The following is a 57671-nucleotide window of genomic DNA, read 5'->3' as shown; positions in this document are numbered from 1 at the left end:
TTTACAGAAAATCGCACTTGAACAAAAACTACCGATTGTTACTTTAACAGAAAGTGGTGGGGCAAATCTTAATTATGCTGCCGAAGTATTTACCTATGGCGGTATGACCTTTGCCAATCAAGCACGGATGTCTGCGGCAGGGATTCCACAAATTTCTGTGGTACATGGTAATGCTACAGCAGGTGGAGCATATCAACCTGGTCTGTCTGACTATGTGATTGCGGTCCGTAAGCAAACAGAAATGTTATTGGCTGGTCCCCCATTATTGTTAGCAGCAACAGGTGAGGTGGCAACGGCTGAGGAACTCGGTGGTGCTGAAATGCATACACAGGTTTCTGGTGTAGCTGAATATTTAGCTGAAAATGATGCTGATGGAATTCGACTTGCTCGTGAGATTTTAGAGCATTTGAATTGGAAGGAACAAACCACTAGTCTAAATCAAAACTACAAAGAACCGCGTTTCGCACCTGAAGAATTACTTGGCATCATTCCAAAAGATCCAAAGCAACCTTTTGATATGAAAGAGGTTGTAGCTCGTATTGTTGATGATTCAGATTTCCTTGAGTTTAAACATGAATACGATGCTTTAACCGTATGTGGTTGGGCGAAAATGGGTGGCGTACATATTGGCATTATTACCAACAATGGACCTATCACACCACAAGGTGCGGTCAAAGCAGCACAATTTATTCATCTGTGTGAGCAGACCAAACGACCACTTTTATTCCTGCATAACACTACAGGTTTTATGGTGGGAACAGATGCTGAACAGAACGGCATCATTAAGCATGGTTCGAAATTAATCCAAGCAGTTGCGAATGCGACTGTACCGAAAATCTCGATTATTGTGGCTGGTTCCTACGGTGCAGGCAACTATGCGATGTGTGGGCGTAGTCTCTCTCCAAGTTTTATCTTTGCATGGCCAAATTCACATGTTGCGGTAATGGGGGCAGCACAAGCAGGGAAAGTGTTGCGTATCGTCGCAGAAGGTAAACAGAAAGCTTCTGGAATGGAACCGAATCCGCAAATGTTGGATTTCCTAGAGCAAAGCACTGCGATGAAATTAGAACAACAATCGACTGCTTTGTTTAATACAGCAATGTTACATGACGATGGCATTATCGATCCAAGAGATACGCGTAAAGTCCTGATCTTCTTGCTACAAACCATTTATGAAGCACAACAACGTGAACTTAATCCAACACGTTTTGGTGTATCGAGATTTTAAAAATCCCTCCCGACCTCCCTTTAAAAAAGGGAGGAGTTCCCCTCTTTATTAAAGAGGGGTTAGGGGAGATTAAATTTAAGGAAAAAAATAATGAAATTTACCGCAGAGCATGAAGCATTACGTCGTACCGCACGTCAGTTTGTAGAAAACGAACTAAATCCACTTATTCCAGAATGGGAAGCAGCGGGACGCTTTCCGATTCATGACGTGTTTAAGAAAATGGCAGATTTAGGTTTGCTGGGTATTTGTAAGCCAGAAGAAAATGGCGGTCTGGGTTTAGATTATTCCTATAACCTTGTGGTCGCTGAAGAATTAGGACGTGCTGCATGTGGTGGTGTGCCACTGGCGATTGGAGTGCAAACCGATATGGCGACACCTGCACTTGCTCGTTTTGGTAGCAAAGAATTAAGAGAAGAATTTTTGAATCCTGCGATTCGTGGTGAATATGTGGCATCAATTGCAGTATCAGAAGTGCATGCAGGTTCAGACGTAGCAGCAATCAAAACCACTGCGAAAAAAGATGGTGATGATTATGTGATTAATGGCAGCAAAATGTGGATCACCAATTCATTGCAAGCTGATTTCTTCTGTTTACTTGCCAATACTTCAGATGACAAACCTCATGTCAATAAATCCATGATTATTGTGCCTGCGAAGACTGCGGGTATCAGTTTTTCAGAGCCACTGAATAAATTAGGTATGCGTTCAACAACAACTGCTCAAGTCTATTTTGATAATGTTCGAGTACCACAACGTTATTTAGTTGGTGCTGAAGGCATGGGCTTCATGATGCAAATGATGCAGTTCCAAGAAGAACGTATGTGGGCATGTGCCAATGCAGTAGGCGGTTTAGAAAAAGTCATTCAACAAACGATTGATTACGCTAAAGAACGTACTACTTTTGGTCAGCCCTTGATTAATAACCAATATGTACATTTCCGCTTCGCCGAGTTAATGACTGAAGTTGAAGCATTAAAGGCGCTGACTTATCAAGCTTGTGAACAGCATATTGCTGGGGAAAATGTCACGATGTTAGCTTCAATGGCAAAACTCAAATCAGGGCGTCTCACTCGTGAAGTCGCTGATACTTGTCTGCAGTATTGGGGCGGCAATGGCTTTATGTGGGATAACCCTGCTTCTCAACTTTATCGTGATGGTCGCCTTGGTTCAATTGGTGGTGGAGCCGATGAAATTATGCTCGGGATTATTTGCAAGTTGATGGATATTCTGCCGAAGAAACAGAAATAAGGCAGGGGAAGATCATGACGCTTTCAACTTCTCTAACTGATTTACAAGTGGATGAAAGTCTCCAACTTGAACAACAGGGCAGTATTTTAACGATGTGGCTTAATCGACCTGAAAGTCGCAATGCCATGAGTCTCAATATGGTCAATGTGATTCAACAGGTCTTTACCCAAATAGCAGATGATGTATCGATTCGTGCTGTGATTTTACGTGGTAAAGGCGGACATTTCTGTGCAGGCGGTGACATCAAAGATATGGCAGCACTCCGTGTAGAGGCGGCGAATGTGGGTAGCTTACAGCCTTATGTTGATTTTAACCGTCGTTTCGGTGCCATGATTGAACAAGTTGATCAAGCGCCACAAACCGTGGTTGTGATATTAGAAGGTGCGGTATTAGGTGGAGGTTTTGGCTTGGCCTGTGTTTCTGATGTCGCGATTAGTCGTGACAATGCTCAGTTTGGCTTACCTGAAACAGGCTTAGGTGTTTTGCCAGCGCAAATTGCACCTTTTGTAGTGAAACGCATTGGACTAACTCAAGCGCGTCGTTTGGCATTGTTAGGTTCTCGTTTCAATGGTGAGACTGCTCAGAAGTTAGGTGTAGTACATGATGTAGTGCATGATGAAAATGAGCTTGAGCAGCTACTGAGCGATACAGTTCAACAAATCAAACGTGCTGCACCATTGGCTTCTCGCAATACTAAAGCTTTATTACATCGTACTTTAAATGAACCTTTAGATTCTCTACTCGATGATGCTGCACAGCAATTTGCGCAAGCTGTTGGTGGAGTAGAAGGTCAAGAAGGCACGATGGCATTTATTCAAAAACGTTTACCAACTTGGACTGAGCAATGATGAAATTTTCAAAAGTTTTAGTCGCAAATCGTGGTGAAATCGCAGTTCGAGTGATGCAAACAGCGAAAGCGATGGGCTATCAGACAGTTGCTGTATATTCAGATGCAGATGCCAATGCTCGCCATGTTCAAGTGGCTGATGAAGCTGTATACATTGGTGCATCTAAAGTCTCTGAGTCTTATTTGTCGATCACCAATATTATCGAAGCCTGCAAAAAGACTGGTGCCGATGCTGTTCATCCTGGTTATGGATTTTTATCTGAAAATACCGATTTCGCCCAAGCTTGTAATGATCATGGAATCACTTTTATTGGTCCAAATGCCGCTGCGATTCATTTGATGGGTAGTAAGCGTTTGTCAAAAATTGCCATGATTGAGGCGGGTGTACCTTGTGTACCGGGTTATGAAGGTGATCGACAAGATATCGAATATTTAGCTGAACAAGCAGAAAAAATTGGTTTCCCCTTGATGGTGAAGGCATCTGCTGGTGGTGGTGGGCGTGGTATGCGTTTGGTTCACCAGTCTGCTGATTTACTCGAAGCTTTAAAAACAGCGCGTTCAGAAGCCGAAAATGCATTTGGTTCAGGTGAACTGATTATTGAAAAAGCAGTGATCGCACCCCGTCATGTGGAAATCCAAGTATTTGGTGATACGCATGGCAATTACGTTTATTTATTTGAACGAGATTGTTCAATTCAACGCCGTCATCAGAAAGTAGTCGAAGAAGCACCTTGTCCCGTGATGACACCTGAATTACGTCAGCAAATGGGCGAGGCTGCTGTTGCTGCCGCCAAAGCTTGCGACTATATCGGTGCAGGTACAGTTGAATTCTTACTTGATCAATCAGGTGAGTTTTATTTCCTGGAAATGAATACCCGTTTACAGGTTGAGCATCCAGTAACAGAAATGATCACGGGCCTCGATTTAGTTGAATGGCAACTACGTGTCGCAAATGGTGAAACTTTACCTCTACAGCAGCATGAACTCACTTTAAATGGGCATGCAATTGAAGTGCGTTTATATGCAGAAGATCCACGACAGGATTTCTTGCCTCAAACAGGAAAGGTACTCAGTTGGCAACCTGCAGGCTCTGATGGAATGTTACCAAATGTTCGGATTGATCATGGTATGTTAGAACAGGGTGAAATTAGCCCGTTTTATGATCCAATGGTGGCGAAGATAATTGCTTATGGTAAAACTCGTCAGGATGCGATTCGTCTGTTAGCGCGTGCAGTAGATGATTGTGTGCTATTGGGTGTGAACAGTAATAAACAGTTTTTGGTGAATTTATTACGTCATCCGATTATCGTGGCAGGTGATACCAATACCGCATTTATTCAACAACATTTTCAAGATGATGTTAGCCTACATCAGCAAGCGCCAAGTTTGGAGAACCTTGCGGTTGCTGCAGCATTGTTCACTCAACTGAACCAAGCAAAAGTTTCATGGCAAACAGGTATTTCTGTGCCTTTCCCATTAAAACTAAAATGTGCTGATCAACAGCTATTACTTCATGTCCAAACAGATCATGATCAACTGATCGCTATGCTATGTGATCAGCAAGTCAAGATTAAGATTCTAGCGATTCAAGATACACAGATCATTTATGATGTAGATGGTATACGCCGTAAATTGAGTTATGTACTTGATCAAAATCAGCTTTATTTAGATACAGCGAATGGCAATCTCATCATAGAGAATAGCACTTACGCAGAACCTGAAGCGGTTGAAGTTATCGGTGACGGAAAGATTCGAGCGCCAATGGATGGTGCAATTGTGAATCTATTGGTCAACGCTGGTGATACCGTTACCAAAGGTCAAACTTTATTGATCTTGGAGGCGATGAAAATCCAGCAACAGATTAAATCTGATGTGGATGGTGTTGTTGATGAGCTCATTGGTCAAGTCGGTCAACAAGTGAAAAAACGACAATTGTTATTAAATGTCGCAGTTGCTTAAAGCTTATTAATTAAAAAGCTAGGTTTGACCTAGCTTTTTAATAATTTTTCTACAGTATTGAGTGAGCTTCTCGAATTTCCTTTTAATTCTTGTGTTGCAAACTCTGCCAAAGCTTGTTCATGTGCCAATAAATATTGCAGAAAGGTTTGAGTCTGAACATCAGCGTGTTGATTCATTCTCACAAACGTTTCCATAAACGGTTTGGTGCCCTGTTTTAGTAAATGCATCGCAACTTTCCACGGAAGCTTTGCCATCGCAATCCCTGATGCTTTGGCTTGTAATTTAATATGTGGTCGAATCTTTGCGGTATGACCATTTTGAATCAGAAAATTTTGTAACTTATGTAAAGTTTGAGTTTCTAATTGAGCCAAGACATTCCATTTATATTGTTGTTCAACCGAGCGGGTATGCTTTGCTGCATTCAGAAAAATCAATTCACCTAAGATTTCAGATTCTAGTGCAGTATTTAAGTCATGTTTCAGTTTTGGGTAATTCACTCCATTGATTTCCAAAAAAGAAGTTTTTCGTGAGTTTTACTTTTACCTCAATATAGGTGAAAAAATTAGATGCTGAAATAGTCGCCATTTGTATATCAGATGGCATCACAATTAAGGAAACAGATTCGATCGCAAGCTTTCAAGACGTTGTTGATATTGCCTTTGCCATTCAGTTTCGGAAAGCTGAGACTTAAGCAGTTGCATTTCTTGTTGCAGTTGTTTGAGTGCCTGTTGATATTGATCCACTTTCTGTTGCTGCTGTTGTTCACGTTGTTGCTTAAATTGCAGGTCTAATTGCTCTTGTTGTGTGAGATAGCGTTGTTGTAATTCTTGTTTTAGACGTTGAGTTTCAGCAGTCGGTTGTCTCTCATCAAGTAGCTGAACAGCTTGTTCATAACGAGCGAAATTATCCTCTTGCTTCATTAATCGAGGATATTCTTGTTGAAGCGTTTCTAATGCAGCCAATCGTTGTTCGGGACTCAATTTTGTATTTTGTTTAAGTTCCGCATAAGCAAAACGATAATCCGCATATTCACGTTCTTGTCCAAAACCTAAAGCCGCTTCGTCTTTGCCTAGCATCTGTTCTCTAAGTTTCCAAATTGCATCAAAGCGTTCTTTAGGGGGTAGCGCCGTTGATAATACTGTAGTTTGCATTTGCTGTTCATATTGCGGCATACGCTTCAATAAATTTTGCACAGTTTGAGCGAATTTTTGATCAGGATAGGCATTAAGCGCTTTTGTTAATGCAGCATTGCAGTCATCTAAATGGCAACTGGCTCGGTATTGATTTAAAAACTGGTTAATATTGCCTGGATTTTTTTGCAAAGCCTGTAACTGTGTCTGTAATGATTGTTGCAATATCTCATCCTTACTTATGTTTTGCATATCATTTGAATTAGACACAGTGTGATTGGAGGACTGTTCATTTTTGGTTTGTTGCGTAGCAGCGGAAGAGGTGGTGCTCTTCCAAACTGCAAACGCAATTAAGACCAATAGAACAATAAGGCATGTGATCCATAGTCTTTTATTCATAATACTTCCTACTTAGGGACCGTAGTTAAAATGTCCCATCACAGGGAAGTGATCTGATAAATCCCAAGTCATATAAAGCGGATCTGCGGTAGAACGTAAAATACGAACATCATTGCGAGATTGAATAGGCTGACGATGTGTATTTGAAGAAACGACATAATCTAAATATTCAACCGTTGTTCCACCCGAACCAGCTGCGCCAGCTAGTTTGTTGACACGTGGGTCAAAAGTTGAAGCAGTGTAACCAGTACTGATTGGTGCAGTTGCATTAAGATTGGTCAGCATATCTTGATAATCTTGCGGCCATAAGAATTTATTTACATTAAAGTCACCACCCATTAATACCGCATCGAAGCTAGGAATATTCTGCTGATTAATTAATTGACGGATTTGTTTAAATTGGACTTGTCGTAATGCACGTGCTTCATCTGTATCGAAGGAAGCCGTGTGGGTGGATGTTACGTGATAAGCTTTTCCATTTTTGATGATCTCAGCATAAATTACACCTTTGTCAGCAAAACAATCTGTTCCTGTACAATCTGGATAAATCATTTCAGCTGTTTTTACGATTGGATATCGACTTAAAACAAGGACACCACTGTCATATAAGTTATAGCCTGAACCAACTGGAACATGGGTTTGATATGGATATTGTTGGGCTAGTTGATTCAGCATACTAGTCCGTGATGATGAAAATGCTTCTTGAAGCAAAATGACATCATATCCATTTAAATGATTTGGTAACTCTGCTAGGCGTTCGCTAATTTTGCTTGCAACCATAGGCAATCCATAAATATTGTATGACAGTACTTTTAATTCATCTGCGCTATTGGATACAGGTTCTTGCACTGTGTTTTGGTGAATTGTGTAGTGGAAATCATCATACCCACCCGTATATTCAGCTTTGACCGCAGCCTGAGCAGATAAGCCTGCATAAGTTGTATTAATTCGATGAATTGCACGATCAGAATACCATGGCGATGTCGTGGTTGCTGTTTGGATACCATGCTTAATCGTACTACCTGTCCAAGTTCCTGTCATGGTTTGTTTGAGCGTTACTTGTGAATTTCCACTCGTTACAACAGTGTCAAAATTATAGGTTTTACCTGATTTTATGCCTGAGTATCGATTCATTCGCAGCACGCGTTTAGTCTCATAGGGTGCGATTTGAGTCGCTTCCTGAGCCCACTCATTTCCAGCTTGTAAAATATGCGTTCCAGTTTGAGTGATTTGTACAGATACCGTTTGAGGTGTTGTATTCGTGACAAATACATAAGAATCAGCATATGCATTTTGTGCAGATACGCCACCTGCTAAAAGCATAACCCCAGCGGCAAATTTAAAGCTGTCCAGCTTCATCGTTCTTCTCCGTTAAATTTAATTATTTGTGAACAAACTCCTTTTCATAATCATTTAAATTTTCGTTTTTGAATATTTTTTGGGTTATGATTTGTTCGAAAATAATCATAATTGAAAAATATTTATAATTCATTTAATTTTTTTTACCATTCAATTGAATTTGTATGATTTATCTTGTTGTTTAAGCATATTAAAAACTGGATAAGTAGGGTTTGTTCTGAATAGTTGGGTTATTTGCAATACTTCAAAAAAGAAAATTATAGAATGTGGATTTTCGAAATTAAAAAAGCTCTGACAAATTGATCATTCATCAGAGCTTAATTTATGCGTTATGAATTATGCTTGATCAGCTTCTATGATTGCTGCGCTTGCTTGCTTAAGGCTATATAACAATTGACCAAGTAATACGTCTTTGTTGCTTAAAGTCACCATAACCATTGGGTGGTGGGGGGCAGGGATTGAGGTCAGGATCGCCTTACCATTTTCTGCATCTAAAGTAATACTTTGACAGCCAGTAAGTTGAATCTCTTTTAAAAAGGCACTCACCATAGCCAGAATAGAACTACTCACCGCAGCAAGCTTAGTACTATTATATGGATTCTTCTTGTAAACTGATGCCAATTCAAAACCATCTGTAGAGCAGAGCATAATATAATCAATGCCACGAATATTCATCAATATGTCATTGGCTTGAGCTTTAGCCAAATGGATCAACTCCTTTGGCGCTGTACGTTGTTGACTTGGAATGCTGAACATAATTCTTCTCTTTCAAAATGATTAATTCGTTGCTCTCAGATTGACTTCTAATGCTGCAATCAGTGATTCAATCATCAGCAGAATGTGTTCTTGTTTTCGGGCATCAATAAAAAACAGAGGATATTGATACTCATTTTGAATTAACCAATCTCGATAAATTGAAATCGGTTGCCCTTTATTTTCATCAACATGCGTGATGCCGATCGAAATATTTTGTGTATAGTCTTTAAAAGTATCTAAATAGCCTTCTAGCTCCTCTAGAGGAACTTTACTATTATGATCAACCAAGATAATCACACCCAAAGCACCTTGGCAAATAACTGGCCAAATGAAATCGAATCGTGCTTGTCCAGGTGTTCCATAAAGTCCAATTTTAACACCGTCATCTAAAGTAATTTCACCATAATCAATGCCAACAGTAGTTTGCATTTTATTATGTGCCTGACTGTCTGTATTAAATGCTTCGGTTGCAAGCACAGGAATTTCGGAGAGAGATTTAATCGCTTCAGTTTTACCTGCACCCATGCTTCCTGCAAATACAATTTTATATTGTTGAAGAATCATAGAATTCCTTATAGCCCAAATCGGCGTCGGATTTTGCCGAAAAACTTATTTAAAAAGCCTTGTTGTTCGTTAGAGGCTTTGGTTTCCTCTAATTTTAAATAATGACTTTCTGACGCTGGGATAACACCGCCATTATTTGAAATAATGCATGCGGAAATAAATTGTTGAACCGTTTGAATAGGGAGTTTGAGTTGTGTAGCAACCTGTGAAAGTTGAGCTCCTTGTATAAAACATGCTGAAAGTAAAAGTGCAATTTTTCGATCTGTGCTTTGATGTGGTTGAGGCCAATACTCAATTTTGTAATATTCGTTTTCTTTAGGCGATAGCTTTTGGAATTCAGAAGAATGCCAAAAAAGATTCCATAACCAGTCTTGTAAGTCATATTCGACTTTACGAGAAACCTTAGTAAAATCAGATGTAGTAGCAAATTTATAGTTAAAACTATGATTTGTTTGTGTATTTAATCGAGTTGGCTCTAACCATGCAATTTGGCTACGCGTATCAATGATGGCTAAAGTGCCATGATCATCAAAGATGTGTAATCTTGCATTTTCTGGATTAAACATTTCAGCAAGAAATTTTTCATTTATTGCATCATGTTCTATCTTCAATTCATTTTTGGTTTGTTGTGGTTGGTGACTAGCCAAATAACTTAATAATCGATGTTGAATCCAGTTGTTTAGTGCATCCCCTTGCTGAAATGGCAGATAAAGTGTGTTGTTTTCTTCTATCGTTGATGAATCGTGATGTCCTTTAGATACTTTTAAGCAGGGTAATTGTTTTTCTTTAATAATTCGTTGGATACCTTCAGTATCAAAAAAATTTTCATTTATTAGTAGCAAGTCTATATTTGGATCGGCGATGTTTATCCAATTAATGCCAAATTCATTCGGTATTGTTTTTCTAAGTTCTATTTTTAATTCCTCTGAAACTTTTAAACTTATACCTGAAATTGCGATATTAATGCAATGTCCATTCATAGTATCACTTTAATGTTTTATAAAAAATTGGACTGCACAAAATTAGTCATAATTAATGACTAATAATAGACCTCTCATATATTTTTATATTTTAATGGAATATAAAAATATACAAGAAGTCTAGTATATAAAGTAACTAGATAATACTAATTAAGCAAAATTTAATTCTTTTTCAAACGTTTTAAGTTCGTGACGTGCCATAGCAAGGTTTGACTTGCTGCGGTCTAAAACAAGATAAAGGAACAAATTGCCATTGCTTTCTAGAGGACGAATAAGGTGATAAGCCTTACCTAAAGTAATCAAAATATCTTCGATATCATCGTTAAGTTTCAATGAGTTAGCTACAGGACGCTTTGCGCGGATTACTTCTGTATTACCAGCTGCTGCTAGTTCTAAATCAATTGATCCCCCACCTTGAGTTGCTAGTGCTAAACCGCTTTCTGTTTCTACTAACGCTGCTGCAACGAACCCATCAATATTTGTTAAGCTTTCTAGTGAAATTTTAGCTATGATATTATCTCTACTAATACATCTTGTTTATGAATTTATATTCCCTACTTTTGTTTTAGATTATTCTTCAAAAGCAGTTAATATCATTATAGGAATCTATAATTAAATCAATTGGGCTTTAAAATAATTTAATTCACAAGATGGCTGTAAATTGACAATTTTTGTCAAGCTATCAAAATAAAATAATAATTGAGAACTATATTTTAATTTTATTGTGAGTTGTTTCACATAAATAAATAGGTTTAAGTAGGTTTTTTGATTGTAAATAAATGTAAATAGAATGTTGCTTAGACAAGCTTAAAGATTTTATCAGAAAATAAGTGTGCTTATAAGGTATTGATTCAGCAGGTAATAAATACCTGCTGAATCTTTCTGACGTGTTTAGTTGATCATTAATTGGCTGTATGAACAATACATAAATAGCAAAATGACCAATGCAACAAATGGTGAAACAATGTACGCCCATTTTGGCGAGTCAATCATGTTTGTTTCATTTTCTTCAGTAATGTCATTATGATGCGGTTGTGCTTGATTTACCATTTGATTGAACTCCTGCATGGTTGCTTCTAATGAAATATCTATTTGCTCAACTGGTTTTGAGCCAATTAACTCATTTAATTGAGCACTTGACCAAACCCAATCATCTGCCTGGCCAGAAAGATGTTCGATTTGTCCTAATAACAATTCTGACATCCCAATTTGACCAAAATGACCTGTTTGATCGAGTTGATTTAATTCATTGAGTTGAAGAACAAGAATCTCTGAAATACTTGTTTCTAAGTCATTGGGAGCTAGTGCTGACTGATTATGCTGTGAGGTCGTAAGATGCCTAGCAATTTCTTGTATATACAGAGGATCCGCAGTTTGGATTTCTTGATATAGTTTTTTAGCGTTTTGCTTCCAGAGACTGATTAGGCGAGCAAGTGCAAGAGCATTGATCTCCTGAATGAAGACAGCCTTTTCTTTTACCGAATACTGATTTAAGAGTTGAGGTTTTTGAATTTTTATTTGTTCAGCAAAATATTGGACTAGGTCAAACGCCATATTCGATTTCCTTTTATTTTAATCTAAAATTCTAAGGGACGGTTTTTTCTTACTTGGTTCAGCTACTTCCGTTGATGGAGCTGTTTCAGCAACATTGTTTGTTTCTACAGCATCATATTCGCTTGGGTCAAAGAATAACCCCTGACCATTTTCTCTCGCATAGATGCCCAAGACAGCCTGAATAGGAACGTAAATGTCTTTTGCTACACCACCAAAACGCGCTGAGAAAGTAATTGCCTCATTACTCATATGTAATTGATGAATAGCATGTGGCGCCAAATTCAAAACAATTTGGCCATCTTTCACAAATTGTAAGGGTACTTCGGTATGTGGTTGGGTTGCGTCTACGAGTAGATATGGTGTGAGTTGGTTATCACAGATCCATTCATAAATTGCGCGTGCAAGATAGGGGCGTGTAGGGCTGAAATTCAATTGCTCTGACATAACTTATAAGCTTATTAAATCGTTGAAATTAACTCATTGTAGCTGTTTTTTTCTTGTGCTGTCATTGATTTGATAAATGCTGGTCTGTTGAAAACGCGGTGACAGTAAAGAAAAATAGGGCGGCAGTGCTGTTGGGGTAACTCAACCCCCATGTTTTTAAGTCGTAAAAAAATAGGGGCTAAGATACAGTCCAAAATCGAAAATGTTTCGGACATAAAAAAAGGGAAATGTTGAAATAAAGGCGTTAGCGAAATAAGCGTATCTCTAAGCTCTTTTTGTGCTTTTTGCTTAAGTTCTAAATTTAATGTGTCTGCATGTTTTAGCATGTGATCAGCAAGTTTGAACCAGTCTTGTTCGAAACGCCATATATATTGACGTTGTTCGGCTCTTGACATCGGTGCGTCAGCATACAGCTTATTTTGACGATATCGATCATCTAGATATTCTGAAATTACGGTAGCTGAAAATAGTTTTAGATTTTGTTCAATCAGCATTGGTAATTGATTGTAGGGATTAAGATCAGCGAGATCTTCATCTTCATGATCTGTGATAATGAGCTGATATTTGATTTGCTTTTCAGCTAATAAGAAACGAATCCAATGTGAGCGGAAATCATCTGCATGACTATACAACGTAATGCCTTGAACAGGCGTATTTTCAACCGATGACATATCACAAAACTAATTATATAAACGTTTTAGCATACTAAAAAAATCATACAAAAGCATCTTTGAATTCTTTTGTTTAATCTAAAATAAAAAACCTCGGAAAAATCCGAGGTTTTTGTCCAATTCGTAAAACGATTAACGTTTAGAGAATTGAGGACGTTTACGAGCTTTACGTAAACCAAGTTTCTTACGTTCAACTTCACGAGCATCACGAGTAACGAAACCAGCTTGACGAAGAGCAGGTTTTAAAGTTTCGTCAGCAGCGATCAATGCACGAGTAATACCGTGACGGATAGCGCCAGCTTGACCACCAATACCACCACCTTTAACAGTGATGTAAAGGTCATATTTTTCAGTTACTTCTAAAAGCTCTAAAGGCTGACGCACAACCATACGAGCAGTTTCACGACCGAAATATTGCTCTAAAGTACGATTGTTGATTACGAGTTTACCTGTACCAGCTGATAAGAAAACACGTGCAGTTGCGGTCTTACGGCGACCTGTACCATAGTTTGTAGCCATGTGCTGTATCCCTTAGATGTCCAAAACTTGTGGCTGTTGAGCTGTGTGAGGATGCTCAGCACCAGCATACACTTTCATTTTCTTGATCATAGCATAACCAAGAGGACCTTTTGGCAACATACCTTTTACAGCGCGTTGGAAAATTTCTTCTGGTTTGTGAGCAACTAACTTTTCGAAGTTAGTTTCACGGATACCACCAGGGAAACCAGTGTGGCGATAATATTTTTTATCTAGAGACTTGTTACCAGTTACTTGAACTTGTTCAGCATTGATAACAACGATGTAATCACCAGTGTCAACGTGAGGAGTATAAGAAGTTTTGTGCTTACCGCGTAAACGACGAGCGATTTCAGTCGCAAGGCGACCTAAAGTTTTGCCAGAAGCATCAACAACGTACCAGTCGTGTTGAACTTCAGCTGGCTTAGCGCTGAGAGTTTTCATTAACCACTACCTATTATAGTTGGTTTGAGCAAGGAATCGCCCAAACAAAAGGAGACCGAATTCTACATGAATTAATCGATCACCACAACAATAATCCTTTGGAAATGTCATATTTTGTGAATATTCGACCAGTTTTGTAATGTTCTTAAAATTAAGTGTCAGAAACGAATTTTAGCTTGTTAGGGACTCAAAACTGCCCTATTATTTTTATACCAAATATTTAAAAAATAGAAGTACTTATATGTTTTTTGGGGGAATTTGATGGACTCGTCGTTTTTTTTAAAAATTGCCATAGCTGTCTTGCTTTTACAGTTAAGCATAACCCAAACACATGCTCGGAAGCTCTATAAATGGGTGGATAGAAATAGTATTACAAATTATTCAGAATTTCAGCCGAAGGAAGGGTCGACACGCAAACTTGAGGTTTTGGAAAGCCGTGGTAATGAACATGTTGATCCGATGATGGCTGTCACAGCTGAAATGAAACCTATCGAAATTCCAGTTGATCCGATGAATCTTCAGGGAACATCGAGTTCAGCTGCTGCAACTCAAACAGTGAAACCTTCGACTCAAACTGTTGTGAAACAAGGAGTGCTTGCTGCTCAGCCTTATACAACTCCAATGAGCAGCACAGTTGTATCAAATGTAATTCAGAAGAAAGAATCACAGACTGAGCTTGTTCAACAAACTAGCGATAAAAAAGAAACTCCGATTAATCCTGTGGCTGATAAAGCTGCAAGTACTGTAGTTGTGACTGAGAAAACTGCGAATACAACGATCACTATTGAGAAAAAGGAAAAGCCACAAGCAATCGTGGTTGCTCAACCTGAGAAAAAAGATAAGCCTAAAATTAATCCATGGACGAGAACACCAACTTTCTCACCTTCTAACTTAGTGCCATCTAATTTGCCAAAAGTAAAAGCGCCTTGAGCAAGATAAATTCAATGTGTGAATACTTTTTAAAATTTTGCTCAAATTATTTTTGATATTTCACTGAGTACCAAAAATAAAGCAAATGCACTCAATCAAAATTTAATAGCGGTATATAATAGTTAGCATTGAAATCAAGTTAGGTCTGTAAGATGCTGCCGTTATATGTCACGTCAGGTGAGCCAGCTGGCATCGGTCCTGATATTTGTCTTAATTTGGCAAATAGACAAGATTTGCGTCCCGTTGTCGTTTTAGCTGATATAGATATGTTGAAACAGCGGATAGAACAACTCGGGCTTGAGGTTGAATTAGTTCTATACTCAGGTCAGACTGAACCGAGTTTGAATGGTCAATTATACGTCGAGCATATTGCTCTTGCTAAACCTGTCATTTTAGGCTGTTTAGATGCCGAGAATGCTTCTTATGTATTAGAACAACTTCATCGTTCAGCTGATTATGCGTTGTCTGGAAAAAGCGTAGGTGTTGCGACAGCTCCTGTACAAAAGTCGATTATCAATGATGCAGGCATTGTCTTTAGTGGACATACTGAATATTACCAAGAGTTTGCTCACGTTGATCGTGTTGTGATGATGTTAGCAACTAAAACCTTACGTGTAGCATTGGCGACAACGCATTTACCATTACGTGATGTTCCAGACGCCATTACTCAAGAGCGATTGCATCAAGTCATTGATATTTTGATTCATGATTTAAAAACAAAATTTAAAATTAACCAACCACGTATTTTGGTATGCGGGTTGAATCCTCATGCAGGTGAAGATGGTTATTTAGGACGTGAAGAGATTGATGTGATCAATCCTGTTTTGGAAGAGTATCGTGTTCAAGGTGTCCAAATGAGTCTGAGCTTACCAGCAGATACTTTGTTTACCTCTGAAAATTTAAAAGATGCGGATGCAGTTTTAGCCATGTATCACGATCAAGGTTTACCTGTGCTAAAATCACAGGGCTTTGGTGAAGCAGTCAATATTACTTTAGGCTTGCCATTTATTCGAACTTCGGTTGATCATGGTACAGCACTTTCTCTTGCTGGTACTGGGCAAGCAAAAGCGTCTAGCTTGCATGTCGCAGTTGATTTAGCACTTGATCTCGCTCGTGATTGATTAACGAGCCAATTATTCGCATTGGAATTATTATGTATCAAATTAATGCCCTAAACCCTAAAGATGAAGGGCATCAGGCTCGAAAACGTTTTGGTCAAAACTTTTTACATGATCAACGTGTGATTGCCAAAATTGTACGCTCAGTGAATCCTCGTGCGGGCGACAATATAGTTGAAATTGGTCCAGGTTTAGCGGCTTTAACTTCTCCATTGATCGGTGAGTGCGATGCTTTAACCGTAGTCGAACTTGACCGAGATTTGGCAGCAGGTTTACCTGGTCGAGTACCACATCCTGAGCGACTCACTATTGTTGAAGCAGATGCTTTGAAATATGACTTTACCCAATTATTCCAAGAAGGGCGTCCGCTCCGCATAGTAGGGAACTTGCCGTACAATATTTCAACGCCATTGCTTTTTCATCTTTTAGAGTTTGGCGATAAAGTCAAAGACATGCATTTTATGCTGCAGAAAGAAGTAGTGGATCGTATTACTGCCGAACCAAACACCAAAGAATATGGACGTTTATCTTTAATGATTCAGTATTACTGTAAACCAACGTTCTTATTTGAAGTGCCACCAGGTTCCTTTAACCCACCACCTAAAGTGACTTCAGCCGTGTTTCGTTTGGAGCCTTATGAGACGAAGCCAATTATTGCAAAAAATGAAAAAGCTTTGGCTCGCTTAGTTGGGCACGTCTTTACACAACGTCGTAAAACATTGCGTAATAGTTTGAAAGGTATGTTGGCTGAAGACGGCTTTGAGAAAGCTGGTGTAGATCCGATGGCTCGTCCTGAAACATTAAGTTTGGCTGACTTTGTGGCTTTATCTGACCAAATGGTGTCTTGATGTCTAAACGCTATAACTATGTGATTGGTGATGTGCAGGGTTGTTTTGAAGCATTAAAAGCACTTTTAAAAGAGATCCGTTTCGATCCTGATCAGGATTTTCTTTGGTTCGCTGGTGATTTGGTCGCGCGTGGTGAAAACTCGGTCGGTGTATTGCGTTTCGTCAAAAAACTTGCTGATCGTGGTGCTGCTGCTACTGTATTAGGCAATCATGATCTGACCTTGATTGCCTGTGCACGTGGGTTTAAGAAAATCAAAGACAAAGATCGGACTCAAGATGTAATTGATGCAATTGATGGTGATGAACTCATCGATTGGTTGCGTAAACAGCCATTAAGTTTGTCGCCAAATGACACTACGCTTATTACCCATGCTGGGATTCCCCATATTTGGTCAGCTGAAAAAACCGTGGAGCTTGCTCAAGAGGTGCAACACGCTGTCGGACATGAAGATCTGAGCGTTTTGGATGCTTTTCTGCGGGAAATGTATGGAGAGCAACCTGATTTGTGGACTGATGAATTATCAGGTGCTGAGCGTTTACGATGTATTACCAATTATCTGACTCGTATGCGTTTAACGGATATTGATGGACGTTTAGAGTTTAAATTTAAAGATGCTTTAGATGCTACAATGCCTGAAGGGTTTAAGCCTTGGTTTGAATATGATAGTTTGGCTGCGAAAACACACCATATTATTTTTGGGCATTGGGCAGCTTTACAGGGAAAAACAATTAACGCCAACATTCAGAATGTAGATGGTGGTTGTGTTTGGGGGCAGCAGTTGCTTGCATATCGTTTAGAAGATCAGCAGATCTTTGCGATAGATAATCCAATACAATAGTTTTTCTATATTTTATAAAATGCCCAGTATTTATCCGATATTGGGCATTTGTTGTTATAGCTTGTCAAAAAACTGTCATATCCTGATCATTAAAGTGTCAAAAAATATTTATAAGCTTTAAAGCATGAAAATAACGACACAAATGGATGGCGATATGCAAAGTACATACGCGACATCTCTTTTAGAGCAAGAACAGTTTCCTGAAAGCTTTAAGTTTTACTTTAAAAGGAAGCAACTTAAAAACAAACAAGATGAATTGTCTGAACTTCGAGATTTAGTTCGCCCACGTTTAAGAATCGCAATTGTTACTGAAACTTGGCCACCAGAAATTAATGGTGTCGCGATGTCGATGATGCAATTGTGTCAAGGATTACAAAGATTAGGGCATAAAATTTTATTGGTACGCCCGATCCAAAAAGAAGTATGTACAGAATTTCACCCTGATCAAGAGTGTTTAGTGCTGTCACAACCTGTACCCAAATACCCAAGTGTTCAGTTCGGTTGGCCACAATATCTTAAAGTTTCCAAAGCTTTTGAAAATTTCGCGCCAGATGTTGTGCATATCGTGACAGAGGGGCCATTAGGTTTAACAGCCTTACAAGCTGCGAAAAGTAAAAAAATTGCAGTCTCAAGTGGATTTCATTCAGCTTTCCATGATTTTAGTCGTTTTTTTGATTTGGCTTTTTTAGTCAAACCCATCCAGCGATATCTAACATGGTTTCATAACAGTACTGACGTAACCTGTGTCCCTAGCCAATTTACTGAACAAGCATTACGTAGTTTTGGTGTGACATGTCCGTTGGTCGTGGTTGGTCGTGGAGTGGATGTAGAAAAATTTTCACCCAAGCATCGCTCTCAAAAACTACGTCTAAGTTGGGGGGCTGATACAGATACTCGCGTGATGCTATATGTGGGTCGTTTATCTCCAGAAAAAGAAGTAGATGTTCTCATTAAGAGCTTTCATGCATTACAAGCTCATCAAGGTCACAATATTAAGTTCGTGGTCGTTGGAGATGGTCCTGATCGTGTCCGTCTAACAAAATTAGCGAACTCAAAAGATATTATTTTTACTGGCAATTTGAGTGGACAAGATCTTGCTGCTGCTTACGCGAGTGCGGACGTTTTTACTTTTGCAAGTCAGGCGGATACCTTTGGGAATGTAGTTTTAGAAGCGATAGCAAGTGGTCTAGCCGTTGTTGCTTATGATTATGTTTGTGCTCATCAGCACGTCAAACATGGTCAGACTGGGTGGCTAACACCTTTGGGTAACACAACTGAATTTGTTGAATTAATCTGTAATTTACCTGCGATAACGCAATTGAGAGCAATGGGGCAACTGGCGAGTGAAAGCGTTCAGTCGAATAGCTGGCAGTATCCCGTACAACAATTAGAACAAGCACTGTATCAGGTCGCAAAGGAGTCTCCCATGACCGTGACCTAAGCAATTCTCATTAAGAGGAGAAAAAATATGAAATTTGAAAATGCAAAAATAAAAATGCTCGATCTCGATTTAAAAGGCTGTGTTTACCTTAACCATCTATCACAGTCACAACGTATTGCACTATTTTTTAAAACGATTAGTCGTTTGGGAGATGGACCATTTTGGTATGTCATGTTGTTGTCTGTTTGGACAATACAGGGTTTGGCATACGGTCTGAATATACTCTATCTCATTGTGATGGGTTCTATAGGGACACTCATTTATAAATTATTGAAAAATAAAACGACCCGTCCTCGACCTTATCAAGTGCATCAGGTGATTGTACTAGGTGAGCGACCTTTAGATCATTTTAGCTTTCCTTCGGGGCACACTTTGCACGCAGCGATGGTGACAATCACATTAGGTTATATACAACCACTTTTACTCATTCTGATGTTGCCGTTTACCATACTGGTCGCTTTATCTCGTATGGTGCTTGGTCTGCATTATCCGAGTGATGTGATTGTTGGTGCGATAATTGGTGCATCAGTAGCCAGCACCATTATCTTACTCGCGCCAAGTTTTAACGTGATTTTGTGATGTTTTTGATGGTCATCACTATCTCTTAAAACACATCATTTGTTAAAGTACGTTCAATAATCACATTCTATTAGGTTAACTCATGGGTTTACGTTGGACAGATACGATTGATATTGCGATTGAACTCACTGAAGCACATCCAGATGTGGATCCACAATGGATTCGTTTTACTGATTTACATGCATGGGTTTGCGCATTACCAGACTTTAGCGATGATCCAAATAAGTCGACAGAAGGTTTGCTTGAAGCCATTCAAATGGCTTGGTTAGACGAAGTTCGTTAAAAATTTATCAGAAATCTCAGAACTTTTAGATATTCAAGCTGATTATTAACGATTACATCGGTATAATGCGGCAAATTTTTTAGTTTACACATAATAGGAGTCAATCATGGCGATTGAACGTACTTTATCTATCGTAAAACCAGATGCAGTTTCTAAAAACCACATCGGTGACATTTTTGCTCGTTTCGAAAAAGCGGGTTTGAAAATCGTTGCGACTAAAATGAAACACCTTTCTCAAGCTGATGCTGAAGGTTTTTATGCAGAGCACAAAGAACGTGGTTTCTTTGGTGATTTAGTTGCTTTCATGACTTCTGGTCCAGTAGTTGTATCAGTTCTTGAAGGTGAAAATGCAGTTCTTGCTCACCGCGAAATCTTAGGTGCTACAAACCCTAAAGAAGCTGCTCCAGGTACGATTCGTGCTGACTTCGCTGTAAGCATTGATGAAAATGCTGCTCACGGTTCTGACTCAGTAGCTTCTGCTGAGCGTGAAATCGCTTACTTCTTTGCTGATAACGAGATTTGCCCACGCACTCGTTAATCCAAAGTATTCAAGCCAGATAAGTGGTATACTACTTATCTGGTTTTTTGTTTTTTATAGATTGAATTGTGTGGATAATGCACAATATTTTCTAGTGCTGATATCGTTTAGGTAAATATACATGAGTTCTGCAGTGGTCGTTTCATCAGAAAATTTGGATGAAAAACAACAGTCTGTTTCTACATCTGTCGTCCAAGCTGCCGATAAAAAAGTAAATTTACTTGGCATGTCACGTACAGAATTAGAGACCTTTTTTGAAGAATTAGGTGAAAAGAAGTTTCGCGCTGGTCAAGTGATGAAATGGATTCATCAATATTTTGTTACTGATTTTGCTGAGATGACCAATATCTCAGGCAAACTTCGCGAAAAATTAGAAAAAATTTGTGAAATCAAAGCTCCTGAAGTTGTACACCGTAATTATTCTAAAGATGGCACTCGTAAGTGGGTTTTCCGTGTAGGAGATGGTGAGGGGTCTTTAGTTGAGACTGTACTTATTCCAGCAGAAGACAAAACGGGTGCGCGTAAAACACTTTGTATTTCATCTCAAGTTGGATGTGCGCTTGATTGTTCATTCTGTTCAACGGGTAAACAAGGTTTCCAACGTGACTTAACACCTGCTGAAATTATTGGTCAGCTTTGGATGGCAAATTATTCTTATATGGAAGATGTACCTGTTGCTGAGCGTGAAAGAACTGTAACTAATGTCGTAATGATGGGTATGGGTGAACCATTACTCAATTATGATGCGGTGTTGAGTTCTATGCAGTTAATGCTAGATGATTTCGCTTATGGTATGTCTAAACGCCGTGTAACTTTATCGACCTCTGGGGTTGTACCGAAGATTGACCAACTCGCACAAGATATTGATGTTGCTTTGGCAATTTCTTTACATGCACCAAATGATGAGTTGCGTAATGAGTTAGTACCAATTAATAAAAAATACCCATTAGCACAGTTAATCGCTGCTTGTCAGCGCTATTTAGCCAAAGATGGTAATGAAAGCGCACGTCGTCATGTCACGATTGAATATGTCATGCTTGAAGGTGTCAATGATCAGCCTGAGCATGCTCAACAATTATTAAAATTATTAAAAAATCTACCAAGTAAAATCAACCTGATTCCATTTAATCCATTTCCGCATGCGCCATACGGTCGTTCAAGCAGAAATCGTATTATTGCATTCCAAAAAACTTTGTCTGATGCAGGATTTGTGTGTACGATTCGTCAGACACGTGGTGATGATATTGATGCAGCATGTGGTCAATTGGTTGGGCAAGTTGCAGACCGAACTCGCCGTGCAGAACAATGGAAAAAGAAAGTGGCGCAACGACAAGAAATATTGCGCACACAAGGATAATCTTAGGGGAAAAGCGTTGAATACAACTCGACTAAAAACGATTTTAGCTACTACTGTTGTGTTTACTGTATTAGGTTTGACTGCCTGCCAATCAACAACGTTAAGAAAAGATCCAGAAAAGGCAGTACAAGTCCGAACTCAACTCGCTGCTGAATATATTCGAACACGTGATTTGGATTCAGCGAAACGCTCCCTTGATCAAGCTTTAAAAATTGATCCACGTGATGCTACTGCCAATATGATGATGGGTGTTTTGTTGCAACAAGAAGGCAGCAAACCAAACATGGAGAAAGCAGAAGCTTATTTTAAGCGAGCAATCTCTTCAGAACCCGATAATGCCCAAGCTCGTAATAATTACGGTACATATTTGTATCAAATGCAACGTTATAATGAGGCGATTGAGCAATTTACCGTTGCAGGTGCGACGTTAGGTTACGAACAGCGTTACCAATCGTTGGAAAACTTGGGTCGAATCTATTTAAAACTGGGTGATGTTGCGAATGCTGAAAAATCATTCAAGCAAGCCTTACAAGCAAATCGAAATTCGACAATTTCAATGTTAGAGTTGTCCGAAATTTTCTATTTGCAACAAAATAATAGAGATGCATCGCAACTTTATGAACAATACGTTCGTAATGTCGGGCAGAAAAATCAAGGTGCTCGTGCACTTTGGATCGGTATACGCATTGCTCGAGCGAATGCGGATCAATTAGGAATGCAAGTATTAGTGAATCAAATGCGTGCTTTATTTCCTGATAGTCCAGAATATCAACGTTATTTGCAATTACAGTACAGTACTGAGGCCGTATGGAAATAAATCCAAATTCACATCAGCCAACTGGCTCAACCTCACTTTCGTCTACGTTAGGAAATATTCAACGACCAGGTGAGTATTTGCGTCAAATTCGTATTGCACAAAAGAAAGAACTTGAAGAGATTGCAAACGTTTTGAATATGCCTGTTAAAACGTTAACGGCATTAGAGCAAGATGATTATAAATCATTGCCAGAAGCAACTTTCATCAAAGGTTACTATCGTGCGTATGCCAAATGCTTAAATGCAGATGCGAGTGCGATCATTCAACGCTTTGATGAAATCTACGCAAACGATACCGGCTTAAAAGCAAATCACGCTTTGAATAACTCTCCAATTAAAATTATGGGGAAACTTTCAGGCTCTAAAAGTGTACGTAATCGTAAATGGCTAAAACGTTTATCGATTTTAGTTGCTGTACTTGTTTTGGGGTGGTTAGCTGTAATGGCTGTACAGAACTGGACCTCAAGTCAAAAAGATGAAGTTGATGTACCTAAAGTGACGAATTCAGATGTCGAAATTCTTCCAATGGGCAATACCGTAACTACATCAGGTGATCAGTTGGTGCTTGGTTTTAGTCGTCCAACATCAGTTCATATTGTTGATGCGACTGGTAAAGTATTGGCAACAGGTCGTCAATCATCTACATTGACACTCAGTGGTGAGTCACCATTCCAAATACGTTTGGATGATGCAACTGCTGTGTCATTGAGTTTAAACCAAGAGCAAATCTCCTTATCTCCATACACCGTTAATGGAAAAGCAGAATTCCGTTTGTCTCGTTAATGCCAATTAGAGTAGAGCTATACGATGATCGTGAACCCAATTAAGCGCCGCCCGACACGAAAAATTCGTGTTGGTTCGGTGTATGTCGGTGGTGATGCGCCGATCAGTGTTCAAAGTATGACAAATACAGAAACTTGTGATGTCGATGCCACAGTTGCACAAATTCAGCGTTGTGTAGATGCAGGTGCCGATATCATGCGTGTTTCAGTGCCATCTATGGAGGCTGCTGAAGCTTTCGGTGCGATTAGAAAACGCGTTTCGGTTCCTTTAGTTGCTGATATTCATTTTGACCATCGTATTGCTTTGGCTGTCGCAGATTACGGGGCAGATTGTCTTCGTATCAATCCAGGTAATATTGGCTCAGATCAAAAAGTGCGTGAAGTCGTTGCTGCTGCAAAACATCATGGCATTTCAATTCGTATCGGGGTGAATGCAGGTTCTTTAGAGAAAGATCTGCAAGTCAAATATGGTGAACCAACGGGTCAGGCATTGCTTGAGTCAGCGATGCGTCATATTGATATCTTAGATCGTTTAGACTTTCATGAATTTAAGGTTAGTGTAAAAGCATCGAATGTATTTTTAACTATGGATGCTTACCGTTTATTATCACAACAGATTGATAATCCTCTGCATCTCGGTGTGACTGAGGCAGGCATCTATCGTACTGGAACGGTGAAATCAGCAATTGCACTTGGTGGGTTACTGATGGAAGGCATCGGCGATACCATGCGTATCTCGCTAGCTGCTGAACCAGAAGATGAAATTAAAATTGGTTTTGATATTTTAAAATCATTAGGTTTACGTTCGAATGGCATTAATTTCATTGCGTGTCCAAGTTGTTCACGTCAAGAATTTAATGTTATTCAAGTGATGCAAGCATTGGAAGAGCGTTTGGAAGATATCCGCACACCAATGGATGTCTCTGTGATTGGTTGTAAAGTCAACGGACCAGGGGAAGCTAAAGAAGCTGATATTGGTGTCGTTGGTGCGTCGCCGCGTTCACTTGTTTATCGCAATGGTGAAAAAAGCCATTTGATTGATACAAATCAATTGGTTGATGAAATCGAGTCGATGGTTCGTCAACGTGTTCAAGAGCTTGAAGAAGCAAAATCTAAAGAAATTATTCGTAGTTCATCATGAGTTCAATTGTCGCTATAAAAGGTTTTAATGACACCCTTCCATCGCAAACTGCGGCATGGAGAAGTCTGGAACAACAACTTGCATCTTTGATGGATGCTTACGGTTATCAGCAAATTCGTTTACCTATTGTCGAGCAAACTGGTTTATTTAAGCGCGCGATTGGCGATGCAACGGATATCGTTGAAAAAGAAATGTATACCTTTTTTGATAAAGGTAATCCACCTGAATCATTAACCTTACGTCCTGAAGGTACTGCAGGTTGTGTGCGTGCAATGTTGGAACATAACTTACTTCGTGGGGCAACTCCACGTGTATGGTATGTCGGTCCAATGTTCCGTTATGAAAAACCACAAAAAGGTCGCTACCGTCAGTTCCACCAATTTGGTGTCGAAACTTTTGGTGTAGCAACACCAGATATTGATGCTGAAATCATCCTTATGACGGCGCGTTTGTGGAAGCGTATGGGTGTCGCGGATAAAGTTCAACTTGAGTTAAACACTTTAGGTGAAACTGATGAGCGTACAGAATATCGTAATGCATTGGTTGCCTTTCTCAATGAGCATAAAGATGCATTAGATGAGGATTCACAGCGTCGTTTGACTACGAATCCGCTTCGTATCCTAGATTCTAAAATTGAGTCGACACAAAAAATTCTAGAAAATGCACCGAAGCTACATGATTTCTTGAAAGAAGACTCATTAAACCATTTCAACCAATTACAGCAATATTTAACAGATGCTGGCATTCAGTTTGTTATTAATCAAAAGTTAGTACGTGGTTTAGACTACTACAACAAAACTGTATTTGAATGGACAACAACCATGTTGGGTTCACAAGGTACAGTATGTGCTGGTGGTCGTTATGATGGTCTAGTTGGACAACTCAAAGGTAAAGCAGATCAATCGGTTCCTGCAGTCGGCTTTGCGATGGGAATGGAGCGTTTGCTGCTTTTGCTTGAGCAAGTTGAACAAGCTAAACCAGTTCGTGATTGTGAAGTGTTCTTATTGGCTGAGCCTGCTTACCAAGCGAAAGCATTGGTATTGGCTGAACAAGTCCGTGATCAGTTAGAGGCAGTCAACAGTTCGATTCGTTTCAAAACGGGTTCTCAGGGCAGCATGAAGAGCCAAATGAAAAAAGCGGATCAATCTGGCGCGATCTATGCGGTGATTTTAGGTGAGCGTGAGTGGGAATCACAACAGCTTCTGGTTAAAGAGCTTGCGACAGGGGAACAATCTCAGGTTGCGGTTACTGAATTGACAGCATTTTTGCTCGAAAAATTTAAACAATAAATTGCACAATATTTAGGAAAAGGACAATCACATGAGCTTAAGTGATGAAGAACAACTCGACAGTTTAAAGTCGTTTGCCAAAAAATATGGTTCTGCCATGATTAGCGGAATTCTCATTGCCTTGATTGCCTTTTTTGGTTGGGAATATTGGCAAAAGAAGAATTTGGCTGAATCACAGAATCAAACAGCTAAAGTCCAAAAGCTCATGGACGAAGCTAAAGCGGTTGCGGGTCAACCCAATGCTTTTGCGACGGTATCAGAAGCTGCTGATAAGATTGTGAAAGATGATGCTGATTCAGTGCAAGCAATTCAGACGCAATTCATTTTGGCTAAGCTAGCATATGAAAAACAAGATTATGCTGCAGCTGAAAAAGCATTAAAGAAAGTCGAAAACTCAAAAGTTAAAGACGCAGGTTTAATGCAAATTGTGAAAATACGTTTAGCTGATTCGCAATTGGCACAGAAAAAATATGATGAGGCTCTAAAAACCTTATCTAATGTTTCTGAACCTGCTTTTAAAGCAACAGTAGATGAGTTGCGTGGCGATATTTATGTTGCTAAAAAAGATGTTGAATCTGCACGTAAGGCGTATCAAAGTGCATGGAATAATGTACTTGAACGTAAGCAAGAACGTCAGCTTTTACAAATTAAACTCGAAAGTGTTGGCGTTTTAGTAGATGATCCTGATTTTGAACGCCCAATCTTAGATACTAAAGTGGATGAGTCTTAATGCAGAATATACTAAAACTCCCTTTGGCAATTGCAGTTGCTTCAGCCTTGTTGGTTGGATGTTCGAGCAACAAAGTTAAAGAAGCAAAACCGAATCCTTTGCCAAAAATACAGCAACAACAAAGTCTTAACCTTGTATTTTCGCAAAGTGTTTCTTCAACGAATGCTGCTGAAGCATTACGTTTGCAATTGGACACAGATAACGGTGTGATTTTTGCGATTGATCCAGACGGTCAGGTTTCTGCTTACAAAGGTAAAGATCGACTTTGGAAAAGTAAAATTACCAAACAAGAGCTAACTGCTGGCGTGGAAGCTGCTGAAGGCATCGTGATTATCGGCAACCGAAAAGGTCAATTATTTGCTATTGATCAAATGACTGGCGAACAAAAATGGACAGCGCAATTGTCTGGTGCCATTTTATCTCCATCATTAATCCAATCAGGGCGTGTGATTACGATTGCAAATGACGGTACTGTTTTTGCTCATGATGCAGTTACAGGGCAGCAAGTTTGGGCCTATAAATTACCAAATGTTCAATTCAGTTTGCGTGGTCAACCAGCACCAGTGGCATTAGATGAGCGAACAGTTTTAGTCGCTTCTGCAAATGCTTATGTTTATGGCTTGGATGTAATTAGTGGAGTTCCACGTTTCCAACGCCGTGTTGCAATCAGTGAAGGGCGTTCAGACATCCAGCGTTTGATCGACATTGTTGGTGATCCTGTTGTTGCTGGTCAATATTTGGTTACAACAAGCTTCCAAGGTCAAGTCACTGTCACTGACTTAGCGACACAACGTGTGGTCTGGAGCGAGGATGCAAGTAGTACCAATCGCCCTGAAGTCGCAGAAGATAAAGTTTTCATCTCAACTGTTGATGGCAAATTAAATGCTTACAATTTAGCGACAGGTGAGTTGGTTTGGCAAAATGAAGAATTACTGAATCGCCAACTGAGTAACCCAGTTGTACTTGGTCAAAACCTTGTGGTTGGTGATCTAGATGGTGTTTTGCATTTGATTGATCCAGCGTCAGGTAAACTAGTTGGGCGTGCAAAAACCAGCGGTGAAGTGCAGTCCTTACGTGTCATCAATGACCAACTTTATGTGGCAACACGAAAAGGTGCATTAAGCATTTGGCAGAATCGTTAATTTTTCCTACGCTTGTGTTAAAATGCTTAATTAGCAGTTGCTAATAAAAGAATGATCGGGGTATTTGTGTATACAAAACCCCGAATTTTTATTGTGATTTTTTAAATCACCAAAATCTTCCATACTGTTTCTAGAATGCTGTCATCAACGATGGCTCGTCTGAATTAAGGTTAATTTATGAAACCCGTTATTGCGCTCATTGGTCGTCCAAACGTCGGAAAATCAACGCTATTTAACCAAATCACAAAAAGCCGTGATGCTTTGGTTGCTGACTTCGCTGGTTTAACTCGTGACCGCAAATATGGTGACGCGGTTTATCAAAACAAATCCTTTATTGTGGTTGATACAGGTGGTATCGGTGAAAATGAGGGTGGTATTGACTCTTACATGGCGGAGCAGTCAAAAACTGCGATCCATGAAGCTGATATTATTATCTTTGTAGTTGATGCACGTGCTGGACTTTTAGCATCAGATGAGCAAATTGCCCGTGAACTACGTACATTGGGTAAAAAAGTTTACTTAGTTGCTAACAAAGTTGATGGTGTACATGCTGAAGCAGCCCTTGTTGAGTTTTATAAGCTCGGTATGGGTGAACCGATGCAAGTTGCTGCGAGTCATGGTCGTGGTGTTCAGCAAATGCTTGAAGAGGTATTAGCTGAAGTACCTGAAGATGAGAATCCAGAAGAGCATAATAAAAACACGGGTTTACGTTTAGCCATTATTGGTCGTCCTAACGTTGGTAAATCAACATTGGTCAACCGCTTACTTGGTGAAGAACGTGTAGTTGCATTTGACCAACCAGGTACGACACGTGACTCGATTTATATCCCATTTGAACGAGATGGTCGTCAATATACGTTGATTGATACTGCAGGGGTGCGTCGTAAAGGTAAGGTTGATGAAATGATTGAGAAATTCTCAATCGTAAAGACTTTGCAAGCGATGAAAGATGCACATGTAGTTGTCGTTGTAGTTGATGCTCGTGAAGGGATCGTTGAACAAGATTTACATTTGATTGGTTATGCGCTTGAAGCGGGTCGTGCGATGGTGATTGCCATCAATAAATGGGACAACATGACCGAGTACGATCGTAAGCAATGTAAACTCGATGTTGAACGTCGTTTCGATTTCATTCCTTGGGCAAAGATTCATTTGATCTCAGCTTTACACGGTACAGGTGTGGGCGAATTATACCCATCTATTCATCGTGCCTATGAATCTTCAAATCTGAAAGTATCACCAGCAAAATTAACGCAAATTCTAAATGATGCGACTGAAGCACATCAGCCACCTTCAATTGGTGGTCGTCGTATCAAAATGCGTTATGCGCATATGGGGGGACAAAATCCACCAACGATTGTGATTCACGGGAATAAAGTGGATAAGACACCTGCGGATTACCGTCGCTATTTAGAAAACGTGTTTCGTAAGGTTTATAAACTGGAAGGTACCCCTGTAAAAATCGATTTTAAAACTTCTGAAAATCCATTCGAAGGGCGTAAGTCTCAAGTGGATGAGCGCGTTGCAGCACGTAAGCGTCGTTATATTCAGAAATTCAAAAAGGCTGAAAAGAAATTTAAGCGATAATTTTTTGAGTGTCATCAAAACCCAAATTTTAATTTGGGTTTTTTTATCTATAAGGACATGATCAATGACTCAGCGTAAGATTGAATTACATGTTCAAACGCTAGATAACATTTTAGATTTACAGCAAAGCGATTTTTCTGATTTTCGCTCATTTAATGACTATAAAAAACAACAGATCAAGCAGTTTCGTAATCAATTACTATCACAACATCTCGGATGTGATGTTGCTGATTTAGATTTTGCCAAACATGAGCATGGTAAACCTTATTTAACTTCTCATATGCTCAACTTTAACCATTCACATAGCAAAAAAAGCTATGTGTTAGGACTAAGTGATCGAATTCGGGATATTGGTGTTGATCTCGAGGAATTGGAACGCAAAGTGCGTTTTGATGCTTTTGCTAAACATGCTTTTCATCCCAAAGAATATGAAATTTGGCAACAGTTGGATGAAGATAGGGAGTACTGGTTTAAAGTTTGGACGACCAAAGAAGCTGTTTTAAAAGCTTCGGGTCTGGGTATCCGTTTGGATCTGAATACTCTGAATACAAATGTACATCCAGAACAGCAGGGAGGGATGTGTTCACATCCTTTAATTGGAACATTTGGTTATCAGAACTTTTCGTTGAATCAAAAAATTATATTGACTATAGCTTGGCGAGCTGAACTCTCTTGTAGAGGTTTCCAGTTTCCTGATATTCAGGTAATTCAACATGACTAAATACTAATTTAAAAATGATCACCTACAAAAAATGCCAGTGATAACACTGGCATTTTTAATCTGTATTTGTGGAAAACTTTAAGGAATATGATCTTCTTCAAATTCAGGTTTAACTTGAACAATAAAATCTTGACGGTTAAGACCACGCCATAATGCAAATGCTGTTCCGATATAAATCGATGAATAGGTACCAACGAATACACCGACAAACATGGCAACAGAGAATAAATGCAGACCATCACCACCAACAAACATCATTGCTAGAACTACAAGTAACAATGTCATTGAGGTATGAATGGTACGACGTAAAGTTTCTGTTAATGCGATATCAACAATTTCACGTGGTGTCGCACCGCGAATCTTACGGAAATTTTCACGAATACGGTCTGAGACAACGATGTTATCGTTAAGTGAGAAACCCATTACCGCAAGAATCGCTGCAAGTACACTTAGATCAAATTGCCATTGGAATAATGCAAATGTACCGATAATGATGATGATATCGTGGAATAACGATAACACAGCACCCATCGCAAGTTTGAATTCAAAGCGAATCGTCACGTAGATCAACATCAGAATCATCGCAAGCGCTAATGCACCCGCAGAGCGAATGTATAGCTCATTACCGACTTGACCGCCTACAGCATCAACTTTATGTACTTCAGCAGCATTGTTTGGTAACTGCACTGCTTTAGTAATCGTTTCACTTAGGTCTGCTACGTTTAAATCTTCTTGTACTGGCATACGTACAATTAGGTCAGTATTACTTCCTAAAGTTTGTACAACAGCATCTTTAAATCCAGCACGATCTAATGCTTGTGAAACTTGAGCAGGTTGAACTGCCTGAGCATAATTCAACTCAGCTGATACACCGCCTGTAAAGTCTAAACCGAGGTTTAGACCTTTCGTCGCAATAAAAAAGATACTTACGATGGTCAGCAAGATTGAGAAGATTGCAGCAGGTTTTGCTATCTTCATAAATGGGATGATTTTTGCATCATCAGGACGACCGTATTGTTTTGAGTCTTGTTGAGTCAGATCAGTCATATGAATCTCCTTAAATGCTCAACTTAGTCAAATTACGGCGTTTGCCATAAATGAGTTGTACAATCGCACGTGTTACTGTAATTGCAGTAAACATTGAACATACGATACCAATCATAAGCGTCACAGCGAAGCCTTTGATCGGACCTGTACCGATAGCGAATAAGATAAATGCAACAATAAACGTCGTTAAGTTCGAGTCAAAAATAGTGTTATAGGCTCGATCATAACCCGCAACAATGGCTTGTTTTGGAGAGGCACCCCACAGCATTTCTTCTCGTATTCGTTCACAGATCAGAACGTTTGCATCGACAGCCATACCGATACCAATCACGATACCTGCAATACCAGGAAGGGTAAGGGAAGCACCTAACCAAGACATAACAGTAAGAATCATCGCAAGGTTAAATACCAGAGCGAAATTCGCAATTACACCAAACAAGCGGAAGAATACCACCATCCAGATTGCAACAAGAATGAAACCAATCTGAGTAGATAACACACCTGCATCAATATTTTCTTGACCGAGGCTAGGACCAACCACACGTTCTTCCACGAAGTACATTGGCGCAGCCAAGGCACCTGCACGAAGCATCAACGCCAGTTCAGCCGCCTCCTGTGGAGAGTCAAGCCCCGTGATACGGAACTGTGAACCCAAAACGGCCTGAATAGTTGCGGCATTGATCACAACAGATTCAGTATACGGTGTGCGGACTTCTGTTTGAGTACCTGTAGCTGGATCAGTGACATAGCTAATTTTTTGTTTATTTTCAATAAACAATACAGCCATACGTTTGCCAACAGCATTACGTGTTGCATCTGCCATGAGCTTACCGCCAGCAGTGTCTAACGTAATATTAACTTCTGCACCACCAGAGTCTTGGCTAAAACCAGAACTTGCATTTTGAACGCGTTCACCTGTCAAAATACGGTTACGATTTAACAGAAGCTGTCGGCCACTATCCAGTGATTCATAGGCAAATAATTCCGTGCCTGGAGGAAGCGGCTGACCATTATATTTTCCTGTATATGGGTCAATATATTGATCATTACTATCAGCAACCAAACGGAATTCTAAGTTTGCTGTACGACCTAAGACACGTTTTGCTTCAGCAGTATCTTGAACGCCAGGTAACTCAACCACGATACGGTTGCTACCCTGAGTTTGTACCAATGCTTCAGCAACACCTAACTCGTTAATACGATTACGTAGGGTCGTTAAGTTTTGATTCACCGCGTAAGATTGAATTTCTTGACGACGAACATCTGTATAGTTGAGTTTTAGTAAAGCACCATCTGTACTTGCTAGTGCTTGCTGTGTGAACTCATTGCCATTTCGACGTAAGAAATCTGCTGCTGCATCACGGTCAGTTGTATTGGCAAACTGAACAGTAATGGTATTGTTATTCAGTGCTAAATTATTAAATTTGATTTTGTTGTCACGAAATTGACGACGCAGATCAGTTGCCGATGTTTCCATACGTTGGCTAATCGCTTTATCCATGTCGACTTCGAGCAAGAAGTGTACACCACCGCGTAAGTCCAAACCGAGTTTCATCGGTTTTGCACCAATCTTTTGCAACCATTCAGGTGTGGTTGGCGCAAGGTTAAGTGCAACCACGTAGTCTTCACCTAAATCACGACGTAGCACTTCTTTTGCTTTTAATTGAGCTTCTGAAGTGTCTAAACGTAATAATGCCGCATTGTTGGTGAAACTATTATCATGGCTACTGATGTTGGCAGCTTTCAGAATCTGCTCAGCTTTTTGCACAACCGTTTGATCAATTTGTGTACCTGCTTTTGCACCAGAAATTTGGACAGCAGGTTCATCAGGATACAGACTTGGAAGTGCATATAACGTACTGATCACGAGAACGACGAGAATCAGTAAATATTTCCATGCAGGGTAACGCATTCGTTTTCTTCTTAAATGAAAAAGTCGTGCTGAGGCACGACTATTTTATGATTAAAGGTTATTTAGTGTGCCTTCAGGTAATACTGAAATGACACTTGCACGTTGGATTTTTACTTCTACGCCACGGCTTAACTCAACAACAGCGAAGTCACCATCAAGCTTCGTGATTTTCCCCATTAAACCACCAGCAAAAACGATTTCACTTCCCACACCTAAGCTTTCGATCAAAGAACGGTGTTCTTTCGCACGTTTAGCTTGAGGTCTCCAGATCAAGAAATAGAAGATTGCAATAAAAACAGCAATCATCAATAAGTTTGCCATTAAGCTTGGGCCTTGAGCTGCTGCAGGAGCAGCGTGAGCGGTAGAAATGAAAAAGCTCATTTTAATTTCCTAATAAAAGATAAAGCGAAAAATTACGATTAAATTCCAATTCGTTTTGCAATGTACCTTGTCTTGCGTTTAGGCGCAAATCTTGATGCATTTACTTATACATTAATCTTCAGGGCAGGGTGGAACCTCTAAACCACGACGGGCATAAAAGTCCTGAACATACTCGTCAAACGTACCATTATCTAAAGCATCACGCATGCCTTGAGTAAGGCGTTGGTAATAACGTAAGTTATGAATCGTACCGAGCATCGATGCCAACATCTCACCGCACTTCTCTAAATGATATAAATAGGCACGAGTAAAGTTTTTACAAGTGTAACAGTCGCAATGAGGGTCTAAAGGTCCTTTATCATGACGATATTTGCTATTACGAATTCTTACCAGACCATCAGTGACAAAATAATGACCATTACGTGCATTACGGGTAGGCATTACGCAGTCAAACATATCAACACCGCGACGAACCGCTTCAACGATATCTTCTGGCTTACCTACACCCATCAAATAGCGAGGTTTATCCTGAGGCATTTTGTTTGGTAAATAATCAAGAACTTTGATCATTTCCTCTTTAGGTTCACCTACAGAGAGACCTCCAATCGCATAACCATCGAAACCGACTTCGAGTAAGCCTGCAAGAGATTCATCACGCAAATCCTCGTACATACCACCTTGAATGATGCCGAATAATGCATTTTTATTCTTAAGTTCATCGTGGTGGTGGGTTTTACAACGTTTTGCCCAACGTAAAGAAAGCTGTAATGATTTCTGAGCTTCTTCATGTGTTGCTGGATAAGGTGTGCATTCGTCAAAAATCATCACGATGTCTGAATTTAAGACGTGCTGAATTTCCATCGAAATTTCAGGAGATAAGAAAACTTTTGAACCGTCAATTGGAGAGCGGAAAGTCACGCCTTCCTCTTTGATTTTACGCATTGCACCCAAGCTAAATACTTGGAAACCACCAGAGTCAGTCAAAATTGGTTTATCCCATTGAATAAACTCGTGCAGACCGCCGTGCTCTTTAATCACTTCTAAGCCAGGGCGTAAATATAAATGGAAGGTGTTACCCAAAATAATTTGTGCTTGAATCTCTTCAATATCACGAGGCAACATGCCTTTTACAGTACCGTAAGTACCAACGGGCATAAATACAGGTGTCTCAACAACACCATGTTCTAAAGTGAGTCGACCACGACGGGCGCGCCCCGACTGACCTAATTTTTCAAATTGCATGACACCAATCCATCAAGGCGAAAAAACAGTTCGCTGATCAAAAACGGCTATTTTCCTTGATTATGGTGTGTAGTTCTACTACTAAATGTAGCTATAGAGAAAAAATAAAAAAGCCATTTCAAGATAAAGCTGAAATTGGCTTTTAAATGTTTAAATTTACTTTTAAAAATTTGGTCTATAGTCAAAATTATCAGTCGCTAAATTATCTTTGAAAGGACGAATTTCTTTCTTGGATAATGTCATTGTATTGATCAAATTATTTGGGAAAATCTGGATGTGATTGTTGAATAACTCAACATTACGGTTAAAGATCGTAATAGCAGCACCGACATTTTCATTTTGCTCCTGAATATCATCCATCATTTTGCTGTACAGCGTATCTGCTTTCAGCTCAGGATAATTTTCAACAACAACGTTGAGGCTGCGAATGAGTTCTTTGCTCATTTTTTCGATGCTTTGTAGTTGAGAAATATCAGTATCATTAACATTTAAATTAAGGATTTGCTGACGAAGCTCAGTTACTTTTTCTAATGTTGATTTTTCAAACTCAGTGTAACGGCTCAAGGTCGTTTCTAAAGATTCAAGCGTTTTAACTTTTTGACGTTCAAAATTAGCCACTTCTGACCACGCACGTTTGGTCGCATTAAAGTAGCGTACAATCGTATTGCGAATATGAATGCCCCATACAATCAAAAGAACAAAAATCCCCAAGAAAATAATTAAACCAGTCATGATTACCTCGTTATTGTTGCCTTAATGGAACAGCGTATATTCCATTTATCTTTGTTCTAAAAAGATTTATCGGCTATTTATTGAATTAAATTAAGCATCAATTGTTGGAAACGCTGATATTCAGGCATCGTCATGGTTCGTAAATGACCTCTCAATGCTGGTATATCGTGGATTGCATCATGTTTACTCGTGATTCGGAAAAGATCTTGTTCACCGAGATAACATAAAATCTGTTCTTCATGATGATAAATTAAATCACCTGAAAAATGTTCAAAAAAATCATGTAACTTGAGTGTCAAACTTGGGCTAATACTTTTTGCAAGTTGATGCTGATCTAGACCAAAAATATTGAGTTTCTGATTAATTAAAATATCACTGCTTTGCCATGAGCGAGTATACGGTTCAAAAAAACGAGAGCGCTGATCACTAATAGCAATGCCCAAATTCGGCATTTGAAAAACAAAAGCACCCCATAAATCTTTATGGATTTCTTTGACGATTTTTTTATCGCTATTGCCATCTTGCAAAATTGGCATTTCAGTTACGTAATGGTATTTAAAAATCAGGACTAGATGTTTAGTCGTTCCATCGTCCCAAACGGTAGAAGCATAATGTGTAATTTCATTTGATTCAGTTCCACGATTAAACAGTGGGAAAGATTGCTTCAATTTACTTATTACAAGTAATGGTTGCGCCTGAATCGGAAGATAAGCAGGGAGTTGTTGGAAGTTCAAACCATAACGAAGTTGAATTATTCTTTGTTCTAAATATTCAATCACTTGTTCAAGTGGTTGTTTTGACTCATAAAGTAGATAAGCAAGAAAACCTGTCAAAAAAGCACCCAAAAAACTCCAAATAAATTGTAGATGGGGGTGTAGAAAATATCCAAAGATTAAAGTACTTAGACTAATTGTTGCCAATAAATAAGGCAAAATATTAAAAAAACGTAGGCTGTGATCTTCACGCCACGGATGCAAGGCATCTAGTAATGCTTGATCCGTGTGTGATGATTGTCCCGCATCCCACAGCCGAGCGATATTGCGAAAAACTTGAGCATTTTTTTTACGTCTTATATGTAATGCTTGTTGTACTGTATCGATCGGCATAAGCGTATTTAAATCAAACGATTAATTTGTCTATTAGCATAGCATCACCGTAGCTAAAGAAACGATAACGTTCTTTAACTGCATGCTCATAAGCCGACAAAATGTTGTCTCGATTTGATAACGCAGAAACAAGCATTAAAAGTGTTGATTCGGGCAAATGGAAGTTGGTAATCAAACGATCGACGATACAGAATTGGTAGCCTGGATAAATGAAAATCTGAGTATCACCTGTCCATGCAGCAATTTTGCCATCATTTGCTTGAGCTGCACTTTCCAAGGCACGAGTTGCTGTCGTACCGACTGCAATCACTTTATTACCACGTGCTTTGGTTTCTAAAATAAGATCAATCGTTGATTGTGGAACATCACACCATTCACTGTGCATAATGTGATTGGTAATGTCAGTTGTACGGACTGGCATAAATGTGCCTGCACCGACATGCAAAGTCACAAATGTTTTTTGCACACCTTTTGCTGCTAATTTTTCTAATAAATCTTGGTCAAAGTGCAAACTTGCTGTTGGAGCAGCAACGCTAGCAATTTTTTCAGGATCGTGGAAAACCGTTTGATATCGTTCTGTATCAATTTCTTCTGCTTCACGATTGAAATAAGGGGGGATAGGGAGCTGACCGTATTGATCAAGTATCGATAAAATCGGTTGTGAAAACTCAACCACAAACAGGTTTTCATGGCGACCTTGTACCGTAACTGGAACTGAATCTTCACCGATATAAAGTTCTGCACCAGCTTTAGGTGAATTACTTGATTTAATATGACAGTGAGCTGTGTGTGTGTCCAGCATACGTTCAACAAGAACTTCAATTGCCCCACCAGTTGCACGTTTACCTTTCAAGCGAGCCTTCATGACTTTGGTATCATTTAATACGAGCAAATCACCCTCGTTTAATAAATCCAAAATATCAGTAAAGCTATGATCATGGTAATGACCTTGATCATCGATATGAAGTAAACGCGAAGCGCTACGGCTTTCTAGAGGATAGCGAGCTATAAGTTCATCAGGAAGATCAAATGAAAAGTCTGAAAGTTGCATACATCTAAAACATTGCAGAAATTGTGCGTAGTATAGTCTTTTTTGTATTTTTGCGCTGAGCTGCTGATAACTACCTAAGAAAAATAACTGAATGATTTAAAAGTGAACAATAAGTTAAAGATGGGGTTTGACAATAAAATCAAACAGGTTATCATACGCAACACAAAGCATCGCACTCTTCCCGAGGTGGTGAAATTGGTAGACGCGGCGGACTCAAAATCCGCTGTCAGAGATGACGTGTCGGTTCGAGTCCGACCCTCGGGACCACAGATATAAAATTATATGGCAACATATCGCATATAAGCTCCGAAAGCCCTGATAATTCAGGGCTTTGTTGTTTTTAAATGCCGAAACATACAAACATATACCACTATACAGCGTAAAATAATAAGGATACATTTGAGGATATATCCACTGCGGTCAACTTCCGTATCCTCATTCGGAGTAAAATCCTTATGGCTAAACAGATTAAGCCACTTTCTTCTACTCAATGCGATAGCGCAAAACCTAAAGAAAAAGACTACAACTTATATGATGGACAAGGCTTGATCTTGTTTGTCCGTAAAAATGGTTCAAAGGTCTGGAGATTCAAGTATAAACGTCCAAACGGCAAGGATGGGTTAATGACTCTGGGTAATTATCCAGCATTAACGCTTAGGGAAGCACGAGAGCGCCGAGCCATCTATTTAAACCAATTAGCCAATGATATTGACCCTATTCACCAAATAAAAATTGAAGCAGCTAAGAATAGTGATGAGTTTAGTTTTGAGCGTATTGCACGAGACTGGCATGCAGCTTATGTGGCTACAGGCAAGTGGAATAAGGATACAGCTCGAAAAGCCTTAAGTAACTTTGAAATGTATGTTTTTCCTGTGATCGGCAGCAAACCAATAGATACGATTAAAACCCGAGATTTATACAATGTCTTAAGCAAGATTGAGGAAAAGGGCTATTTAGAAATTGTGAGTAAAACCCGTCAAAGGTTCTCAGGTATTTTCGCTTATGCCATTACTAAAGGATATATTGACCTTAGCCCAGCAGTGGCATTAAGCGATGCGATTACCATCACCAGAAAGACAAAGCACTATCCTAAATTACCCCTGGTGCGATTACCTGAGTTTTTCAGCCGTTTAAGGAATGATGGGGGCAATCCAATTACTAAGCTTTGCTTAGAGTTTGCTTTGCATACCTTTGCCCGGTCTAGTGAGTTGCGTTTTGCACGTTGGACTGAGTTTGATTTTGATAAAAAGATATGGACCATACCGCCCACTAGAGAATTGATTGCTGGATATAAAGATTCTCACAGGGGCGCAAAGATGAAAGAAAAGCATCTTATTCCATTATCCCCACAAGCTTTGAAAATCATTAAAGAGATACAGATTTATAGCGGTATTTCCTTAAATGTATTCCCTAATAGTGTCGATATGAGTGGCTTTCTGAGTGAAAACACAGTCAACGATATGATCCGGCGTATGGGGTATAGCACACAGGATGACGTGTGCATTCATGGGTTTAGGGGTATGGCCTGCGGTGCTTTGATTGAAAGTACTTTGTTTACTGAGGATGCTGTAGAAAAACAAATGAGCCACCAGGAACGCAATGGCGTGAGATTGGCTTATATGCACCATGCCGAGTTCATGGAAGAACGCAAGATGATGCTTTGTTGGTGGAGTGATTATCTGGAAGCCAACCAAGAGAGATTTATCAGTCCAATGGTGTTTAGTCTTTCATTAATGGAGCAGGCAAAACAGGGCGTTATCAATATTAAATATGCGAAGTTGATTAAGCTTAAATTGGCTGAAATGACAAACTCATTCATTGCTTGATGGAGCTTAAATGACATACGCAAAAACAATCCTTAAATTGTCAATTTTGCCAAAACTCTAATTTTTCTATTTTACGGATATAGTGTTTTTTTGAGTGTTACAGGTGTTACAAGGTTACATCATTGTTTTTTAATGATTTAATTCTTAAAAGCTGTAACACTTTTTATTTTGTAGGTTACATGATTGTTTTTATTTAAATATTTTTAATTTAATGGACTTGGTTTTTCAGTTGTAACCTACTTTAAAACTGCTTTTTGAAGAATAAAAAGAATGGTGGTATGGTTTTAATTAATTGTTTTATATTAATAATTTTATAAATAAAAATTGAAACCACTTTTGTAACCTATTTTTTGCTGAATTTTGTATAGGGTGAATGGGTTACAGAATGGGAAATTGTCAGCTATATAAATGCTGGAAAGTCATAATGCTTGAATCAAGACGTTATTTATTGACTAAAATGACAATTTTATAGAGCAAGCTTTTACACCTTACATAGGCAAGATGGATGGTTTAATTTTTGCTGAATATATCTCTATATGCCACTATACCGAAATTAATCTATACTTTTTATTGGTAGAAATAGAGTGTTAAGTCTGATGGATATTTCAACTACAGAAAAAAGAAACAAATTCATTGAAAGTCTATCCAAGGACTTATGGATTGAATGGGTTCTATTAACTGCGGATATTAAAGCTTTTTATGCTAAAACACCTCCTCAATTAGATGCAGATGGAGATACCTTTTTTATTCTCAGTCTGTTAAAGACCGATGAAAAAGACTTAACAATTGATATTTTTAGGGAAGTATTTAAAAAGCATATTGAACAGGGGAAAGGAAAATTAAGAAAATTACGCCCATTTCCTGAAAACTATAGCCCACAAAATAAGTGCTTAACAAAAAGTGAAGATGCTGAGCTATCTTTTTATTTCGCTGTAAAAGCTTGTATTTCTGAATTTAAAAATGATGCGAATAAGAATTTTTTTGGATTGTCTAGAGCTATATTTCTGCATGGATATGCGGTTGGCTTAAGCAAAACAAAATCATTATCTATAATTTCCTATAATGAAATGGCTGATACTCATGATTTAGGAGGACAAGCAGTAGCAAATAAAGCAGAGTTAGCCAAACAACAGGTAGTGGCTTTATGGATCAATAGATTTGATAATCCAAGCTTAAAACCTAAACATAAAAAATTTAAAGCACAATTGGCACAATGGATAATTGAAAATCCTCAAATTATTACTGATCAAAAAGGAAATACCCTTACTAAAAATAATGGTGAGGCATGGTATACCGATAAAAACACTATTAGCGGTATTTTAGTTGGGTATTAAAAACCTGAATGGCTAGCCTTTCACTGGACATTCTAGTCCATCACATGCTAAGCAAGCTCGTCTGTTTTCTCTATTAAAAATCAATAACAAAATACCCTCATAAACCGATATGAGGGCTTATAAATGCAAATTCATGCTTTACCTACTCAAGCAACACCGCTACGAGTATCTCAAAAAACCACTTGTCAAATGTTAGACCTCACAGCAGAGGGACTACGCAAACTGATAGCCAAAGACCCAACATTCCCCAAACCCTACAAAGCTGGGCAGACACGCCAAGCTCCTGTTTATTTCGATTATGCGGAATTGGTGCAATGGCATAACAACCTGAAGCAAGCCAATGCAGCGCAACCGGTTTAATAAGGGAAATTGGTCATGACTAAACTTATAAAAATGGCACTGGCAGAAAAATATGGCATTACTGAATATTACCGTATGAATGACCTGGCCACTATTCCATATCGTCCCCCACGTATTCACCAATATAAATCAGGCATCAACAAAGGCAAAACCCGTGTGATCGGAGAGCGTAAAGCGAGTAAAGGCTTAATAGGTGTATCTGAGAAAACATTATGGGAATGGGTGCGTAAAGGTGAATTTCCCCAACCGATAAAACTAAGCCCAACCATTACCGTATGGCGTGCAACAGATATAGCCGAATGGATGCAATCCAAAGAAATGGAGAATAAACAATGACTAATTCTTTTCCAACGGATTCCGTTTCTGATTTACAGCAACAAATACAGCCAATCTATTGTCCTCATAAATTTTCATGGTTGACGCTTATTTGTTATCACCACCATGATGAAAATGATCATAGACGACCATTATTAAGTTTAGATGGTGATATGTTGTTTATCAAAGATGTACTTTCGACAGACCAATTTATTGATTTAAATCCATTAATGGATAGCTATGCTAAAAATTATGATGTTGTATTTATTTCATTTAATGCACGTATGTTGAAATATATTTCACTCATGGCACAAATTAAACCACTGGGTATAAAAATTCTTTGTGCGAATAAAGATACATCCATAGAAATGCCTCATTTAACAGTTGATGGGCATGACATGGAGTTTTATTTCCAAGAAATAACACCTGAGTGCTTTAACTTTGATGATGCTATTACATGGTTCAAGGGCAAACATGCTACAGCAAGTGTTATTGAGTTTAGTGCATTAGCAATTCGTCAACTGATTGCACTTGGCCAGCATACTAAGGAGGGTTTACGTGAAAACAATCCTTTCTAAGCTCAATGCCCTTGCAAACCAAGTCAAAGATTTATATCCTAAATATGTTCAATGCAAAATCATTGAATTAGCTTTGACAGGCTATAAAGTAAATGGCGTACAAACCGCTTCAAGTGGTTTTTTTGTGCGTAATATCTCTATGTGTTCGCATTTTATGGCGAAGCTGGAGAGGGACACTTTCGAGTGTGCTGGTCACCATTTACACCAGTCTGTCAACCCTTTTCAGTTTTGCCACCATTATTTGACAGTAATCGGCAAAACTTCATTTAAAGTAAATGGAGTGCATAATCATGCCTAATCAAAACAACATTCGTGCAACAGTCACTACCCACCGCAGCAATAACACCGCTTCATTTTTCATATCTCCAGACGATGCTACTCCCCAGGATTGCAGAAATGTATCCATACAGCTTGTAGGCCAAGCATTTGCCATTTTACAAGGTATTGATCGAAATGATTTGGATGGCTTTGCGGGAAAGCAGGTCGAAGCTGTACAGGATATTTTAGTTAGAGCGACTGAGGCACTGGAGTTATTGGATATTCAGAAAGCTGTAACTATGGCAAATGTTGGGGCTTGAATATGAGAGATTTAAAGCCTAATACATTGACTTTACTAATGTTTCGTTATCAATCGCCATATGTTCCCCTTGAGCGTGTAATTGAAGATTTTTTTACACATTTAAGTCTTGAAGTCGCAAAAAGACGGGCGCTAAAGCAAGATTTACCCTTTCCTGTATTTCGTGCTGAAAAGTCGGCTAAAGCACCTTATTTGGTCCGCATAGAAGAACTTGCATTGTATTTAGATAAGCAAGCCGAAATAGCTAATCAAGACTTCAAAAACATGAATGGATAATAAGATATGAACACTTGTGTTGAACTCCCAAAAAATGAAAATGTAGCCAGTAAAGTTTTGATGGATATGTATAAGGTTAATCAAGACTATATCCAGCGTTTAAACGAAATTGGAAATTTACATAAAGTAGTTTGCCGACTGATCCACAATGACAAAAATATCACAGGCCTATATAGCCTAATTCAAGCCAATCTGCATGCCGTCAATAAATGGCTTGACGATTTAGAGCAATGGCAAGGAATGATTGACCAAGCCGAATTAAAGGGCAGTTTGGATAGTCTGGCATGCAGTATTTATGACGATTACGTATTTTATGAGGTAGATGCACAGCATTTTGAAAATATTGCTGTAATCGCAATTCAGGAAGCGGAAAAGATAAAGTCGATATTAGAACATAGTTGTAGCTATGAAATGGTTAAGCAGCTCATTGCGACCATTAAACGCCAAGCAAGCCAATTCAAAGCCGATTTATGTGCAGAAACGGACAGTTTACCCGAGCTGTACCCAAGCGTATTAAAAGGAGCGTAGCAGAATGAAGAAAGCGCACCCTACGCTAGGGAAATACCGAAACACCAATACCGATAAGCCAAAGAAATTTGGCTTAAATCGGTCATTACTCCCTGATCCTATCGAATATTTAACCGCTAGAGGCTACGCCATCAAAGGTCGTGGCGAATGGCGAGAAATGATTTGTCCTTTCCATGATGACAGTACCCCAAGCCTACGCATTAACAGCCGTAAAGGTTGCTTTAAATGTATGGCTTGCGAAGCCAAAGGCGGTGATCTGATTGCATTTCACCAGTTGCTAACAGGTAAGTCTTTTATCGAAGCATGCAAAGACCTGGGCGCATGGGAGAATGACAAATGACCGAATTTTTAGATTATCAGGAAGTCCAGGAACAAGCTTTTCTCCATGCTCAAAAGCTGGCAGAACGTGAGGTTAAAAACGGTTATCAGTTTGAGTATTTATTTAGCTATACCAATGGCCACGGTATGCCGGTTTATTGGAAAGTGAGAGCCAAAAATCACCATACAGGTGATAAATGGATACGTGTATTTTCCAGTGGCGAACGTGGCTTTAAATTTGGTGACCCTATTTTCACAGAGATGTACCCAGTTGGGCAGGGTAAAAAGCCGTTATACGCCCTAGAGCATGTACTAGGTGTTATTGAAAAACAGCCCATTTATATTGTAGAGGGTGAGCAAAAAGCCGACTTTATTAATTCATTGGGCCTAACTGCTACAACATGCGGAGGCAGTGGGAACACGGATAAAACAGACCTGAAACCCTTGGCTGGAAATTCAATTGTAATTTGGCCAGATAATGATAAAGCTGGGACCAAGTTTTTTAACGAAATTGCCCAGCAGCTTGATGGTTTAGGTTGTGATATTCGATATATCGTTTTGGATGGGCTGAATTTGCCTGAAAAAGGCGATGTAATGGATTGGGTTGATCTACGTAAGCAACAAGGATTAGCCACAACAGCAAGCGATATTACAGCCTTAATCACAGCACAGTATGAGCCACCATCACCAAGCGACAATTTACCTGATGGTATGCTTGCGGAACCAATGGAATGGGAAAACGGTAGTTTTGAAATCCATGATAAAGGCGTGTTCTACATTGAAAAGCTAAAAAATGGTGAATATCGGGAACGCTTTATCTCCAGTCCAATTTTAGTGACGGCTAAAACTAGGGATAACACCAGTAACAACTGGGGGCGTTTATTGCAGTGGCAAGACGATGCTTTCATTCATCATACCTGGGCTGTACCGAATGAGCTATTTCAAGGTGATGGAACAGAATCACGAAAAGCCCTATCCAATCAGGGTGTGATTATTACACCTGACCGCAGAGGCAGAGAGCTTTTTCAAATCTATTTAATGAGCTATCCAGTCGATAAATTCGCTTTATGTGTGGATAGTGTCGGTTGGCATGGTCATCGTTATGTATTGCCGACTGAAACCTATAGCAATCCAGCCACGAAACATGATGAAGTCATTGTTTATCAGCGTACCGATGGCCTAGATAACCGTTTTCAATTCAAAGGTGATCTTGAGGCCTGGAAAAGCGGGGTAAGTTTATTACTAGAAAGTCATTCTAAACTTGTATTTAGCGTGGCATGTGCATTTGCTGGGCAATTACTTGAGCCATTGAATCAACAAGGCGGTGGTTTTCATATCAATGGCACATCATCAAAAGGCAAAAGTACCGCTATTTATCTTGCCTGTAGCGTCTGGGGACATCCTAAAGAGTATTACCGTACTTGGCGATCTACAGGAAATGCCTTAGAGCAAACAGCCTTTATGCATAATGATGGTTTTTTGGTATTGGATGAAATTGGTGAAGCAAGTGCCAAAGATATAGGACAAACAGTGTACATGCTTGCCAATGGTCAAGGTAAGGCGCGTATGGCACGTACAGCGATAGCCAAAGCACCACAGCAATGGCGTGTTTTGTTCTTATCCAGTGGCGAAAAGACCTTTAAAGAGATTCTAAACGAGATCGGGCAAACGGCTAAACTCGGACAAGAAATCCGATTACCTGAAATTAGTTTAGATACTTGTGAATATGGTGTATTTGACCTTGTGGACTTTGCCCCTGATGCTTCCCAACAAGCCAATATGCTGTATGAAAATTCAGTTAATGCGTATGGTGTGGCTGGTAAGGCTTGGCTTGAATATTTGACTCATGATAAAGGTCAATTGACTGAAACCGCTTTAAAAATGTATCAGCAATATAAATCAAAACTGACTCCCGATAATGCACAAGGGCATATTGCCCGGGTAGCTTCGCGTTTTGCTGTGGTTGCTGTGGCGGGTGAGCTGGCAACACAGGCCAACATCACTGGCTGGAAGAAGGGCAGAGCTTTAGAGGCAGTAACAAGTGTATTTAAAACTTGGCTTAATAGCTTTGAGATGGTCGGGGACTTTGAGGATCGGCAGATACTCCAGCAGGTCCGGGCATTTTTTGAGGCGAACGGAAACAGCCGTTTCGATACCTTGATCGAAGGTAATAAGCGTGCAAGCTATGGCAGTATGGACCATGCAGACGATACAAGCGCCGATACAAAGAGCTTTAGAGAAAAGACTATTTATAGGGTGGGTTATAAAGTTGTAAATACCCAACAGCGTGAAACCCTACGGTATTTGTTCTTTAAAGAGCAGTTTAAACAAGAACTTTGCACAGGTTTTGACCCTAAAAAAGTTGCTAAAGTGCTTAAAAAACATGGCTGGTTAGATTGTGCCAATGGCAAAACAACCAAACAGGAACGCACTCCAGAAAGTAAAAATCCAGTTTGGTTATATGTATTCAATACCTCAATGTTTAGCTATGACATTGAGAAAGCCACCAATCCATATACGGATGACCTAAACACAGGCACAACCATAGATATTTAACTCAATTATAGGCTGTACGTGCATTAACGCCGTACAGTCTTTTTATTGGTGATCTTAATAATGAATATTGCACAGTTAATTAGCCAAGTTTTACAGCACTATGGCGCAAGTCTTGAGTTGATCAATAATCAATTTTTACGTTTACATCATTCTGGTGATATGCCCCAGCAATGCACAGACCTTGTACGTAAATATAAATCACAGCTAATACACCGTTTACGGCTTCAATCATGTTACGAGCTATTGGAGTATATCCAGCAAGAAGGTGTAGAAATAGAGCTAATAGATAGCCAAACCTTGCGTTTGCATCATACCGAATGCATCACAGACATGGAAATACAGAAAGTTAAGCAGTCTAAAGCGGACATTATTAAAATACTAAGTAATTTGACGGTATCAAATACTGAAGGATTGGACCTAGATATACAGCAAGAAGTAATACAGACCTATTTTGATCGGCTGGAGCGACACCGTAGCAACTTGCGTAAAATTAATAATCCTGTAGAAAATGCCCTGGTGAAACCGGAGCATGTACGGCAAGATCTAATACAGAAATTCCTAGTAAATCAAGAGCAAGCCCAGCATCTGATTAATGCTTTAATTGAGCAGAATGTATTCTATTACGACAACAATTTTAGATTCTATTTATTCCCTAATTTCACGCACCCAGCAATGACCGCTTTTCAGCACCACAATAGCTTTGCCTAAGCTGATTAAACCAACTTTATGTTGAATTTGTGCCGTAGGGTGGCAAGGGCGAGGTTACTTATTCCGAAATTTTGGCACTGTTTTGTAATGTAGTTTATAAACCCAGTTATGCCAGGCATGAGAACACATCAAATTTATTCAGAATCATAAAAAACATAAATAATTTAGCCCTAATCCTTTCAAAGTTTATTTACTTTTATAAAAATCAGAAATTTTTTTATACGTGAGGAAGGAGGGCGGTGTCCGCTTAAGGCGAGTTGAGATATTTTCATGCCCCCCATGCCTTAAAATGTACCCCATGTAACACGATTCAAAGGCTCAGGATGTTACAGATAAATCTATATAAAACAGTCTTGTAACCTGTGTAACACTTGTAACATCTTAAAAATGATAGATATGTGTAGCAGAGTAGATATAACTATAATTAATTGAATAAAAACTAAATAAGATATTGATATATAAGTAATTTTATAAATATAAGTAAGTTTGTATATGTATATATATTCATCATTATTCATATTGATAAATTAAAAAGACTATATAAAACAGTCTTGTAACCTGTGTAACACTTGTAACATACTTAAAATATGATATTTAAACTATTGGCAAAACCTACCATATTTTTAATATTTCACTCTTTTTGCACCAATATGAACCCATAAATAATACCCCCCTCCCTTCGAATTTTGACCAAGAGAAAATTTCATGGGGGGACGGTCTTTAAATGAGTATACCTTTTAGACTTTTGACCCCATATCCCTCTTGCAAGGTGATTAAGTCAGATCATGCAGGTGGTCAGGTAACTGCATCACAGTCAAAAATTTCGGAAAGGTATTTCCCCTTGCCAAAGGGAACACCACGGCAAAACCATTAATGTGGTTTTAAGAATGAACAAAGGCAGTTACACGGTGCATCAATTGAGGTGTGATACTTGATATGAACCTATCATTGCACTATACCCAAAAGATAATTTGATAATTTTATTTAGCAAACTATCATTTAAGTTGTTTACTTAGTTAAATGATAGTTTTATCATAGATCATATTAAATGATAGCTATATGATAAAGGCTAATGATATGACAATTCGTATTTATGTGAGAGCCAGCACCAAAGATCAAGATGCAGAACGAGCATTGAGCGATCTAGTTTTATTCAGCCAAAGCTATGGCGATCAATACAGCACATACATAGAAAACTATTCAGGTACGAAGCTAGAACGCCCAGCATTAAACCAATTACTTACAGAGGCAAATAAGGGCGACATTCTTTTAGTTGAAAGTGTGGATAGACTTAGCCGACTATCACAGGATGATTTTGCAATTCTAAAAGATAAGATCAAGGCTAAAGGCTTGCGTTTAATCGTTGCTGATCTACCGACTACACATACAACTAATGAAGGTATGACAGGTGAGATATTGAATGTCATCAATGCAATGCTCATTGATCTATTGGCAACAATGGCGAAGCTAGACAATGACAAACGCAAGGAAAGAATCAAGCAGGGCTTGGCACGTTCGGGATATGTGCCTACTGGAAAGAAAGCCAATACAGCTAAACATGAGCGCATTAAACAATTATTGAGCAAAGGTGACATGACTAAAGAAGAAATTGCAAAGGCTGTAAGTGTAGGAATTGCAACAGTTTACCGAGTAGCTAAGGAATAAATAATAAGGATACGATTAAGGATATAATTTTACTTATATAAATATAATTTATTTATATCAGTATCTTATTGATATAACCGAGTCCGACCCTCGGGACCAAGATTCAAAGACCCCAAGCTGGTATTAAAGGCTTGGGGTTTTTTAATGCCGAAACATTTTTAATTTAAAATTTTATTCCGACAATAAATATAAAAGAGTATTGAGTGTTAGATTTAATTATAAAAGTATGACAAATTCTTTTAACGATCTTGCAGCTCTTTGTTCGGTTAGATAAAGCAAAAAGATTTACTTATAGATTGAAATTCTATTGAGAGCAGTGAGCAGCGATAACTGATTATATCGACAATTATTATGAATAAGACAAAGAGAAGATTGTAAAGGATTGTGCTGCTCAGGCTTTAGTGTGTTCTGAAAAGGTAAGCCATCTTGAAGTTAATTAGTTCATTAAAGAATACCCATAAAGTCTTTTTACTATGATCAGATGCGATAATAGAAATATATGATGATTTAAACATTCAACATGTAGCTAAAAATAAATCTTCGATTCATAATTCAATACGTTTAAATTTAATGAAATTTCACGTTTTGTTGCGAATTGATCTAATCAAGAATTGCCTTTTATGTTAAAGTTTGTTAATAGTAGTGATAGTTTTCACATTTTTTCTTATTAAAACGTAAATAACCGAATAACGATAATATCCGAGAGGCAAGCATGGCTATTCAATTACTAGAATTACAGCAAGCCGACAAGTTAAGTGCTTGTAAAATTTCTCTTTCTTTGGGTCTCACTTCAGAGCAAAATTTGCTTGAACAGTTCTTACAATTCAATAAAACATTAATGCAAGTCGGTAAAGCTTTACTTATTTTTCATCAAGAGCCTTATTTTTGGCATCACTGTTCAGAAAAGTTGACTGCAATTGACGCTATAAAAGTCACGAAAAGTTTGAATACTCTATTTGTAAATAATGATTTTATTGATGAAGCTCATCCACATTATTCAAATTTACTTTCGTTTGTACATGCGTTGAAATCTAAAGCACAATCCCTTGTCGCTGTTCATCTGAGGCATCCAGATCAGACCTCTTTAGGTTATCTAATTTTGTTTGATGAAGCTGTCCGAGATTTTAGTGCAGTTCAAAAACAACTTTTACAAGACCATTGTAAAAGCTTTATGCAAAAACTTGAATTGAAACTCAATCACGATGAACTCAAAGAATTATACGAACAAGAGTCCGCATTAAATTTTAGCAAGACAAAATTCTTTTCTATTATTTCCCATGATTTACGCGCTCCCTTCCATGGTTTATTGGGTTTTTCAGAGATTTTGGCTAAAGAGCGCGATACATTGGATGAATCTAGTATCCAAAACATCGCTGACTATCTCTATGAGACGTTACAGTCGACTTACAACCTGTTGGAAAGTTTGTTGAATTGGGCAATGGCTGAAGGTGGGCGTTTTGTATATCACCCAATAAATTTTAAATTAAGACAAATTACCGATATCGTGACAGATATTTTAAAAACCTTAGCGTTGAAGAAAAATATCCAATTGATCAATGAAGTAGATGAGAGTCTTAAAATCTATGCAGATATGAATATGGTGACTTCTTTGATCCAAAACCTTGTTTCAAATGCATTGAAATTTACGGATACGGATGGCGCAGGAAAAGTTTATATTCAAGCCCAACCTCAGGGCGAATTCGTGGAAATACGAGTGAAAGATTCTGGTTTGGGAATGACAGAAGAACAGATACAGAATTTATTTCAACCACGTATGACGGTGAGTTTAAAGGGCACAGCTGGTGAAAAAGGTGCGGGTTTAGGGCTTTCTTTGTGTAAGCGTTTTGTTGAGCTGAACCATGGTGAAATCAGTGTGACATCTCAAGAAGGTGAGGGCACCGTCTTTAAAGTTCGCTTACCTGCTGAACGCCAAAATGCTGAATTATCTACCGAACAACATAAATCGAAAGCGAAATTAGTCTAAAGTGATTTTAAAGATAACGATGTAACTGATATAACTACTAGAGATGACCTGACATCAGTTGAGCTTTTTTATATGAATGCGGAACAGCTACATAAAACCTTAGTTGCAAGCCAATATGCAGAACAAGTTTTAAATTTATACCAATCAGAATTAGAACAAGCCTATAGCAAAGATCAATTTTCAACCTCTTTATCTACCGAAACGATTCACCAAACCGTCCAAGAAACGGTTGCAGTTCAGACTGATGAGCAAGCATGGATGAAGGCATTGCGTATTTTGCGTGCTAAATTAATGTTTCGTTGGATTTGGCAAGATGCAAACCAATTAACCGATGTAGTGACACTGACTCGAGAGCTTTCTGATTTTGCTGATGCTTGTATCTGCGTTGCGAAAGATTTTGCGCGAAAGCCATTGATTGCTAAACACGGTGAGCCAATCGGTTATTCAGGTCAGGTTCAGGATTTGATTGTCATTGGAATGGGGAAACTTGGTGCAAAAGAGCTGAATTTATCCAGTGATATTGATCTGATTTTTGCTTTTGATGAGCAAGGTGAGACTAATGGTCGTAAATGTATTGATGTTCAGCAATTCTGTATTTTGTGGGGACAGAAGTTAATTTATCTGTTGGACCATATCACTGCGGATGGTTTTGTCTTCCGTGTGGATATGCGTTTACGTCCGTGGGGTGACGGTTCAGCTTTAGCGATCAGTCATACAGGTTTGGAAAAATATCTGAGCCAGCATGGGCGTGAATGGGAACGTTATGCATGGATTAAAGCCCGTGTGATTACAGGTGGAAAAGAAGGCGAAGATTTGATGGATATGGCTCGTCCATTCGTCTTCCGGCGTTATGTTGATTATTCTGCATTCGCTGCGATGCGTGAAATGAAAGCCATGATTGAGCGAGAGGTTCTACGCCGTAATATCGAAGATGATATTAAATTAGGCGCTGGCGGAATACGTGAGATCGAGTTTATCGTGCAAGTTTTTCAGTTGATCTATGGTGGTTCCCGACGTGAGCTGCAAGATCGACAATGTTTAGTTAACTTGCATCATTTGGGTGATGCTGAATTATTAGATCAGCAAGCTGTTTTTGATCTTGAAGATGCTTATTTGTTTTTAAGACGAGTTGAACATGCAATTCAGGCATTAAATGATCAACAAACTCAATCTCTACCGTCTGAACCTGAATTGCGCCAACGTATGATAGATACCTTGGGTTTTAGTGATTGGAATTCTTTCTTAAATGTTCTGAATCAAAAAAGAGATAAAGTCAAAGTTCAGTTTAAACAACTCATTCAAGAGAAAGAGTTCTCTGCTCCCATAGATGATTCTGTAGAACTAGAACAACGTCTGAATGCAGTTCTGGATGATGATGCTAAAAACTTGATCCAAAATTTTTGGCATGGGCAAGCACTACGTAAAATTCCTGCGAGTGCTTTAGAACGGCTTAAGAAATTTTGGCCTCATCTAGTCGAAGCCATTTTACAATCAGATCAACCTCAAATGGCTTTATTACGATTAATGCCCTTGGTTGAGTCTGTATTACGACGAACTGTCTATTTAGTCATGTTGATGGAAAGTCGTGGTGCTTTGCAGCGTTTAGTAAAAATGGCGACAGTAAGCCCGTGGATCTGTGAAGAGTTAACACAATACCCCGTCTTGTTGGATGAGTTCCTTTCAATGGACTTTGGGTTGCCTCAACGCAAAGATTTAGAAGATTCCTTACGCCAACAATTAATGCGCATTGAAATTGATCAGGTTGAAGATCAAATGCGAGTATTGAGGTTGTTTAAAAAGAGCAACGTACTCGCTGTAGCTGCCAGTGATGTTTTGGCTGAAAGTCATTTAATGAAAGTCTCAGATGCATTAACAGATATTGCTGAAGTATGTGTCCAAGCGACTTTAAATTTAGCTTATCAAGCGATTGCGCAACGTCATGGTTACCCTGTCAACAGTCAGGGTCAACGATGTAGTTTGGATGCGCAAGCTTTTGCCGTCATTGGTTATGGCAAGCTAGGTGGTATCGAGTTAGGCTATGGTTCTGATTTGGATTTAGTATTTATTCATGACTTTCAAGAGCAAACAGAGACTGACGGACGTAAAGGGATCAGTGGTGCAGAGTTTGCGATCCGTGTTGCTCAGAAATTTATGTCCTTGATGACTACTCAAACACTTGATGGTCGGGTCTATGAAATTGATACCCGATTAAGACCGTCTGGTGAAGCAGGGATGTTGGTGACGAGTCTGAAAGCTTATGAGCAGTATCAACAAAAAAGTGCTTGGCTTTGGGAACATCAAGCGCTCGTTCGTGCACGTTCAATTGCAGGTGAGAAAAGTTTATGTGAGCAATTTGAACGGGTACGCTGTCAAATCTTAACTCAGGTTCGTGATGAAAATCAGGTACGTCAAGAAGTGTTAAAAATGCGTCAGAAAATGAAAGATCATTTGGGTTCATCTTCTGAGCAAAAAAAACATGGGATTTTTCATTTAAAACAGGACTCAGGTGGTATCGTTGACATCGAATTTATGGCACAGTATGCAGTGCTTGCATGGAGTGGGACGAATACAGATCTCGCCCATTTTTCCGATAATGTAAGAATTCTAGAAGATGCTGCTAAAGCAGGCTGCTTATCCAGTGAAGATGCCACAGCATTAATACACGCTTATCTCCGTGAACGAGCTGAGAGCCACCGTTTAGCACTTGCAAATCAATCTATGCAAGTTAATGCTGCGGATTGGCACGATACCCGCGAGATCGTTTGCAAGTTATGGCAAAGGTTAATTGATCCAAGTGCAATAGCATTGGAAAGTGAATGATTGTGTAAAAAAATGGAGTATGTGCGATGAGTTTGGCTGATCGTGATGGTTTTATTTGGCAAGATGGAAAATTAGTGGATTGGCGTGATGCAAAAATTCATGTCTTAACTCACACACTACACTACAGTATGGGCGTCTTTGAAGGTGTCCGCGCCTATGAAACCCCAAATGGTACAGCAATCTTCCGTTTGCAAGATCACACTAAGCGCTTATTAAATTCAGCAAAAATTTATCAAATGAATGTTCCATTTGATCAAGCGACATTAGAACAAGCACAAATTGACGTTGTTCGTGAAAATAAATTAGCGTCTTGCTACCTTCGTCCATTAATTTGGATTGGCTCTGAGAAACTTGGTATTGCTGCAACAGATAACACGATTCATGCTGCTGTAGCTGCATGGGGTTGGGGCGCATATCTTGGTGAAGAAGCGATGGCACGTGGTATTCGTGTAAAAACTTCTTCATTCACTCACCATCATCCAAACGTGACGATGTGTAAAGCGAAAGCATGTGGTAACTACACAGTTTCTATCTTGGCACACCAAGAAGTCGCACGTTCAGGTTATGACGAAGCAATGTTGCTTGACCCTCAAGGTTTCGTCTGCCAAGGCGCTGGTGAGAATGTATTCTTGATCAAAGATGGTGTATTACATACACCTGATTTGGCTGGTGGTGCATTAGAAGGAATTACACGTCAAACGGTGATCACGATTGCTAAAGATTTAGGTTATGAAGTGATCGAACGCCGTATCACACGTGATGAATTCTATATCGCTGATGAAGCATTCTTCACAGGTACAGCTGCTGAAGTAACACCAATCCGTGAGTATGATGACCGTCAAATTGGTTGTGGTTCACGTGGTCCGATTACTACAGAAATTCAAAAGACTTTCTTTGATGCCGTCCAAGGTCGTAATGATAAATATGCAGATTGGTTAACTTACGTTAAATAAGTAAAACTCTGCGAAGAAAGCGAAGCATGAGCTTCGCTTTTTTATTGAAACAATGTCAATAGATTGCAATTAAATCATCATTAATCTTTCATCTAACTTCTTTAGCTTGGTCACTAAGATCAAGAATAAAATCAGAGAACGAATGAAGATTACTGTAGTGGGTGCTGGCTATGTGGGTTTATCAAATGCCTTATTGTTTGCTAAGCAGCATGATGTGGTTTTACTAGATATTGATAAAAGTCGTGTAAAGTTATTAAATCAAAAAGTTTCACCGATTAGTGATACTTGTATACAACACTATTTAACTGAGTCGCATCTTGAGGCAACGACTGAAAAAGAGCGTGCCTATCAGGATGCTAAGCTGATTATTATTGCAACCCCAACAAACTATAATCCTGAAACCAACTATTTTGATACTTCTAGTATTGAATCTGTCATCGATGATATTCAAAAAATAAACCCAAAAGCGCTGATGATTATTAAATCTACAGTGCCTGTGGGCTATACCAAAGAAATTTCGAATAAGCTGAAACTTAAGAACTTAATATTTGCTCCAGAGTTCTTGAGAGAGGGGCAGGCCTTACAAGATAATCTCTACCCATCTAGAATTATCGTAGGTGAAAGATCTAAACGCGCAGAAAAGATTGCGAAATTGTATTTAAAAGCCACGGTCAGAAAGGATGCAGTTTTACTCTGTGTTGACTCAACTGAAGCTGAGGCCATTAAACTATTTTCAAATACATATTTGGCAATGCGAGTAGCATTTTTTAATGAGTTGGATACGTATTGTATAAAAAACAAACTAAGTGCTTTGGATATTATTAAGGGTGTGGGTTTGGATCAACGCATCGGTGATCACTACAATAATCCTTCTTTTGGTTATGGAGGTTATTGCTTGCCTAAAGATACCAAACAGCTTTTAGCTAATTATGATGATACTCCTCAAGAGCTGATTTCAGCGATCATTCGCTCTAACCAAACTCGCAAACAGGCGATCATTGAAGATATTAAGAGTCATAATGTTTCATGTGTGGGGATATTTCGCCTAACGATGAAAGCCGATTCAGATAATTTTAGAGAATCTGCTGTTCATGATGTATTACAAGGACTTGCTCAAGAGGGTATAAAGATTGTGATTTATGAGCCTACTTTGGATGTTAAAGAGTATTTGGGGCATCCAGTGATGTGTAGTTTACAAAAATTTAAATCGGCTTCTGATCTGATTATTGTCAATCGTATGGTGCCGATGTTCAGTGATGTCATGGAAAAAATCTACACTCGAGATTTATTTGGTATCAATTGATAAGGTGAAAAAAACATAAATGGCTTGAAGGGTTTGACGAATTAATAATAAAAAAAGTTACAAGGTCTATGCTAAGATAGCTCAACATTCAGTGCATATTGTTTTGACGATTTGGGATTATTTTCCGCGCATTTAAAATAATATCTAAGGCATTTAAGGTTAGCAGATGGCAGACATTCAACAAGATTCGGCAGCTCATGAAGACAATATTATTTTGTGCATGAAATGGGGAACCAAGTACGGTGCCGAGTATGTCAATCGTTTATATAATATGGTGCAACGCCATCTTACTTTACCTTTTAAAATGGTGTGCTTAACGGATCGTACAGAAGGTATTGATCCGAATGTACAATGCTTCCCGATTCCTCCATTAGATTTGCCTGCAGGAAGTCCAGAGCGTGGGTGGAATAAACTCTCAACTTTTGAACCTGATCTGTATGGTTTAAAAGGCAATGCACTGTTTTTAGATCTCGATGTTGTCATCGTAGATAATATAGATTGCTTCTTCCAAGAACCAGGTGAGTTTCTGATTATTCATGACTGGAAGCGACCTTGGCGCATTACGGGGAATAGTTCGGTTTATCGTTTTAAGTTAGGAGCTTTTCCTGATATTTTGCCGTATTTTCGTGAAAATTTTGATGAAATCCGTCAGAAATTCCGTAATGAGCAAGCCTATCTATCTTGGTTTGTTCACAAAGAAGGAAAATTGAGTTATTGGAATGATCAGTGGTGTAAAAGCTATAAATATCATTGTCTAAGAAAAATACCATTTGCTTATTTCCAAGCACCAGTAAAACCAGAAGGCGTTAAGATTATTATTTTCCACGGTGAAATTAATCCACCTGATGCAATCAATGGTGGTGGTGGTAAATGGTATCGTTATGTATTGCCATCAGATTGGATCAAGGATGCTTGGCAGTAAATCTGTATTTATGGAAGGTTTTGATTTATGAATCAAGGTTTGCATCCGCTTGATATCGTCATCGCATGGGTTGATGGGAATGATATCTCTCTGAAAAATAAACGCCGTCAATTTATGAATCAAAACGAACCATCAAATGCTTTGGATGACACTCGTTTTGCAAGTAACGATGAAATCTATTTTTGCATCGCCTCAATTCTTAAGTATGTTCCATATGCAGGCACGATTTATGTCGTGACGGATCAGCAAACACCTTTGTGGTTAGACCAATTTTCCCAGCAAGGTTTATGTCCTGCTGAAAAAATAAAAATCGTTGATCATCAAGAATTATTCCGTGGTTATGAGTTTGCTTTACCAACATTCAATTCATTAAGTATTGAAAGTATGTTGTGGAATATTAAAGGGATTTCAAATCATTTTATTTATCTGAATGATGATTTCTTTTTCAATCAACAGTCTGATTTAAGTGATTTTCTTATTGATGGTCAGATGGTGATATATGGACATTGGCAAGCAACACTCATCAAGAAAATGAAATATATTTTCCGAAAATTCTTACAGCAGAATTTTGGAATGGTAGCTGAAGCGAAATATTCAACGGCTCAAATGTTGAGTGCAGATCGTGTGGGAATGACCAGATATTACGAAATTCATCATCGCCCTCATATTCTCAGTCGTGATTTGCTCAGTACTTTCTTTAAGAATAATAAAGAGCTTTTAGACCAGCAAATTCAGTTCAAATTTAGGAACATTGATCAATTGTTACCAATGGGATTGTCTAATCATTTAGCAATTCAATCTGATCAAGCCGTTTTAAAAGATGATATTGATATTGCTTATTTAAAAGATGGTCGTGATTTGGAAAAATTTATATTAGCTTTATCTAATTCTGAGATTAAATTTGGCTGTATACAAAGTCTAGATCAATTGGAATCAT

59 protein-coding genes and 1 tRNA gene (2 of these 60 running past the window's edge) are annotated in these 57671 nt (G+C 38.9%); 41 read left to right on the top strand and 19 right to left on the bottom strand.

Annotation, left to right across the window (positions count from 1 at the left end; genetic code table 11):
• From R2H34_RS13935 to R2H34_RS13920, 4 genes are all read left to right on the top strand, one after another.
• A protein-coding gene (locus R2H34_RS13935) for an acyl-CoA carboxylase subunit beta (RefSeq protein ID WP_087539364.1) crosses the window boundary here: on the top strand, positions 1–1228 show its 3' portion. It extends 386 nt beyond the left edge of the window; the window shows 1228 of its 1614 coding nt (coding positions 387–1614); its start codon lies beyond the left edge, outside the window; its stop codon occupies positions 1226–1228.
• A 90-nt stretch (positions 1229–1318) separates the two neighbouring features.
• Positions 1319–2476, top strand: coding sequence for an acyl-CoA dehydrogenase family protein (locus tag R2H34_RS13930; RefSeq protein ID WP_087539366.1), 1158 nt, complete (start codon positions 1319–1321; stop codon positions 2474–2476).
• Between the two features lie 14 nt (positions 2477–2490).
• Complete coding sequence (locus R2H34_RS13925; protein WP_087539368.1) at positions 2491–3324, top strand: enoyl-CoA hydratase/isomerase family protein; 834 nt, start codon at positions 2491–2493, stop codon at positions 3322–3324.
• The gene (locus R2H34_RS13920; protein WP_087539445.1) at positions 3324–5282 is read left to right on the top strand and encodes an acetyl/propionyl/methylcrotonyl-CoA carboxylase subunit alpha; all 1959 of its coding nucleotides are present in this window, start codon (positions 3324–3326) and stop codon (positions 5280–5282) included. Before R2H34_RS13925 ends, R2H34_RS13920 begins: the two co-directional genes overlap by 1 nt.
• Positions 5283–5311: 29 nt before the next feature.
• Here R2H34_RS13920 and R2H34_RS13915 read toward each other — a convergent pair whose 3' ends face one another.
• The 12 genes from R2H34_RS13915 to rplM all read right to left on the bottom strand — a co-directional run bounded on the left by R2H34_RS13915 (position 5312) and on the right by rplM (position 14099).
• On the bottom strand, positions 5312–5779 hold the full coding sequence (locus R2H34_RS13915) for a hypothetical protein (protein WP_075696798.1): 468 nt from the start codon (positions 5777–5779) through the stop codon (positions 5312–5314).
• Positions 5780–5890: 111 nt separating this feature from the next.
• Positions 5891–6811 carry a lipase secretion chaperone gene (locus R2H34_RS13910; protein ID WP_075696797.1) on the bottom strand — a complete coding sequence of 307 codons (921 nt, stop codon included), beginning with the start codon at positions 6809–6811 and terminating at the stop codon, positions 5891–5893.
• 12 nt (positions 6812–6823) lie between these two features.
• Positions 6824–8170 carry a sphingomyelin phosphodiesterase gene (locus R2H34_RS13905; RefSeq protein ID WP_087539370.1) on the bottom strand — a complete coding sequence of 449 codons (1347 nt, stop codon included), beginning with the start codon at positions 8168–8170 and terminating at the stop codon, positions 6824–6826.
• 336 nt (positions 8171–8506) lie between these two features.
• Complete coding sequence (locus tag R2H34_RS13900) at positions 8507–8926, bottom strand: roadblock/LC7 domain-containing protein (RefSeq protein ID WP_005402056.1); 420 nt, start codon at positions 8924–8926, stop codon at positions 8507–8509.
• A gap of 21 nt (positions 8927–8947) precedes the next feature.
• A complete protein-coding gene (locus tag R2H34_RS13895) occupies positions 8948–9490 on the bottom strand; it encodes a GTP-binding protein (protein ID WP_004909026.1) in 543 nt (180 codons plus the stop codon).
• 8 nt (positions 9491–9498) lie between these two features.
• Positions 9499–10470, bottom strand: coding sequence for a hypothetical protein (locus R2H34_RS13890; protein ID WP_087539371.1), 972 nt, complete (start codon positions 10468–10470; stop codon positions 9499–9501).
• Positions 10471–10620: 150 nt separating this feature from the next.
• A complete protein-coding gene (locus R2H34_RS13885) occupies positions 10621–10980 on the bottom strand; it encodes a hypothetical protein (RefSeq protein WP_087539373.1) in 360 nt (119 codons plus the stop codon).
• Between the two features lie 381 nt (positions 10981–11361).
• Positions 11362–12024, bottom strand: a complete 663-nt coding sequence (locus R2H34_RS13880) for a hypothetical protein (RefSeq protein ID WP_087539375.1) — start codon at positions 12022–12024, stop codon at positions 11362–11364.
• An 18-nt stretch (positions 12025–12042) separates the two neighbouring features.
• Complete coding sequence (locus R2H34_RS13875) at positions 12043–12468, bottom strand: ClpXP protease specificity-enhancing factor (protein ID WP_087539377.1); 426 nt, start codon at positions 12466–12468, stop codon at positions 12043–12045.
• A gap of 14 nt (positions 12469–12482) precedes the next feature.
• Positions 12483–13139 (bottom strand): glutathione S-transferase N-terminal domain-containing protein, encoded by a 657-nt coding sequence (locus tag R2H34_RS13870; protein WP_004909017.1) that lies wholly within the window; start codon positions 13137–13139, stop codon positions 12483–12485.
• Positions 13140–13271: 132 nt separating this feature from the next.
• Entirely contained in the window at positions 13272–13658 is a 387-nt protein-coding gene (rpsI, locus tag R2H34_RS13865) for a 30S ribosomal protein S9 (protein WP_004909015.1), read from the bottom strand.
• A 12-nt stretch (positions 13659–13670) separates the two neighbouring features.
• Positions 13671–14099, bottom strand: a complete 429-nt coding sequence (gene rplM / locus R2H34_RS13860; protein WP_004909012.1) for a 50S ribosomal protein L13 — start codon at positions 14097–14099, stop codon at positions 13671–13673.
• 261 nt (positions 14100–14360) lie between these two features.
• Between rplM and R2H34_RS13855 the strand changes: the two genes are divergently transcribed.
• The 17 genes from R2H34_RS13855 (at position 14361) to R2H34_RS13775 (ending at position 30240) form a co-directional block, all read left to right on the top strand.
• Positions 14361–15029 carry a hypothetical protein gene (locus R2H34_RS13855; protein WP_004909009.1) on the top strand — a complete coding sequence of 223 codons (669 nt, stop codon included), beginning with the start codon at positions 14361–14363 and terminating at the stop codon, positions 15027–15029.
• Positions 15030–15181: 152 nt separating this feature from the next.
• Positions 15182–16150: a 4-hydroxythreonine-4-phosphate dehydrogenase PdxA gene (gene pdxA, locus R2H34_RS13850; RefSeq protein ID WP_004909007.1), complete on the top strand. Its 969-nt coding sequence runs from the start codon at positions 15182–15184 to the stop codon at positions 16148–16150.
• 32 nt (positions 16151–16182) lie between these two features.
• A complete protein-coding gene (gene rsmA / locus R2H34_RS13845; RefSeq protein WP_004909004.1) occupies positions 16183–16995 on the top strand; it encodes a 16S rRNA (adenine(1518)-N(6)/adenine(1519)-N(6))-dimethyltransferase RsmA in 813 nt (270 codons plus the stop codon).
• Complete coding sequence (locus R2H34_RS13840) at positions 16995–17834, top strand: symmetrical bis(5'-nucleosyl)-tetraphosphatase (protein WP_318342311.1); 840 nt, start codon at positions 16995–16997, stop codon at positions 17832–17834. The genes rsmA and R2H34_RS13840 overlap by 1 nt, the downstream gene beginning before the upstream one ends.
• Positions 17835–17958: 124 nt before the next feature.
• Entirely contained in the window at positions 17959–19275 is a 1317-nt protein-coding gene (locus R2H34_RS13835; protein WP_171493065.1) for a glycosyltransferase family 4 protein, read from the top strand.
• A gap of 27 nt (positions 19276–19302) precedes the next feature.
• Positions 19303–19854 (top strand): phosphatase PAP2 family protein, encoded by a 552-nt coding sequence (locus R2H34_RS13830; protein WP_151690576.1) that lies wholly within the window; start codon positions 19303–19305, stop codon positions 19852–19854.
• Positions 19855–19936: 82 nt separating this feature from the next.
• Positions 19937–20137, top strand: coding sequence for a Fe-S cluster assembly protein IscX (iscX, locus tag R2H34_RS13825; RefSeq protein ID WP_004652532.1), 201 nt, complete (start codon positions 19937–19939; stop codon positions 20135–20137).
• Positions 20138–20243: 106 nt separating this feature from the next.
• Positions 20244–20675 carry a nucleoside-diphosphate kinase gene (ndk, locus tag R2H34_RS13820; protein WP_003654870.1) on the top strand — a complete coding sequence of 144 codons (432 nt, stop codon included), beginning with the start codon at positions 20244–20246 and terminating at the stop codon, positions 20673–20675.
• A 121-nt stretch (positions 20676–20796) separates the two neighbouring features.
• Positions 20797–22032 carry a 23S rRNA (adenine(2503)-C(2))-methyltransferase RlmN gene (gene rlmN, locus R2H34_RS13815; protein WP_042891255.1) on the top strand — a complete coding sequence of 412 codons (1236 nt, stop codon included), beginning with the start codon at positions 20797–20799 and terminating at the stop codon, positions 22030–22032.
• Positions 22033–22048: 16 nt separating this feature from the next.
• Positions 22049–22849, top strand: coding sequence for a type IV pilus biogenesis/stability protein PilW (gene pilW / locus R2H34_RS13810; RefSeq protein ID WP_004908991.1), 801 nt, complete (start codon positions 22049–22051; stop codon positions 22847–22849).
• Complete coding sequence (locus R2H34_RS13805) at positions 22840–23631, top strand: helix-turn-helix domain-containing protein (protein WP_042891256.1); 792 nt, start codon at positions 22840–22842, stop codon at positions 23629–23631. Before pilW ends, R2H34_RS13805 begins: the two co-directional genes overlap by 10 nt.
• 24 nt (positions 23632–23655) lie before the next feature.
• On the top strand, positions 23656–24771 hold the full coding sequence (gene ispG, locus R2H34_RS13800) for a flavodoxin-dependent (E)-4-hydroxy-3-methylbut-2-enyl-diphosphate synthase (RefSeq protein WP_004908985.1): 1116 nt from the start codon (positions 23656–23658) through the stop codon (positions 24769–24771).
• Positions 24768–26060, top strand: a complete 1293-nt coding sequence (hisS, locus tag R2H34_RS13795) for a histidine--tRNA ligase (protein WP_039047056.1) — start codon at positions 24768–24770, stop codon at positions 26058–26060. Before ispG ends, hisS begins: the two co-directional genes overlap by 4 nt.
• 31 nt (positions 26061–26091) lie before the next feature.
• The gene (locus tag R2H34_RS13790) at positions 26092–26790 is read left to right on the top strand and encodes a YfgM family protein (protein ID WP_004950316.1); all 699 of its coding nucleotides are present in this window, start codon (positions 26092–26094) and stop codon (positions 26788–26790) included.
• Positions 26790–27932 (top strand): outer membrane protein assembly factor BamB, encoded by a 1143-nt coding sequence (gene bamB, locus R2H34_RS13785; RefSeq protein WP_099949197.1) that lies wholly within the window; start codon positions 26790–26792, stop codon positions 27930–27932. The genes R2H34_RS13790 and bamB overlap by 1 nt, the downstream gene beginning before the upstream one ends.
• Before the next feature lie 177 nt (positions 27933–28109).
• Positions 28110–29519, top strand: coding sequence for a ribosome biogenesis GTPase Der (gene der / locus R2H34_RS13780; RefSeq protein WP_004908978.1), 1410 nt, complete (start codon positions 28110–28112; stop codon positions 29517–29519).
• Positions 29520–29583: 64 nt separating this feature from the next.
• Positions 29584–30240 (top strand): 4'-phosphopantetheinyl transferase family protein, encoded by a 657-nt coding sequence (locus R2H34_RS13775; protein WP_126132314.1) that lies wholly within the window; start codon positions 29584–29586, stop codon positions 30238–30240.
• Between the two features lie 78 nt (positions 30241–30318).
• On the opposite strand, the gene secF is transcribed toward R2H34_RS13775, so the two are convergent.
• The 7 genes from secF to queA all read right to left on the bottom strand — a co-directional run bounded on the left by secF (position 30319) and on the right by queA (position 37711).
• Positions 30319–31287 (bottom strand): protein translocase subunit SecF, encoded by a 969-nt coding sequence (secF, locus tag R2H34_RS13770; RefSeq protein ID WP_004908975.1) that lies wholly within the window; start codon positions 31285–31287, stop codon positions 30319–30321.
• Between the two features lie 10 nt (positions 31288–31297).
• The gene (gene secD / locus R2H34_RS13765; protein WP_004964104.1) at positions 31298–33199 is read right to left on the bottom strand and encodes a protein translocase subunit SecD; all 1902 of its coding nucleotides are present in this window, start codon (positions 33197–33199) and stop codon (positions 31298–31300) included.
• A 51-nt stretch (positions 33200–33250) separates the two neighbouring features.
• Positions 33251–33580, bottom strand: coding sequence for a preprotein translocase subunit YajC (yajC, locus tag R2H34_RS13760; RefSeq protein ID WP_004908970.1), 330 nt, complete (start codon positions 33578–33580; stop codon positions 33251–33253).
• A 111-nt stretch (positions 33581–33691) separates the two neighbouring features.
• Positions 33692–34822, bottom strand: coding sequence for a tRNA guanosine(34) transglycosylase Tgt (gene tgt, locus R2H34_RS13755; protein WP_004908968.1), 1131 nt, complete (start codon positions 34820–34822; stop codon positions 33692–33694).
• Positions 34823–34984: 162 nt separating this feature from the next.
• Positions 34985–35554 (bottom strand): LemA family protein, encoded by a 570-nt coding sequence (locus R2H34_RS13750; protein ID WP_004908965.1) that lies wholly within the window; start codon positions 35552–35554, stop codon positions 34985–34987.
• Positions 35555–35631: 77 nt separating this feature from the next.
• Positions 35632–36660 (bottom strand): hypothetical protein, encoded by a 1029-nt coding sequence (locus tag R2H34_RS13745; protein ID WP_125297720.1) that lies wholly within the window; start codon positions 36658–36660, stop codon positions 35632–35634.
• Between the two features lie 13 nt (positions 36661–36673).
• The gene (gene queA, locus R2H34_RS13740) at positions 36674–37711 is read right to left on the bottom strand and encodes a tRNA preQ1(34) S-adenosylmethionine ribosyltransferase-isomerase QueA (protein WP_004908961.1); all 1038 of its coding nucleotides are present in this window, start codon (positions 37709–37711) and stop codon (positions 36674–36676) included.
• A gap of 180 nt (positions 37712–37891) precedes the next feature.
• On the opposite strand from queA, the gene R2H34_RS13735 reads away from it, so the two are divergent.
• From R2H34_RS13735 to R2H34_RS13640, 20 genes are all read left to right on the top strand, one after another.
• A tRNA-Leu gene (locus R2H34_RS13735) sits at positions 37892–37978 on the top strand.
• Positions 37979–38166: 188 nt separating this feature from the next.
• Positions 38167–39537 carry a tyrosine-type recombinase/integrase gene (locus R2H34_RS13730; protein WP_278345333.1) on the top strand — a complete coding sequence of 457 codons (1371 nt, stop codon included), beginning with the start codon at positions 38167–38169 and terminating at the stop codon, positions 39535–39537.
• Positions 39538–40133: 596 nt separating this feature from the next.
• Positions 40134–40871 (top strand): hypothetical protein, encoded by a 738-nt coding sequence (locus R2H34_RS13725; RefSeq protein ID WP_278345334.1) that lies wholly within the window; start codon positions 40134–40136, stop codon positions 40869–40871.
• Between the two features lie 123 nt (positions 40872–40994).
• The gene (locus R2H34_RS13720; protein WP_278345335.1) at positions 40995–41231 is read left to right on the top strand and encodes a transcriptional regulator; all 237 of its coding nucleotides are present in this window, start codon (positions 40995–40997) and stop codon (positions 41229–41231) included.
• Between the two features lie 15 nt (positions 41232–41246).
• The gene (locus tag R2H34_RS13715; protein ID WP_278345336.1) at positions 41247–41567 is read left to right on the top strand and encodes a helix-turn-helix transcriptional regulator; all 321 of its coding nucleotides are present in this window, start codon (positions 41247–41249) and stop codon (positions 41565–41567) included.
• On the top strand, positions 41564–42124 hold the full coding sequence (locus R2H34_RS13710) for a hypothetical protein (protein ID WP_278345337.1): 561 nt from the start codon (positions 41564–41566) through the stop codon (positions 42122–42124). The genes R2H34_RS13715 and R2H34_RS13710 overlap by 4 nt, the downstream gene beginning before the upstream one ends.
• Positions 42105–42422, top strand: coding sequence for a hypothetical protein (locus tag R2H34_RS13705; protein ID WP_412176803.1), 318 nt, complete (start codon positions 42105–42107; stop codon positions 42420–42422). The genes R2H34_RS13710 and R2H34_RS13705 overlap by 20 nt, the downstream gene beginning before the upstream one ends.
• Positions 42415–42702, top strand: coding sequence for a hypothetical protein (locus tag R2H34_RS13700; protein WP_278345338.1), 288 nt, complete (start codon positions 42415–42417; stop codon positions 42700–42702). Before R2H34_RS13705 ends, R2H34_RS13700 begins: the two co-directional genes overlap by 8 nt.
• Before the next feature lie 2 nt (positions 42703–42704).
• Positions 42705–42977: a pyocin activator PrtN family protein gene (locus R2H34_RS13695; protein WP_278345339.1), complete on the top strand. Its 273-nt coding sequence runs from the start codon at positions 42705–42707 to the stop codon at positions 42975–42977.
• A 6-nt stretch (positions 42978–42983) separates the two neighbouring features.
• The gene (locus R2H34_RS13690; protein WP_278345340.1) at positions 42984–43505 is read left to right on the top strand and encodes a hypothetical protein; all 522 of its coding nucleotides are present in this window, start codon (positions 42984–42986) and stop codon (positions 43503–43505) included.
• Positions 43506–43509: 4 nt separating this feature from the next.
• Positions 43510–43845 (top strand): CHC2 zinc finger domain-containing protein, encoded by a 336-nt coding sequence (locus tag R2H34_RS13685; RefSeq protein WP_278345341.1) that lies wholly within the window; start codon positions 43510–43512, stop codon positions 43843–43845.
• On the top strand, positions 43842–46379 hold the full coding sequence (locus tag R2H34_RS13680) for a DUF927 domain-containing protein (protein ID WP_278345342.1): 2538 nt from the start codon (positions 43842–43844) through the stop codon (positions 46377–46379). The genes R2H34_RS13685 and R2H34_RS13680 overlap by 4 nt, the downstream gene beginning before the upstream one ends.
• A 60-nt stretch (positions 46380–46439) precedes the next feature.
• Positions 46440–47087, top strand: coding sequence for a hypothetical protein (locus R2H34_RS13675; RefSeq protein ID WP_278345343.1), 648 nt, complete (start codon positions 46440–46442; stop codon positions 47085–47087).
• A 1077-nt stretch (positions 47088–48164) separates the two neighbouring features.
• Positions 48165–48752 carry a recombinase family protein gene (locus R2H34_RS13670; RefSeq protein WP_278345344.1) on the top strand — a complete coding sequence of 196 codons (588 nt, stop codon included), beginning with the start codon at positions 48165–48167 and terminating at the stop codon, positions 48750–48752.
• A 712-nt stretch (positions 48753–49464) separates the two neighbouring features.
• Entirely contained in the window at positions 49465–50736 is a 1272-nt protein-coding gene (locus tag R2H34_RS13665) for a HAMP domain-containing sensor histidine kinase (protein WP_318342310.1), read from the top strand.
• Between the two features lie 72 nt (positions 50737–50808).
• Positions 50809–53556: a bifunctional [glutamate--ammonia ligase]-adenylyl-L-tyrosine phosphorylase/[glutamate--ammonia-ligase] adenylyltransferase gene (glnE, locus tag R2H34_RS13660; protein WP_004964099.1), complete on the top strand. Its 2748-nt coding sequence runs from the start codon at positions 50809–50811 to the stop codon at positions 53554–53556.
• Positions 53557–53582: 26 nt separating this feature from the next.
• A complete protein-coding gene (locus tag R2H34_RS13655; protein WP_004950342.1) occupies positions 53583–54509 on the top strand; it encodes a branched-chain amino acid transaminase in 927 nt (308 codons plus the stop codon).
• Positions 54510–54651: 142 nt separating this feature from the next.
• The gene (locus tag R2H34_RS13650; RefSeq protein WP_151834318.1) at positions 54652–55812 is read left to right on the top strand and encodes a nucleotide sugar dehydrogenase; all 1161 of its coding nucleotides are present in this window, start codon (positions 54652–54654) and stop codon (positions 55810–55812) included.
• 166 nt (positions 55813–55978) lie between these two features.
• Positions 55979–56734 carry a hypothetical protein gene (locus tag R2H34_RS13645; protein ID WP_004950347.1) on the top strand — a complete coding sequence of 252 codons (756 nt, stop codon included), beginning with the start codon at positions 55979–55981 and terminating at the stop codon, positions 56732–56734.
• 27 nt (positions 56735–56761) lie between these two features.
• Positions 56762–57671 carry the 5' portion of a Stealth CR1 domain-containing protein gene (locus R2H34_RS13640; RefSeq protein WP_318342309.1) on the top strand. Its footprint extends 86 nt past the window's final position, so 910 of the gene's 996 nt are visible here — the first part of the coding sequence; it begins with the start codon at positions 56762–56764; the stop codon falls past the right edge of the window.

Origin of the sequence: Acinetobacter sp. 16 (assembly GCF_033439925.1) — a bacterium.
GTDB classification, from domain to species: domain Bacteria; phylum Pseudomonadota; class Gammaproteobacteria; order Pseudomonadales; family Moraxellaceae; genus Acinetobacter; species Acinetobacter junii.
Note: the sequence above shows the minus strand (reverse complement) of the source record. Positions and strands in the feature narration are given on the sequence as shown.

Excerpts from the sequence above, each read along its gene's own strand:
- R2H34_RS13645 (WP_004950347.1), top strand. The coding sequence starts at position 55,979 with ATGGCAGACATTCAACAAGATTCGGCAGCTCATGAAGACAATATTATT.
- R2H34_RS13725 (WP_278345334.1), top strand. The coding sequence starts at position 40,134 with ATGGATATTTCAACTACAGAAAAAAGAAACAAATTCATTGAAAGTCTA.
- R2H34_RS13670 (WP_278345344.1), top strand. The coding sequence starts at position 48,165 with ATGACAATTCGTATTTATGTGAGAGCCAGCACCAAAGATCAAGATGCA.
- queA (WP_004908961.1), bottom strand. The coding sequence starts at position 37,711 with ATGCAACTTTCAGACTTTTCATTTGATCTTCCTGATGAACTTATAGCT.
- R2H34_RS13900 (WP_005402056.1), bottom strand. The coding sequence starts at position 8,926 with ATGTTCAGCATTCCAAGTCAACAACGTACAGCGCCAAAGGAGTTGATC.
- R2H34_RS13840 (WP_318342311.1), top strand. The coding sequence starts at position 16,995 with ATGTCTAAACGCTATAACTATGTGATTGGTGATGTGCAGGGTTGTTTT.
- iscX (WP_004652532.1), top strand. The coding sequence starts at position 19,937 with ATGGGTTTACGTTGGACAGATACGATTGATATTGCGATTGAACTCACT.
- R2H34_RS13880 (WP_087539375.1), bottom strand. The coding sequence starts at position 12,024 with ATGGCGTTTGACCTAGTCCAATATTTTGCTGAACAAATAAAAATTCAA.
- R2H34_RS13695 (WP_278345339.1), top strand. The coding sequence starts at position 42,705 with ATGAGAGATTTAAAGCCTAATACATTGACTTTACTAATGTTTCGTTAT.
- R2H34_RS13710 (WP_278345337.1), top strand. The coding sequence starts at position 41,564 with ATGACTAATTCTTTTCCAACGGATTCCGTTTCTGATTTACAGCAACAA.
- R2H34_RS13910 (WP_075696797.1), bottom strand. The coding sequence starts at position 6,811 with ATGAATAAAAGACTATGGATCACATGCCTTATTGTTCTATTGGTCTTA.
- R2H34_RS13930 (WP_087539366.1), top strand. The coding sequence starts at position 1,319 with ATGAAATTTACCGCAGAGCATGAAGCATTACGTCGTACCGCACGTCAG.
- R2H34_RS13720 (WP_278345335.1), top strand. The coding sequence starts at position 40,995 with ATGCAAATTCATGCTTTACCTACTCAAGCAACACCGCTACGAGTATCT.
- R2H34_RS13715 (WP_278345336.1), top strand. The coding sequence starts at position 41,247 with ATGACTAAACTTATAAAAATGGCACTGGCAGAAAAATATGGCATTACT.
- R2H34_RS13680 (WP_278345342.1), top strand. The coding sequence starts at position 43,842 with ATGACCGAATTTTTAGATTATCAGGAAGTCCAGGAACAAGCTTTTCTC.
- ispG (WP_004908985.1), top strand. The coding sequence starts at position 23,656 with ATGATCGTGAACCCAATTAAGCGCCGCCCGACACGAAAAATTCGTGTT.
- R2H34_RS13655 (WP_004950342.1), top strand. The coding sequence starts at position 53,583 with ATGAGTTTGGCTGATCGTGATGGTTTTATTTGGCAAGATGGAAAATTA.
- rlmN (WP_042891255.1), top strand. The coding sequence starts at position 20,797 with ATGAGTTCTGCAGTGGTCGTTTCATCAGAAAATTTGGATGAAAAACAA.
- secF (WP_004908975.1), bottom strand. The coding sequence starts at position 31,287 with ATGACTGATCTGACTCAACAAGACTCAAAACAATACGGTCGTCCTGAT.
- R2H34_RS13690 (WP_278345340.1), top strand. The coding sequence starts at position 42,984 with ATGAACACTTGTGTTGAACTCCCAAAAAATGAAAATGTAGCCAGTAAA.
- hisS (WP_039047056.1), top strand. The coding sequence starts at position 24,768 with ATGAGTTCAATTGTCGCTATAAAAGGTTTTAATGACACCCTTCCATCG.
- ndk (WP_003654870.1), top strand. The coding sequence starts at position 20,244 with ATGGCGATTGAACGTACTTTATCTATCGTAAAACCAGATGCAGTTTCT.
- rpsI (WP_004909015.1), bottom strand. The coding sequence starts at position 13,658 with ATGGCTACAAACTATGGTACAGGTCGCCGTAAGACCGCAACTGCACGT.
- R2H34_RS13685 (WP_278345341.1), top strand. The coding sequence starts at position 43,510 with ATGAAGAAAGCGCACCCTACGCTAGGGAAATACCGAAACACCAATACC.
- R2H34_RS13745 (WP_125297720.1), bottom strand. The coding sequence starts at position 36,660 with ATGCCGATCGATACAGTACAACAAGCATTACATATAAGACGTAAAAAA.
- glnE (WP_004964099.1), top strand. The coding sequence starts at position 50,809 with ATGAATGCGGAACAGCTACATAAAACCTTAGTTGCAAGCCAATATGCA.
- R2H34_RS13875 (WP_087539377.1), bottom strand. The coding sequence starts at position 12,468 with ATGTCAGAGCAATTGAATTTCAGCCCTACACGCCCCTATCTTGCACGC.
- R2H34_RS13905 (WP_087539370.1), bottom strand. The coding sequence starts at position 8,170 with ATGAAGCTGGACAGCTTTAAATTTGCCGCTGGGGTTATGCTTTTAGCA.
- R2H34_RS13775 (WP_126132314.1), top strand. The coding sequence starts at position 29,584 with ATGACTCAGCGTAAGATTGAATTACATGTTCAAACGCTAGATAACATT.
- rsmA (WP_004909004.1), top strand. The coding sequence starts at position 16,183 with ATGTATCAAATTAATGCCCTAAACCCTAAAGATGAAGGGCATCAGGCT.
- R2H34_RS13890 (WP_087539371.1), bottom strand. The coding sequence starts at position 10,470 with ATGAATGGACATTGCATTAATATCGCAATTTCAGGTATAAGTTTAAAA.
- rplM (WP_004909012.1), bottom strand. The coding sequence starts at position 14,099 with ATGAAAACTCTCAGCGCTAAGCCAGCTGAAGTTCAACACGACTGGTAC.
- bamB (WP_099949197.1), top strand. The coding sequence starts at position 26,790 with ATGCAGAATATACTAAAACTCCCTTTGGCAATTGCAGTTGCTTCAGCC.
- R2H34_RS13925 (WP_087539368.1), top strand. The coding sequence starts at position 2,491 with ATGACGCTTTCAACTTCTCTAACTGATTTACAAGTGGATGAAAGTCTC.
- R2H34_RS13665 (WP_318342310.1), top strand. The coding sequence starts at position 49,465 with ATGGCTATTCAATTACTAGAATTACAGCAAGCCGACAAGTTAAGTGCT.
- R2H34_RS13830 (WP_151690576.1), top strand. The coding sequence starts at position 19,303 with ATGAAATTTGAAAATGCAAAAATAAAAATGCTCGATCTCGATTTAAAA.
- R2H34_RS13895 (WP_004909026.1), bottom strand. The coding sequence starts at position 9,490 with ATGATTCTTCAACAATATAAAATTGTATTTGCAGGAAGCATGGGTGCA.
- R2H34_RS13675 (WP_278345343.1), top strand. The coding sequence starts at position 46,440 with ATGAATATTGCACAGTTAATTAGCCAAGTTTTACAGCACTATGGCGCA.
- R2H34_RS13920 (WP_087539445.1), top strand. The coding sequence starts at position 3,324 with ATGAAATTTTCAAAAGTTTTAGTCGCAAATCGTGGTGAAATCGCAGTT.
- R2H34_RS13650 (WP_151834318.1), top strand. The coding sequence starts at position 54,652 with ATGAAGATTACTGTAGTGGGTGCTGGCTATGTGGGTTTATCAAATGCC.
- R2H34_RS13835 (WP_171493065.1), top strand. The coding sequence starts at position 17,959 with ATGAAAATAACGACACAAATGGATGGCGATATGCAAAGTACATACGCG.
- R2H34_RS13870 (WP_004909017.1), bottom strand. The coding sequence starts at position 13,139 with ATGTCATCGGTTGAAAATACGCCTGTTCAAGGCATTACGTTGTATAGT.
- R2H34_RS13805 (WP_042891256.1), top strand. The coding sequence starts at position 22,840 with ATGGAAATAAATCCAAATTCACATCAGCCAACTGGCTCAACCTCACTT.
- R2H34_RS13750 (WP_004908965.1), bottom strand. The coding sequence starts at position 35,554 with ATGACTGGTTTAATTATTTTCTTGGGGATTTTTGTTCTTTTGATTGTA.
- R2H34_RS13700 (WP_278345338.1), top strand. The coding sequence starts at position 42,415 with ATGCCTAATCAAAACAACATTCGTGCAACAGTCACTACCCACCGCAGC.
- R2H34_RS13855 (WP_004909009.1), top strand. The coding sequence starts at position 14,361 with ATGGACTCGTCGTTTTTTTTAAAAATTGCCATAGCTGTCTTGCTTTTA.
- yajC (WP_004908970.1), bottom strand. The coding sequence starts at position 33,580 with ATGAGCTTTTTCATTTCTACCGCTCACGCTGCTCCTGCAGCAGCTCAA.
- pdxA (WP_004909007.1), top strand. The coding sequence starts at position 15,182 with ATGCTGCCGTTATATGTCACGTCAGGTGAGCCAGCTGGCATCGGTCCT.
- R2H34_RS13790 (WP_004950316.1), top strand. The coding sequence starts at position 26,092 with ATGAGCTTAAGTGATGAAGAACAACTCGACAGTTTAAAGTCGTTTGCC.
- tgt (WP_004908968.1), bottom strand. The coding sequence starts at position 34,822 with ATGCAATTTGAAAAATTAGGTCAGTCGGGGCGCGCCCGTCGTGGTCGA.
- der (WP_004908978.1), top strand. The coding sequence starts at position 28,110 with ATGAAACCCGTTATTGCGCTCATTGGTCGTCCAAACGTCGGAAAATCA.
- secD (WP_004964104.1), bottom strand. The coding sequence starts at position 33,199 with ATGCGTTACCCTGCATGGAAATATTTACTGATTCTCGTCGTTCTCGTG.
- R2H34_RS13730 (WP_278345333.1), top strand. The coding sequence starts at position 38,167 with ATGGCTAAACAGATTAAGCCACTTTCTTCTACTCAATGCGATAGCGCA.